The 45,428-nt window shown below is 69.1% G+C and carries 48 protein-coding genes and 1 pseudogene; 31 read left to right on the forward strand and 18 right to left on the reverse strand.

The genetic code is table 11. The features are described 5' to 3' along the window. Positions 1 to 238: 238 nt before the first annotated feature. On the reverse strand, positions 239 to 1,123 hold the full coding sequence (locus tag AAF430_24880; protein ID MEM7413491.1) for a hypothetical protein: 885 nt from the start codon (positions 1,121 to 1,123) through the stop codon (positions 239 to 241). Positions 1,124 to 1,283: 160 nt separating this feature from the next. Here AAF430_24880 and AAF430_24885 point away from each other — a divergent pair, with 160 nt between their 5' ends. From AAF430_24885 to AAF430_24905, 5 genes are all read left to right on the forward strand, one after another. Continuing rightward, the gene (locus AAF430_24885) at positions 1,284 to 1,781 is read left to right on the forward strand and encodes an Rrf2 family transcriptional regulator (GenBank protein ID MEM7413492.1); all 498 of its coding nucleotides are present in this window, start codon (positions 1,284 to 1,286) and stop codon (positions 1,779 to 1,781) included. 19 nt (positions 1,782 to 1,800) lie between these two features. Then, a complete protein-coding gene (locus AAF430_24890; protein MEM7413493.1) occupies positions 1,801 to 2,223 on the forward strand; it encodes a DoxX family membrane protein in 423 nt (140 codons plus the stop codon). 111 nt (positions 2,224 to 2,334) lie between these two features. Next, the gene (locus AAF430_24895) at positions 2,335 to 2,619 is read left to right on the forward strand and encodes a hypothetical protein (protein MEM7413494.1); all 285 of its coding nucleotides are present in this window, start codon (positions 2,335 to 2,337) and stop codon (positions 2,617 to 2,619) included. Positions 2,620 to 2,642: 23 nt separating this feature from the next. Continuing rightward, complete coding sequence (locus tag AAF430_24900) at positions 2,643 to 3,053, forward strand: Spy/CpxP family protein refolding chaperone (GenBank protein MEM7413495.1); 411 nt, start codon at positions 2,643 to 2,645, stop codon at positions 3,051 to 3,053. A gap of 170 nt (positions 3,054 to 3,223) precedes the next feature. Beyond that, positions 3,224 to 3,625: a PaaI family thioesterase gene (locus AAF430_24905; GenBank protein MEM7413496.1), complete on the forward strand. Its 402-nt coding sequence runs from the start codon at positions 3,224 to 3,226 to the stop codon at positions 3,623 to 3,625. A gap of 27 nt (positions 3,626 to 3,652) precedes the next feature. Here AAF430_24905 and AAF430_24910 read toward each other — a convergent pair whose 3' ends face one another. Then, positions 3,653 to 5,194 carry a PQQ-binding-like beta-propeller repeat protein gene (locus AAF430_24910; GenBank protein MEM7413497.1) on the reverse strand — a complete coding sequence of 514 codons (1,542 nt, stop codon included), beginning with the start codon at positions 5,192 to 5,194 and terminating at the stop codon, positions 3,653 to 3,655. Between the two features lie 112 nt (positions 5,195 to 5,306). On the opposite strand from AAF430_24910, the gene AAF430_24915 reads away from it, so the two are divergent. Continuing rightward, positions 5,307 to 5,921: a hypothetical protein gene (locus AAF430_24915; protein ID MEM7413498.1), complete on the forward strand. Its 615-nt coding sequence runs from the start codon at positions 5,307 to 5,309 to the stop codon at positions 5,919 to 5,921. Between the two features lie 2 nt (positions 5,922 to 5,923). On the opposite strand, the gene AAF430_24920 is transcribed toward AAF430_24915, so the two are convergent. The 4 genes and pseudogenes from AAF430_24920 to AAF430_24935 form a co-directional block, all read right to left on the reverse strand. Next, positions 5,924 to 6,481 carry a hypothetical protein gene (locus tag AAF430_24920; GenBank protein ID MEM7413499.1) on the reverse strand — a complete coding sequence of 186 codons (558 nt, stop codon included), beginning with the start codon at positions 6,479 to 6,481 and terminating at the stop codon, positions 5,924 to 5,926. A 10-nt stretch (positions 6,482 to 6,491) separates the two neighbouring features. Beyond that, positions 6,492 to 6,842: pseudogene (locus tag AAF430_24925) on the reverse strand (redoxin domain-containing protein). Between the two features lie 12 nt (positions 6,843 to 6,854). Further along, the gene (locus AAF430_24930) at positions 6,855 to 7,256 is read right to left on the reverse strand and encodes a hypothetical protein (protein ID MEM7413500.1); all 402 of its coding nucleotides are present in this window, start codon (positions 7,254 to 7,256) and stop codon (positions 6,855 to 6,857) included. 63 nt (positions 7,257 to 7,319) lie between these two features. Next, entirely contained in the window at positions 7,320 to 9,680 is a 2,361-nt protein-coding gene (locus AAF430_24935) for a thioredoxin family protein (protein MEM7413501.1), read from the reverse strand. 227 nt (positions 9,681 to 9,907) lie between these two features. On the opposite strand from AAF430_24935, the gene AAF430_24940 reads away from it, so the two are divergent. From AAF430_24940 to AAF430_24950, 3 genes are all read left to right on the forward strand, one after another. Continuing rightward, positions 9,908 to 10,852, forward strand: coding sequence for an alcohol dehydrogenase catalytic domain-containing protein (locus AAF430_24940; GenBank protein ID MEM7413502.1), 945 nt, complete (start codon positions 9,908 to 9,910; stop codon positions 10,850 to 10,852). Between the two features lie 47 nt (positions 10,853 to 10,899). Further along, positions 10,900 to 12,162, forward strand: a complete 1,263-nt coding sequence (locus AAF430_24945) for an MFS transporter (protein ID MEM7413503.1) — start codon at positions 10,900 to 10,902, stop codon at positions 12,160 to 12,162. 109 nt (positions 12,163 to 12,271) lie between these two features. Continuing rightward, positions 12,272 to 13,123, forward strand: a complete 852-nt coding sequence (locus AAF430_24950) for an SDR family oxidoreductase (GenBank protein ID MEM7413504.1) — start codon at positions 12,272 to 12,274, stop codon at positions 13,121 to 13,123. Between the two features lie 11 nt (positions 13,124 to 13,134). Here the strand turns inward: AAF430_24950 and AAF430_24955 are convergent, their stop codons facing one another. Genes AAF430_24955 through AAF430_24970 form a run of 4 tightly spaced genes read right to left on the reverse strand, consistent with a single transcriptional unit; the run spans position 13,135 to position 16,712 of the window. Then, positions 13,135 to 13,686 carry an NADPH-dependent FMN reductase gene (locus AAF430_24955; protein MEM7413505.1) on the reverse strand — a complete coding sequence of 184 codons (552 nt, stop codon included), beginning with the start codon at positions 13,684 to 13,686 and terminating at the stop codon, positions 13,135 to 13,137. Further along, positions 13,683 to 14,369: a VTT domain-containing protein gene (locus AAF430_24960; GenBank protein ID MEM7413506.1), complete on the reverse strand. Its 687-nt coding sequence runs from the start codon at positions 14,367 to 14,369 to the stop codon at positions 13,683 to 13,685. Before AAF430_24960 ends, AAF430_24955 begins: the two co-directional genes overlap by 4 nt. Beyond that, positions 14,366 to 16,018, reverse strand: coding sequence for an FAD-dependent monooxygenase (locus tag AAF430_24965; protein MEM7413507.1), 1,653 nt, complete (start codon positions 16,016 to 16,018; stop codon positions 14,366 to 14,368). Before AAF430_24965 ends, AAF430_24960 begins: the two co-directional genes overlap by 4 nt. A 52-nt stretch (positions 16,019 to 16,070) precedes the next feature. Then, positions 16,071 to 16,712 carry a TetR/AcrR family transcriptional regulator gene (locus tag AAF430_24970; protein ID MEM7413508.1) on the reverse strand — a complete coding sequence of 214 codons (642 nt, stop codon included), beginning with the start codon at positions 16,710 to 16,712 and terminating at the stop codon, positions 16,071 to 16,073. Positions 16,713 to 16,849: 137 nt separating this feature from the next. Here AAF430_24970 and AAF430_24975 point away from each other — a divergent pair, with 137 nt between their 5' ends. From AAF430_24975 to AAF430_25005, 7 genes are all read left to right on the forward strand, one after another. Beyond that, a complete protein-coding gene (locus AAF430_24975) occupies positions 16,850 to 17,290 on the forward strand; it encodes a MarR family transcriptional regulator (GenBank protein ID MEM7413509.1) in 441 nt (146 codons plus the stop codon). A 61-nt stretch (positions 17,291 to 17,351) separates the two neighbouring features. Then, a complete protein-coding gene (locus AAF430_24980; protein ID MEM7413510.1) occupies positions 17,352 to 18,086 on the forward strand; it encodes a glutathione binding-like protein in 735 nt (244 codons plus the stop codon). A gap of 95 nt (positions 18,087 to 18,181) precedes the next feature. Further along, a complete protein-coding gene (locus AAF430_24985; GenBank protein MEM7413511.1) occupies positions 18,182 to 18,700 on the forward strand; it encodes a DUF1993 domain-containing protein in 519 nt (172 codons plus the stop codon). Between the two features lie 214 nt (positions 18,701 to 18,914). After that, positions 18,915 to 19,805, forward strand: coding sequence for a crotonase/enoyl-CoA hydratase family protein (locus tag AAF430_24990; protein MEM7413512.1), 891 nt, complete (start codon positions 18,915 to 18,917; stop codon positions 19,803 to 19,805). Positions 19,806 to 19,812: 7 nt separating this feature from the next. After that, on the forward strand, positions 19,813 to 20,421 hold the full coding sequence (locus AAF430_24995; GenBank protein ID MEM7413513.1) for a TetR/AcrR family transcriptional regulator: 609 nt from the start codon (positions 19,813 to 19,815) through the stop codon (positions 20,419 to 20,421). A gap of 59 nt (positions 20,422 to 20,480) precedes the next feature. Further along, complete coding sequence (locus tag AAF430_25000; GenBank protein ID MEM7413514.1) at positions 20,481 to 20,891, forward strand: PaaI family thioesterase; 411 nt, start codon at positions 20,481 to 20,483, stop codon at positions 20,889 to 20,891. Positions 20,892 to 20,936: 45 nt separating this feature from the next. Further along, a complete protein-coding gene (locus AAF430_25005) occupies positions 20,937 to 21,557 on the forward strand; it encodes a hypothetical protein (GenBank protein MEM7413515.1) in 621 nt (206 codons plus the stop codon). On the opposite strand, the gene AAF430_25010 is transcribed toward AAF430_25005, so the two are convergent. After that, entirely contained in the window at positions 21,479 to 22,336 is an 858-nt protein-coding gene (locus AAF430_25010) for a tetratricopeptide repeat protein (protein MEM7413516.1), read from the reverse strand. The two genes, AAF430_25005 and AAF430_25010, sit on opposite strands and share 79 nt — an antisense overlap. 151 nt (positions 22,337 to 22,487) lie before the next feature. On the opposite strand from AAF430_25010, the gene AAF430_25015 reads away from it, so the two are divergent. After that, on the forward strand, positions 22,488 to 22,973 hold the full coding sequence (locus AAF430_25015) for a hypothetical protein (protein ID MEM7413517.1): 486 nt from the start codon (positions 22,488 to 22,490) through the stop codon (positions 22,971 to 22,973). Positions 22,974 to 22,988: 15 nt separating this feature from the next. Here AAF430_25015 and AAF430_25020 read toward each other — a convergent pair whose 3' ends face one another. Continuing rightward, positions 22,989 to 23,792 (reverse strand): phytanoyl-CoA dioxygenase family protein, encoded by an 804-nt coding sequence (locus tag AAF430_25020; protein MEM7413518.1) that lies wholly within the window; start codon positions 23,790 to 23,792, stop codon positions 22,989 to 22,991. 196 nt (positions 23,793 to 23,988) lie between these two features. Here AAF430_25020 and AAF430_25025 point away from each other — a divergent pair, with 196 nt between their 5' ends. Continuing rightward, positions 23,989 to 26,211: a molybdopterin-dependent oxidoreductase gene (locus AAF430_25025; GenBank protein ID MEM7413519.1), complete on the forward strand. Its 2,223-nt coding sequence runs from the start codon at positions 23,989 to 23,991 to the stop codon at positions 26,209 to 26,211. Positions 26,212 to 26,226: 15 nt separating this feature from the next. Here the strand turns inward: AAF430_25025 and AAF430_25030 are convergent, their stop codons facing one another. After that, a complete protein-coding gene (locus AAF430_25030; GenBank protein ID MEM7413520.1) occupies positions 26,227 to 27,270 on the reverse strand; it encodes a D-2-hydroxyacid dehydrogenase in 1,044 nt (347 codons plus the stop codon). 116 nt (positions 27,271 to 27,386) lie between these two features. Here AAF430_25030 and AAF430_25035 point away from each other — a divergent pair, with 116 nt between their 5' ends. The 9 genes from AAF430_25035 to AAF430_25075 all read left to right on the forward strand — a co-directional run bounded on the left by AAF430_25035 (position 27,387) and on the right by AAF430_25075 (position 35,606). Beyond that, positions 27,387 to 27,884, forward strand: coding sequence for a MarR family transcriptional regulator (locus AAF430_25035; GenBank protein MEM7413521.1), 498 nt, complete (start codon positions 27,387 to 27,389; stop codon positions 27,882 to 27,884). Next, the gene (locus tag AAF430_25040; GenBank protein MEM7413522.1) at positions 27,881 to 28,921 is read left to right on the forward strand and encodes a hypothetical protein; all 1,041 of its coding nucleotides are present in this window, start codon (positions 27,881 to 27,883) and stop codon (positions 28,919 to 28,921) included. The genes AAF430_25035 and AAF430_25040 overlap by 4 nt, the downstream gene beginning before the upstream one ends. A gap of 63 nt (positions 28,922 to 28,984) precedes the next feature. Then, entirely contained in the window at positions 28,985 to 29,263 is a 279-nt protein-coding gene (locus tag AAF430_25045) for a hypothetical protein (protein ID MEM7413523.1), read from the forward strand. Positions 29,264 to 29,302: 39 nt separating this feature from the next. Then, positions 29,303 to 29,524, forward strand: a complete 222-nt coding sequence (locus AAF430_25050) for a hypothetical protein (GenBank protein MEM7413524.1) — start codon at positions 29,303 to 29,305, stop codon at positions 29,522 to 29,524. Continuing rightward, on the forward strand, positions 29,517 to 30,617 hold the full coding sequence (locus tag AAF430_25055) for an amidohydrolase family protein (protein ID MEM7413525.1): 1,101 nt from the start codon (positions 29,517 to 29,519) through the stop codon (positions 30,615 to 30,617). Before AAF430_25050 ends, AAF430_25055 begins: the two co-directional genes overlap by 8 nt. Positions 30,618 to 30,627: 10 nt before the next feature. Continuing rightward, positions 30,628 to 31,434, forward strand: coding sequence for an amidohydrolase family protein (locus AAF430_25060; GenBank protein MEM7413526.1), 807 nt, complete (start codon positions 30,628 to 30,630; stop codon positions 31,432 to 31,434). Positions 31,435 to 31,466: 32 nt separating this feature from the next. Beyond that, positions 31,467 to 32,831: an MFS transporter gene (locus AAF430_25065; GenBank protein MEM7413527.1), complete on the forward strand. Its 1,365-nt coding sequence runs from the start codon at positions 31,467 to 31,469 to the stop codon at positions 32,829 to 32,831. A gap of 171 nt (positions 32,832 to 33,002) precedes the next feature. Then, positions 33,003 to 33,704, forward strand: a complete 702-nt coding sequence (locus tag AAF430_25070) for an acetoacetate decarboxylase family protein (protein MEM7413528.1) — start codon at positions 33,003 to 33,005, stop codon at positions 33,702 to 33,704. An 87-nt stretch (positions 33,705 to 33,791) separates the two neighbouring features. Continuing rightward, the gene (locus AAF430_25075) at positions 33,792 to 35,606 is read left to right on the forward strand and encodes an aldehyde ferredoxin oxidoreductase family protein (protein ID MEM7413529.1); all 1,815 of its coding nucleotides are present in this window, start codon (positions 33,792 to 33,794) and stop codon (positions 35,604 to 35,606) included. A 39-nt stretch (positions 35,607 to 35,645) separates the two neighbouring features. Here AAF430_25075 and AAF430_25080 read toward each other — a convergent pair whose 3' ends face one another. Genes AAF430_25080 through AAF430_25090 form a run of 3 tightly spaced genes read right to left on the reverse strand, consistent with a single transcriptional unit; the run spans position 35,646 to position 37,876 of the window. After that, the gene (locus AAF430_25080; GenBank protein ID MEM7413530.1) at positions 35,646 to 35,924 is read right to left on the reverse strand and encodes a ubiquitin-like small modifier protein 1; all 279 of its coding nucleotides are present in this window, start codon (positions 35,922 to 35,924) and stop codon (positions 35,646 to 35,648) included. Positions 35,925 to 35,979: 55 nt separating this feature from the next. Beyond that, on the reverse strand, positions 35,980 to 37,218 hold the full coding sequence (locus tag AAF430_25085; GenBank protein MEM7413531.1) for a cytochrome P450: 1,239 nt from the start codon (positions 37,216 to 37,218) through the stop codon (positions 35,980 to 35,982). Between the two features lie 46 nt (positions 37,219 to 37,264). Then, the gene (locus AAF430_25090) at positions 37,265 to 37,876 is read right to left on the reverse strand and encodes a TetR/AcrR family transcriptional regulator (protein ID MEM7413532.1); all 612 of its coding nucleotides are present in this window, start codon (positions 37,874 to 37,876) and stop codon (positions 37,265 to 37,267) included. Between the two features lie 128 nt (positions 37,877 to 38,004). On the opposite strand from AAF430_25090, the gene AAF430_25095 reads away from it, so the two are divergent. Genes AAF430_25095 through AAF430_25105 form a run of 3 tightly spaced genes read left to right on the forward strand, consistent with a single transcriptional unit; the run spans position 38,005 to position 41,254 of the window. Further along, positions 38,005 to 38,847, forward strand: a complete 843-nt coding sequence (locus tag AAF430_25095; protein MEM7413533.1) for an SDR family NAD(P)-dependent oxidoreductase — start codon at positions 38,005 to 38,007, stop codon at positions 38,845 to 38,847. 9 nt (positions 38,848 to 38,856) lie between these two features. Further along, positions 38,857 to 39,627 (forward strand): glutathione S-transferase family protein, encoded by a 771-nt coding sequence (locus AAF430_25100; protein MEM7413534.1) that lies wholly within the window; start codon positions 38,857 to 38,859, stop codon positions 39,625 to 39,627. Positions 39,628 to 39,658: 31 nt separating this feature from the next. Continuing rightward, positions 39,659 to 41,254: an FAD-dependent monooxygenase gene (locus AAF430_25105; protein ID MEM7413535.1), complete on the forward strand. Its 1,596-nt coding sequence runs from the start codon at positions 39,659 to 39,661 to the stop codon at positions 41,252 to 41,254. A gap of 3 nt (positions 41,255 to 41,257) precedes the next feature. Here AAF430_25105 and pyrC read toward each other — a convergent pair whose 3' ends face one another. Then, positions 41,258 to 42,301 carry a dihydroorotase gene (gene pyrC / locus AAF430_25110; GenBank protein ID MEM7413536.1) on the reverse strand — a complete coding sequence of 348 codons (1,044 nt, stop codon included), beginning with the start codon at positions 42,299 to 42,301 and terminating at the stop codon, positions 41,258 to 41,260. 69 nt (positions 42,302 to 42,370) lie between these two features. Further along, positions 42,371 to 45,079 carry a LamG domain-containing protein gene (locus AAF430_25115; GenBank protein ID MEM7413537.1) on the reverse strand — a complete coding sequence of 903 codons (2,709 nt, stop codon included), beginning with the start codon at positions 45,077 to 45,079 and terminating at the stop codon, positions 42,371 to 42,373. 121 nt (positions 45,080 to 45,200) lie between these two features. Between AAF430_25115 and AAF430_25120 the strand changes: the two genes are divergently transcribed. Beyond that, positions 45,201 to 45,428: ATP-binding protein (locus AAF430_25120; GenBank protein MEM7413538.1), on the forward strand; the 228-nt coding region annotated here is incomplete at its 3' end.

A 45,428-nucleotide genomic window follows, 5' to 3' on the forward strand; every position in this document is an offset into this window, starting at 1 on the left:
GGGGGGTTGTTCCCCTCATCTCGGGGGGGGTCTTCGGCGGGTTTGTGGGGGCCCGGGTGGGGGGGTTTGGGCTGGGGTTGGCGGTGGGTTCGTGGGCGCGCGGAACCCCTGGGGGGGGGGGGGGCGGGGGGGGGCTGGGCCTCGGTCATCTGGTGGCTCCTCGGGGCGCCCCTCGATCGTGCCCGCTTTCGGGGCGCGCCGCTAGAGGGGATCTTCCTGCCTCCGGCTGCCGCGGAGTCTAGAGCCGGCCGAGCACCGGAACCGTGATGGTCGATTGGTTGTCGCCGAGCTGCTTGCCGCCAATGATGCCCTGGAAGAACTCGCTCTGGATCATGTCCCCGAAGAACTGCACGCCGGGATAGAAGACGATCGCCACGTTCTCGAACTCGGCGTCGCCGGTGACGCGCACGGCGCGCCCCATGTGGATAGGCCCGTAGCCGCCCTCGGCCATCGACCCCAGCATGCGACCCACGTATGCGGCGTCGGCCTGCTGCTGCTCGGGCGTGCCCGGGTTGGACAGGTTGAAGACCACCGCCGCGTCGCGGCTCAGACGCTCGCCCCGGAGCATCCGCTGGCCGATCTCGCGCGCCTCGGGCATGGTGAGATCGCCTTCGCGCCGAACGAAGGGGAACGCCGACGGCTCCCGGCGCGCGAGCGCTGCGAGTCTGCGCAGGCCGAGAAGCTGCGGGAACAGCAGGTTCTGGACGCCCGGGCGATCGAAGCCGTGGACGTGCACGTCGGCGAAGGACGCGAGTGCCTTGCCGAGCGGGCCCGCCAGGGCGTCGTCGGCTTTCGCGCGTGAGGGTGCCTGCAAGAGTAGGCACGCCGTCCAACGGATGTCTCCGAGCTGACGCGAGTAGCCGCCGTTCGCGGCGACCCGGCCGGCGTAGACCCAGGTGAGCGCTGCTTCCGTCTGTGCCTTGAGCCTGCGCAGGGCGTCGAGGACCGCGGCGTCGGAATCGTCTTCAGTGCGCAGGTAGACGATGAGGTGAAACGCGTCGTCGCCGTAGACGAGCGGTTGGAGGTCCTGGGCGGCGTCCCGCCGCACGCCGAGGTAGCGCGCGTGCTGCCAGGCGGCGGCACCAAGGATGGCGATCGCGAGAACGAGCAGCGCCCACTTCATGCGACTTCCTCCCGAGCGCGCGTCGCGCGCCGCTGCAGAAGATACCGGGAGTGAGAGCGGGGGCAGGGAGGTCCGGTCCGACGCGGGGACCTGGCGCAGGGGGTGGCGAGGGGACTTATTGTGGATACGATATATCTGCAAATAGAGAGGCGGACGCGACATGAAGATCGGAAAGGGCGTCGAGTGGGCCGCCCACACCTGTGCGCTGCTCGCCTTGCTGCCGCCGGGCGCCGCCCTTTCCGGGGAAGCGCTGGCCGACTTCCTGGGCGTGCCCACCCCGTACCTGGCGAAGCAGCTCCAGGCCCTGAGCCGGGCGGGGATCGTCGAGGCGAAGCGCGGCGCGGCGGGCGGCTACTGGCTGGCCCGCCCCCCCGAGCGCGTGTCGCTCTGGGACGTCACCGCCGCGCTCGAAGGCAGCGAGCCGAGCTTCCGCTGCACCGAAGTGCGGCGCAGCGGCCCCTGCGGCGCGTCGCCGGCGGAGTGCGCGGGTCCGTGCACGATCGCGGCGGCGTTCCGGCATGCCGAGGAGGGCTACCGGCAGGCCCTCGCGTCGGTCCCGCTCACCGAAGTGGTCGCCGGCGTCGCCCGGGATGCGACGTCCGCGCGAAAGCAGCGCATCCGCGCGTGGATCGATCAGAACGCGGCGCTGCCCGCCTGAAGACGAGAGAGGAATCACCATGCTCCAGGAAGACCGACTCCCGAATCACTCCGCCCTCACCCTGGCCGCGCGTTTCCTGTTCACGGGGGTGTTCTTCCTGTCGGGCATCACGCACTTCACGAACGTCGGCCGCTACGTCGCGCTGATGCCCGAAGCCATTCCTTTCCGTGAGTTCTGGGTCCTCGTCTCGGGCGTCGTCGAGCTGGCGGGCGCCGCCATGATCCTCTTCGACTGGCGCCCCCGCCTCGGGGGCTGGTTGATCGTGCTCTTCCTGCTTCCCGTCACCGTCACCGTTCACGGCTACGAGATGCTCTACGCCGAAGGCGAGGCCATGCGCGCCATCCAGCAGGCGTCGTTCCTGAAGGGGTTCGCCCTGATCGGCGCGGCCCTGTTCATCACACAGGTGGGCGCCAGCCACCGTCCGGTGCCGGCGGCGCGCTGAACGCGATCCACGATTCCTGTCCGGGTGTGGCCTGGTTCACAGGTGCGCTCGGCCCCAGGCGATAGGTTCCGCGCCGTCGAGGACGCAAGGGCGTCCAGAGGGGTGGACTGGATGCAGCGATTCGGATGGCTCGGTGTGGCCGTGATCGGGGTGTGGGTGGCGACCCTTCTCACGTCGCTGTCGATGATGTGGGACCGCACCTGGATGGAAGGAAACCCGCCCTCCGAGCTCGCGACCGGGGGGCTCCACGGCCTCGCGGTGATCGCGGGCCTGGGGCTCGGCGGGTCCCTGCTGGCTCGGGCGGTTCGCCGCGAGCTCAGCCGTGCCCAGACGCTGTCTTTCGCCGTTGCGTTCGGTTTGTCGGCGACTTCGGTCGCCTTGTTTCTGAAACCTTGAAAGAACCCTTGGAGGGAATCGAGATGCGTATTCGAACCATCGTGGGAATCGTCGTTGGCTTGTTGTTCATCGTGCCGGCCGCATATGCGGACGCGCCGCTCAAGAGCAAGCTCGGGCTCGATGTCGACCAGGCGAAGGTCGTCTCGGAGATCCAGGCGAAGTACAGGAAACAGAAGCGCAGCGTGCGCCAGGATCTGAACCGCGAGTCCCGGAAGCTACGGCGCGCGCGCTCGGCCAACGACAGCGAGACGATCGCGCAGCAAGAGCCCATCGTGGCGGGCCTCGAGGGGCAGATGCGCGAGCAGATCCGCGCCGAGGACGACGAGATTCGCAAGGTGCTCAGCCCCGAGCAGCTCGAGAAGTTCGAGGCCTATCTGCAGGTGCGGGACGACATGGTCGGGAGTTCCCGCGACGTCCGCGTGGGCAAGAACTAGGGCCCTGACCCAGGGCCATCGCCCTCGCGTCGCGCACCTCCGCAGCGCGGCGCGGGGGCCGGCCTCGGCCGCCGAGACCGGGCCTTTCGTTCGACCCCGCGGCGAATATCCTTCGAGGTCACGATCGACCGCGTGAACGGGTCGGAGACCGGAGTGGAAGGGGCGCGGGGATGGCGGACGTCGAATTCGTGCGGGGCCTGGGCATCGAAACGGTGCTCTCCGAGGACGGACGCTGTGAGATGGCCCTGGAGGTCGAGGAGCGTCACTTCAGCACCGCCGAGCGTGTTCACGGCGGCGTGTTCTTCACGCTGCTCGACACGGCGATGGGCCGCGCGGTGATCTCGAAGCTTCCGGAGGGTCGTGGCTGCGCGACGATCGAAGCGAAGATCAACTTCTTCCGGCCGGTCCAGACCGGCCGCCTCGTGGCGGTCGGGCGCTGCGTGAACCTCTCCAAACGACTCGCCTACACCGAGGCCGAGCTCGTCGACGCCGAGGGGCGTTCGATCGCCAAGGCGTCGGGCACCTTCATGTTGACCGACACCTACCGTCAGGCCGACCGCGAGCGCGTCTGATCGGAGGTCGATGCAGCGGTCGCCTCGCTAAGGCGCTTCGTCTCCGGTGACGGGCTCGAAGGCCACGATCCCGCCGGTGGGCGGGGGCGTTTGCATCGCCTCGGGCAGGAGCCAGCGGTAGGGAGCGCCGGCCGCGATCGACGCCTGGATCGCCAGGATGTCGAGGTAGAGCTGACCCTGGTGTCCGACGCTGATGCCGCCTTCGCTGGTGTCCGGGATCGGGTAGTCGGTGAGCAGATCGCCCGTCGCGGGGTCGAGGGAGACGAGCCGCGTGTTGCGCGGGTGGAAGAAGGCGCGTCCGAACACGTTCATGTCCCAGCCCATCACGACGCTCGTCCAGATCACGTCCTCGGTGATGGTGACGACGCTGTCGATGGCGCTGGTCGGCACCCCGCTCACGACGAAGGGCCACCAGGAGCTGACCGTGGGCAGGTGGCGTCGTGCCAGGTCGTCGTAGTTCCGTTCCCAGAGCACCTCGCCGCTGCGACCGTCGAGCTTCACGAGGCGTTCCCGCGCGAGCGCGTAGACGCTGCCGTCGTTGTCGACCGAGGGGGACGCCGGGACGCCGCCGATCGGGGTCGTGAAGAGCACTTCGCCCGTCGTCGCATCGAAGGCCATGACGTTGCCTTCGCCGTCGAAGGCGAAGACGCGTTCCCCATCGGCAGAGATGGCGGGGCTGGTTCCCGTCCCGGGGTCGGTCACGGTTTCGAAGGCGATGCGAAGCGCACCGTCTGCGAGGTCGATGCCGTAGAAGAGGCCTTCTTCGAGGCTGCGTCCGCCGGCGAGCAGGTAGATGCGCCCGGTCTCCGGATGCACCGCCGGCGAGTTCGTGACTTCGTAGCGATAGCCGAGCAGGATGCGCTCGGCGCGCTCGCGGGTCTCGCGATCCATCAAGCCGGGTTCCCACAGCCAATCGGGAACTGGAGGGCCATCGGGGCTGGCACCGCCCGGCAGCTCGAGCACGGGCACCGCGAGGGATCCATCGGCGCGCGAGAGCAGCACCACCTGGCCGTGGACGCTCACGCCTCCCACATGACCTCCGATGAAGATGCCGGTGACGAAGGGGCCAGCGACGCCCAGCGTCGATACCTCGGTCACCCATTTCACGCGGCCGTCGGGGTGGAAGGCCCAGAACTGGTCTGCGTCGCCGACGTAGACGTCACCGTCGTCCCCGATGATCGGCGCGCTGGTCACGGCGCCGGGCCCGAGCTGGGTGTCGTCCTCGTACACGTCGCTCTCCCACACGATGGCTCCCTCGGGTGAGATGGCGTGCAGGTGGCTCGTGCCGCGACCGCGACCGGTGGTGACGAAGAGTCGGCCATCGGGCGCCACGCTAGGTGCCGTCCAGCTCCCCGAGCCTTCGAGCACGTGCCAAGTCGGCTTCATCGTCGTGGGCAGCCGCACGGGGACGTAGTCCGAGTTGCGCGAGTCGCCGTGCACGGCGGCCCAGGTGGTGCGCGCGTAGCCCGGGCCGTTCGCGAAGGGCGGCTCGGCCTGGGCCAGCGAGGGCAGCAGTCCGATGGCGGCTGCGGCCATCGGGAGAACGCGAATCGACGAAAAGGAAATCATGCGCGCGAGTATATGGCCGCGGCCGCGTTCGACGCCCGACGCGATTGGCGCCGTCGGTCTGCGCCCGATTGGCTCCAGGGAGACACCGCGGTGCGTGATAGCGTCCGCGCCGATGCTCGGGTCCACGCGCGCGACGACGCTCCTGCTCGCCATCGGCCTGGCCGGGCTCTCGCTCGCCCTGCTCATGACGCGCGGCGGGCTGCTGGCCGGTCTGGGGCTCGTGGCGGGCAGCGCGATGCTCACGAAGGCCCTGTGGCGGCCCGGCGCTGCGGACGTGCGTTGGACGGCGGGTCTGCTCGCGGGCTGGGCCGCGCTCTGGGGCGTCGCGCTCGGCTCCGTCTACCTCGGGTGGGAGAGCGGCGAGGTCGTCGTGCTGCGACCGCTGGATCCCGTCACGGGCGAGCTCTCGGAGCTGCGCGTGTGGGTGGTGGACGATGCGCAGACGGGCCACCCGGTCGTCTTCTACGACGGTTCGCGGGAGCGTCTGGCCGCGATCGGGAGCCAGGCGACGCTGGAATGGGTGCGCGGCGGCAGCGTCCATCGGAGTCGCCCGACGCTGCACTGGCTCGACGACGCGCCGCCCGAGTTCGTCGCGCGGATCACCGAGCTCTTCGACGCGAAGTACGGCGACCTCGGCTGGGCGGCGAACGTCTTCTACGTCCTGGCCGGGCGCGCCGCCGGGCGGACCTTCGGCATCCTGGAGCTCGCACCCGCCGCGCCCGAATAGGGCTACGGGGTCTTGGCGCGGAACACCCGGCGAATCCGCATCGGGCCGTCGTCGGTGTCGATCCGGTTCCGCAGCTCGAGGTGGTCGTCCACGCGGGCCCAGGTCGACGTGATGACGACGATGCGGTCCGCATCGACGTAGTTCTGCTGGGTCACGACGAGCTCGCCGGCGTCGTTCCACACCTCGCTCGAGACGACCTTGCGCCCGAGCGGGTCCTTCCGCTCGCGCTCGACGCCATCCGCGGGCATGGGCGTGTCGGTGGTCTGGATCGGGTTCTCGTTGACGATGCGCAGGCCGTCCCCGAGTGGCGTGATGGTCAGGGTCGGCTCCATCACGTCGGCCATCTTGCGCGCGACCCAGGGCGCTTCCATCACCTCGAGCAGCGGTCCGATGGGGTCGGAGGCGTCGCCGTCGAGCTGCCAGACGCCGATGTAGGAGTCGCCCGGGTCCGAAGCGTTCTCGGCCGCGGTGGCGCTGGCGAACAGCGCGCAGCACAAGAGCGCTACCGGAGCAGCCAGCCGCGTTCGCGCTCCAGAGTGGCTCGATCGGAAGACGCGCATGCGCTGCACCTCAGTCGAGATGGGCTTCGAGGGCAGCCAATACGACCTCGGGCCCCGAGCGCCGCTGGTAGTTCTCGGCCACGTCCATCCAGAGCACCTTGCCGTTGGCATCGACGAGGAGTGACGCGGGAACGGGCAGCGCTTCGATCTCGTCTCGTGGGTCGCCCGAGTGGGCACCCTCGTTACGCAGGCCGAAGGCGTCGGTCACCGCCAGGGTGCGGTCCGAGAGCATGGTCGCCTGCAGCCCGTGGGCCCGTCGACCCTTGCGGATGTCCTCCGGGTGGTCGGTGCTCACGGTCAGCACTTGTACGCCGCGCTCGTCGAACTCACTTCGCAGTTCTTCCCATCGCCGCAACTCGGCGACACAGTACGGTCACCAGTGGGCGCGGAAGAACTTGATCAGGACCGGGTTGCCGCGCAGCCGTGCCGAGTCGAAGAGTTCGCCGTGGTCGTCGGGCGCGTTGAAGTCCGGGATCGTGTCGCCCACCTGGATCGCGTTCGGCGGCAGGATCTGCTCGCTGATGCTCACGGTGAAGGTCAGGAAGAGCCCGAGCACGATCGCGGGCAGCGCCGCGATCCGGCCGAGCCAGGTTGCCTTCATCACGAAGGCCGCGACGCCGAGCGCGGCGGCGCTCAGCCAGGCTGCGACGAAGAGAACGCGGCTCTGGGGGAGGTCGACCGCTTCCGCCAGCGAGAACCACGTCATCACCGAGCCGACGGCGAGCGCGAGCCCCACCAGGGCCAACCGGTTTCCTAGATTCGCCAAGGCACTCACGCAGGCCTCCTCGTTCTCGGGGCGCGGCGAACACGCCGCGCCGATTCTAGTACGCCGCAGCGTTCAGATGCCGGCTTCTCGCCCTGCGGCCGCGAGAGCTTCGACCGTGTCGTCGAGGGTCAAGAGCTCTGGGAGCAGCTCGGGCGACTTCGCGGGGTCGGCGGGATACACGAGGTACATCGGCACACCGGCGCGGCCCCAGGTTCCCAGCGCGCGGGTGATCCGGTCGTCCCGCCGGGTCCAGTCGGCCTTGAAGACCGCGTAGTTCCAGCGCTCGAGCTCGTTGCGGACGGCGTCCTGCGAGAGCACGACGGTCTCGTTGACCTTGCAGGTGATGCACCAGTCGGCGGTGAAGTCGACGAACACGGGGCGGCCCGCTGCGCGTTCGCGCGCGATCGCGGCGGGGTCGAAAGCCACCCAGGCGATCCCGTCGCCGGAGTCGGCGACGCGGTCTCGGGTGTCCGGGGGCGGCGCCGCGTCGAAGGGCAGGATGGCGAGCGCCCCGACGACGAAGGCGAGTGTCGCGGCGGCCAGGCTGCGGGCCCAGCCGGTGCGCGCTGCTGCCTGGGCGATTCCGAAGAGCCACGCCAGGAACGCGACGACGACCAGGTAGGCCAGCAGCAGGGACTGGGTGTCGACGCCCGCGGCCCGTCCTGCCACCCAGGTCAGCCACATCACGGTGGCGAGGAGGGCGAAGGCGAGCGCCTGGCGCACGCGGAGCATCCAGGCGCCGGGGCGCGGGACGAAGCGGGACCAGCCCGGCACGACGGTCACCAGCACGAAGGGCGCCGCGAGGCCGATTCCGATCGCAGTGAAGATGGCCACGATCACCAGCCCCGAGCTCGCGAAGGCAAAGCCCACCGCCGTTCCGAGGAACGGCGCGGTGCACGGCGTCGCGACGGCGACGGCGAGGGTGCCCTCGAAGAAGCTTCGCGAGGTCGCCGGGGGTCCGACCGCGGGCCCGAGATCCGGTCCGGACGGTTGCAGCGTGATCTCGAACGCACCGAAGAGGTTCATCGCGAACACGACGAGGATCGTGCAGATCGCCGCCAGAAAGATCGGGTTCTGGAGCTGGAAGCCCCAGCCGACCGCAGCTCCTGCCGAACGCAGTGCGATCACGACCGCGGCGAGCGCCCACATCGACGCGACGATGCCGGCGAGATAGGCGAGGCCGTGTCGCACGGCGTGCCCGCGCTCGGCCTGGGCGAGCTGGGTGACGGCGAAGATCTTGATCGCGAGCACGGGCAGGACGCAGGGCATCAGGTTCAAGATCAACCCGCCGACCAGCCCGAGCAGCAACGCGAAAGCCAACGACGGGGAATCGGGCTGCGGCGCCTCGGTGGCCTTCGGCTCGTCGGGGGCCGAGGGCAGGGCGGCGATCACGTCGAAGGTCCCGGCGGACGCTTCGTTGGCGTCGACGACGAGCGGGATGTCCACCGCGAGGTGCGCCGCCTGGTCGGCGCGGGCGAGCGGAACGATGCCGCGCAGGCGCATGCCATCCAGCGCCTGTTCCCCTTCGAAGGACTCGGCGTGCAAGACGAGCGAGAAGCCGCGGGTCTCGTCACCGTCCACGCCCGCTTGCGGCGCGCGCGCGAGCCCTTGCGCCGAGAAGCCCACGTCCGACGCCTCGAGGGGGAGGAACGCCTGGTCGGCGTAGGGTGTGTCGAGGATCCAGGGGCGGCAGTCCGCACCGGCTTCCGTGCAGGAGCTGATCTCGAGCACGACCGCAACGGGTTCGTCGACCGCGGTCGGCTTCGCAGCGCGGGCGGCGACGTTCGCCTGGAGCGCGCGCGGACGCTGCGGCACCCGGGACGCCGCGAGGTCGAAGCGCTGGCGAACCGAGACCTCCGCGGGCGTACGCGTCTCGCCGACGGGAACGGCGTGCGCGAGCTCGATGCGGCCCGGAATGCAGGCGGTGAGGCACGCGACGAAGCGGACCTGGGCTTCGAGGTTCCAGGCGTCCGACGCAGCTGGCACGACGCGCGCCTCGGCGTGCAGCAATACCTCGTCCTTGTAGCCGTAGGTCGTCAGCAGGCCGTCCGCTTCGCGAAACACGTGTGGTGCCGGCCAGCGGAGCGGTCCGACCTCGCCCTGGGGAGCGTTCCAGGCGATCTGGGTGGCGGCGCCCGAGTCGCCCGGATTCTCCCAATAGATGTGCCAGCCCGGATCCAGGGTGAGCAGGACCCCGACGCGAACGCGATCGCCGGGCGCCACGCGGTCCGCGTCGACGACGAGCTCGGCGCGGACCCGCGCATCGTCGACGCCCAGGGCCGCCTCGCCGGTCGGCCCGGGCGCTGCGAGAGCGGGGAGGGCCAGGGTCAGCAGCACCCCCACGAGCGTCAGCGCGCGTAGCGCCGAGAGGCGAACGCGCTGCGCGCGAGGGTTGGATCGGGGCACCGACACCGGTGCGGGTTCCTGGAACATGCGCTGGGGACTCGTGTTGGGCGCGTTCTAGCGGGCCTCACGCAGGAGGCCCAGGAATTCGGAAAGACGATAGGGACCTCTCCGCTTCCTGGAAAGCCAGGGGCTCTGGCGTGGGTTTCGGGCGTTCGATCCGGTGATCTTGCCGTGGCACCTCGCCCTCAGCGATGCGCTCCGAGCGTGCAAGGTCTGTGCTTCAATCGCCCCGAGCGGCCGAGGGAGAGCGGACCATGCGAGGTGTGCGCAGAACCGAGAAGGGCATCGACGTGGTCGAGCTGCCGACGCCGAACGGTGACGGTGTGCGCATCCGCGTCGAGTCGATCGGGATCTGCCAGACCGACCTCGCGCTATCGGAGATGGGGCCGCTCCAGTTCACGATGGGCCACGAGTTCGCCGGTGTGCTCGATGACGGAACGCCGGTCGGCGTCCAGCCGACCGTTCCTTGCGGACACTGCGAACTCTGCCGGAACGGGGACGCGGTCTGGTGTGTCGAGGGCTACCAGCGACTGATCGGAGTCGGCCAGGACGGCGGCATGGCCGACGAGGTGGTCGTCCCCGCTGGCTCGATCGTGCCCTTGCCGCGCGGCCTCGATGCGAAGAACGGCGCGAACCTGATCGAACCCCTGGCAATCCACCTGCACACCCTCGATCTCGCCCGCGCGACGGGACGCACTCGCATGCTGGTCGTCGGGGCGAACCGGTCCGGCTTCGGCGTCCTCGCGGTGGCCGCCGCAATCGCCCGCGGTGCCAAGCAGGTCGACTTCGAGGGCGAGCGCTCGTTCCAGAACGAGGCCGCGGCGCGTCTGGGTGCCGGTATCGAGCCGAGCGGCCAGTACGATCTGGTGATCGAAGCCGAGGGCACCGAGGCGGCGATCCACCGAGCGGCCGAGTGGTGTCGCCCGGGCGGAACCCTGGCGCTGGTGGCGGGCTACTACACCCCGAAGACCTGGAATTTCACGACGGCGTTCGTGAAGGAGCTGACGGTCGTATTCGGTGCGTTCTACGGCCACAGCGCAACCGGCAGGGACGTCGATGCGGCGGCGACGCTGTTGGGACGCAACCCGCGCATCGCCGAGGTCGTGAACACCCACCGGTTTCCGCTCGACGCCGCCGCGGAGGCCTTCGCGTTCGCCGCGAGCGACTCCGAGTCCCTGAAGGTCGTGATCGAGCCCTGACCCCGCCGCGTTGCGCCGGCGCACGGGAAGAGCTGAGATCCCGCCCGATGATCGACGAGAACGACTTCACCGGCGCCCGCCGCCGCGCCGCCTTCGTGAGCCTCGGCACGCTGATGCTCGTCAACGTGATGAGCCAGCTCGACCGCCAGATCATGAGTGTCCTGGTGGAGCCGATCCGCAAGGAGTTCGGCTTCTCCGACACCGAAGTGGGGATCGTCGTCGGCCTGGCCTTCGCCGTCTTCTACACGCTGGCCGGTCTCCCTCTCGGTCGGCTCGCCGACGTGACCAACCGCAAGCTCGTCGTGACGTCGGTGCTCTCGTTCTGGAGTCTGGCGACCGCCGCTTGCGGCTTCGCCCGCGGCTTCTGGTCGCTGTTCGCGGCGCGGGTGTGCGTGGGCATCGGCGAAGCCGGTGCGGCACCCGCGGCCCAGTCGATCCTCACCGAGACCTTCCCCAAGGCGCAGATGGGGCGCGCCTTGTCGACCTACCAGATGGCGATTCCGATCGGCATCTTCGTCGGAGTGGCCGGAGGAGGGGCGCTCGCCGACGCGTTCTCCTGGAGGCAGGTGTTCTGGATCGTCGGCTTGCCCGGCCTCGCCGTGGCGGGCCTCGTGCTGCTGTTGCTGCGCGAGCCCGAGCGTGGGCCTCAGGAAGAGCTGCTTCCCGTTCCCGAAGTGCTCCGCACCCTGCTCGGGATGGCCTCGCTGCGACAGCTCATGCTCGCGGCGTCGATCCAGACGATGACCCTCGCGGCGACGGCGAGCTTCAACTTCGCCTTCATGCTGCGCGTCCACGACCTCACCAGCAGTCAGGCCGGGCTCTTGATCGGGGCGATGACGATGCTCGCCGGTGGCTTCGGTACCTACCTCGGTGGGGCCGTCGGCGATCGGCTCGCGCCCCGGGATCCGCGCTGGCGCATCGGCTGCCTCGGCCTGGGGGCCGTCGTGTCGGTGCCCTTTACGGTGGCGGCGTACCTGGTCGACGACCTCTTGCTCACCATCGTGCTGCTCACCGTCGGCATGGTCGGCACCTACATGTACGCGGGCGCGAGCCACGCGTGCTCCCAGTCGCTGGTGGGCCCGCGGATGCGGGCGATGACCGCGGCCTCGATGCTCTTCTCGATGAACCTGTTCGGCTACGGCGGTGGACCCGTCGTGGCGGGCGTGATGAGCGACCTCTTCGGCGGCGAAGAAGCGCTGCGCTACGCGCTCGCGCTCATGAACATGCTGTTGCTCTGGGCAGGCGTTCATTACTTCCTGGCGACGCGCACCTACCGCGAGGATCTGGCCGACGCTGCCGAGCGCGTCTGATCGCGCGTGAGATGGGTGGGGCCGTCGGCGTTTCACGCGGACGGCGCCCAGGCCGGCGCGCTAGGATGCGCCGGCAGGAACACCCACCGGCGAATCTCGGGAGAGCGACATGGCGAGCATCGTAAGCGGCGGCCTCGAAGGAACCTCCATCCTCGTGACGGGCGGCGGCACCGGCATCGGTAAGGCCTGCGCGGCGCGCGCGGCTGCCGACGGCGCGGCGGTCACGATCTGCGGCCGCACAGAGTCGAAGCTCGTCGAATCGGCGGAGGTGATCGAGAAGGCCGCGGGCCACGGCGGCAACGTCCAGCTCATCACCGGTGACGTCACCAACGAAGACGACGTGCAGCGCATCCTCGCGAAGGCCCTCGAACCGACCGGCCACCTCGACGGCGTCGTCGCCAACGCCGGTGGGGGCGGTGGCATGGCGCCCTATCACGTGCAGGACACCAGCGAGTTCAAGCGTGTACTCGAACTCAACGTGATCGGCACGTTCTTCTGCGTGAAGCACAGCATCCCGCACCTGGTCGCGAACGGCGGGGGCTCCTTCATCGGCATGTCGTCGATCGCGGGCCACCTGACGCACCTCTACTTCGGCGCCTACTGCGTGGGCAAGGCGGGCATCGAAGAGATGATGAAGAACGCAGCCGACGAGTTCGGCGCTCAGAAGGTGCGCTTCAACGCGATCCGTCCCGGTTTCATCTCGACCGAGATCATGGAAGGCGTCCCGCGCGACTCGAAGGTCTACGCGTCCTACCTCGAGAACACGCCCATGCAGGACGTCGGGGAGCCCGAGGACGTCGCGCACCTCGCGCGCTTCCTGCTCGGACCCGAGAGCCGCTGGATCACCGGCCAGAGCATCAACTGCGATGGGGGCCACAGCCTGCGTCGCGGGCCGAACTTCGGTCAGTTCGCCGAGGCGATGTTCCCGCCCGAGGTGCTCGCCGGGAAGCGTCCCGAGTAGCCGCCGCCGGCTCAGGCGCTGTTCTGGCTCGTGGCCCAGGCCGCGAACTCGGGCAGCGTCGCTTGCAGGCGGAGGCGCGTGATGTCGTCGGTGAGGGCGCCGTCGGCGTCGAACTTCTCGTGGATCTGAGGGACCACGAAGCTCGGCGCCAGGAAGACGGGGGTGAGCGTCCCGACGAGCACGCTGGCGAGCTGCGCGTGGGCGCGCGCGCCGCCCGACGGGGCGATCGAGTGCGCGATGACGAGGGACGGCTTCCCCTTCAGCGGCGAGTTGTAAGCGGGACGCGAGGCCCAGTCGATCAGGTTCTTCACGGGGCCGGGGATTCCGTAGTTGAACTCGGGCGTCACGAAGACGAGCCCGTCGGCGGTGGTCACCTGCTCGAGCAGAGTCTGGACGGGCGCGGGTTTGTCGTCGCCGTCGAGATCCTGGTTGTAGAGCGGGAGCGTTCCGCCGTCGGTCGTTTCGATCTGCGCGCCTTCCGGCGCGGCCGCAGCAACGGCGTCGGCGAGCTTTCGACTGAAGCCCGCGGCACGCAGGCTTCCGACGATCACGAGCAGGTTCATGGAATCTTCCTTTCGGGTGAGGGCGCGAGCGGAGCTCGCGGTGGATTCGACGCACGGGTGCTCCCGCGCCGGCGCAGCATGCGCCAAGCGAACGCCCCGACGAGCAGGGCGCCCGCGAGCAGCAGCCAGGTTTCCCGAGGCTGCTCGGTGAGCCAGCGGAAGGCATGTCCGCCGCCGTAGCTCACGGCGACGAGCCAGGGGAGCATGCCGATCATCGAGCCCAGCAGGTAGTCGCGGAAGCGAACCGGCGAGAGTCCGAGGAACCAGTGCGCTGGGGGGGCGATGAAGAAGACGAGACGCACCAGCACGACCGTCTCGAGTCCGCGCTCTTCGATCCGGGACTCGTAGCGACGGACGTTCTCCGGCAGGCGCGCGGCGACCCAATCGCGACCGATCCAGCGTGCGAAGAAGAAGCCCACCAGCCCGGCCGTCTGGGCACCGAGGAAGTTGTAGAGGAACGCCAGGGAAGGGGGCCAGATCGCGATCGCGGCCAACATGAAGACGACGCCGGGGACTCCAACCCCTTCGAGCCCGAAGAGCGCGACGAACACCACCGGACCCCACGGACCGGCGCCGTCGACGAGGTTGCGGACCGTGTCGAGTTCGAGGTGCGCGTGCAAGCCCGTGCCCCACGCCACGAGAGCCACGCCGACCAAACCGGCCAGGATCGCGAGCCGTTTCACCGGGAGCCGACCACCGTTTCGATCACCCCGGCCGGTTCCGAGGGCAGGGCCGAACCGCGCCAGGCCACCACACCATCCGGGCGGACGAGGGTGAACGGAAGCGGGTAGGCCGCGGACGCCTCGGGGACGGCTTCGATCCGGAGCGGGACCCGCCGTTCCTCGGCCGCCCGCTGGAGCGCATCCGTCCCGTTCGCTGCATCCGTGCAGACCAGCGTGAGGCCTCGGCCGTAGAGATCGAGAATCGAGCGTCCTCCCCGGAGTGACACGTGCGGCGCGCGGCCCCCCGGCTTCGTGGTGGCTTCGTAGACGCGGTTGTCCGAGCGATCGATGGGCGGAGTCCCATCATCGCAGACGATCGGCGAGCTGTCGTAGCGTGTGCCCAGATCGATCTGCGGTTTCACGTACTCGTCACCCCGGGAATCGATCAAGCCGACCCCGAACGCGCGCCGCGCGGTTTCCCCCGCCTCGTCGGTGCGCCAGAGCTCCTCCGTCGGGATCTTGTGGATCGGCAGTGGCGGGCCCAGGCGCTCGGGATCCGGCCCCGAGAAGTCCACGCCCTGGTACCGGAGCAGGTCGAGGGCGGCGAGGCTTCGCTCGGTCTCGTAGCTCTCCTCGAGCAGGCGTGGCCCTCCCCAGCCGCGGAGTGTCGCGTCGAGCTTCCAACCGAGATCGAACGCGTCGGCCATGCCCGTGTTCACGCCGAGACCACCGAAGGGCGTCACGACGTGAGCTGCGTCCCCGGCGAGGAAGACGCGCCCCGCGCGGAACGAGGTGGCGAGGGCCTGACGCGGAGTCCACGCACTCATGGCCAGGATCTCCGCGTCCGGCGCTCCCAGCTCGGCGAGGCGAGCGGCGGTCTTCGCCTCGTCGTCGGCGTCCAGACCGAGACCGTGGATGCGCCAGAGGTGGTGGCCATCGACGGTGATCATGAGGGCTGCTCCGACGGGCGAGGGCGTCGGGCCGGCCTCGGTCCCGAGCAAGAGGTACTGCACGGCGCCGGGGGGCACCTGGTCGGCGACCCGGCGCGAGCGGAAGAAGGCGGAGTGGACGCGCACAGGAATCGCCGGCGGGCCGACGAGTTCGATGCCCAGCGACTCGCGGACGCGACTGCTTCCCCCGTCGCAGGCGACCGCGAAGGCCGCGCGCACCTCGACCCGGCCGCCTTCGGCATCGCGCCCGGCGCAAGCGACGCCACTGCGGGTTACCGACACGGAGTCGATCTGGACGCCGTGGTGAATCGCGGCCGTCTCCGTCGCATGGACCGCCCGTTCGAGAATCGGATCGAAACACGGCTTCGGCGCCCACACTTCCCGTTCGGGAGAGTCGCTGCGATCGCGCGAATCGGCGAGCGCATCCTCGACGCGGCAGACCTCGGCACCGCCGAGATGGGTGAGGCAGACGAAGTCGCCTCCCCAGTCCGGGCGAAACGCTCGGCGCACCTCGTCCGAGAGCCCATGACGTCGGAGCTGTTCCATCGTTCGGACGCCGATGTGGTTCGCGGTGGGGAAGACGGGCTCGCCGGCACCGCGCCGCTCGAGCACCGCGCAGTCGACGCCGCGCGACCCGAGCTCCAGCGCGAGGCACAACCCCACCGGGCCGCCGCCGATGATCGCGACCTGCGTTTCGATCGTGTGGGTGTCTCGACTCATCTCTGGGCACCTCCGAGAGGAGCGGTGGCGTTGGGGCGGCGCGCTCGAGCGCCTACCGGGCGGACAGGGCCGGGGTTCGGGACGCCGTCGCGACGGCGGCGGCCGCGAGGGTTCGCGCTTCGGGCGCCGACACGCCGAGCGCACGCAGTCCGCGCTCGATGGAGCGCTTCGAGACGTCGTCGTCCGCGAGGCCCGCGACGATGCGACGGATCGTCATGACGAGCAGACCGATCGTCTGGTCGAGCGTGGCGTCGTCGGGCCCCGTGTCGAAGCGACCCTCAGCGAGTCCCTCCGAAAGGTCTTCTCGCAGGTATCCATTGATGCGGTTGTAGACCGTCGGCCGGTTGACGAGCCGCAAGACGAGACGCGCCCAGGGCGTGTCGGTGGCTGCGCGGCGCAGGATGACGGCCGAGGTCAGCGCCACCCGAAGTGCCGGGTCCGGGATCGGCTCCTCGGCGGTGGCCGCCGTCGCGGCCAGGGTGTGCAGCTGTTCCTCGGTGACGGCGTCGATCAGGGCATCGCGGTCGGCGAAGTAGTTGTAGAAGGTGCCGACGGCGACTTCGGCTTCCGTGCTCACGTCGCTCGCCGTCAGCGTGTCGCCCTTGGTGGAGAGGACGCGCATTCCGGCGGCGAGCAGCTGCCGACGTGTCCTCTCTTTCTTCCGGTAGCCGCGGGTCCGGCGTGTCTCGGGCATGGAGCCCAGGATGCCCATAAAATGAGTATTTTTCAATATTGAATACTGTTCATTTAGATTCATTTCCAGGGCTCCGCGCTGGCACGATCACCCCGATCGCTTTGCTCCTTTGCGTGCATATGCACTAGTGTGCCCGCATGGATCGTGAATGCAGCGCCTTCAAGGTGCGGCGGCTCTCCCGTCAGGTGACCCAGTTCTACGACCAGGCGCTGCGCGCCGAAGGTCTGCGCTCGACCCAATTCCATCTGCTCACCGTCGTCGGCGAAGAGGGCCCCGTCACGATCGGACAGCTCGCCGAGCGGGTCGGCGCGGAGCGCACGTCGGTCACCCGTGCGGTGCAGGCCGTCGAGACCGGGGGGTGGGTCGCCGTGGGACCCGGTCCCGACGGACGCTCGAAGTCCGTGCGCATCACGCTTGCAGGGCGCGCACTTCTCGACCGCGTCGAACCGGTTCGCAAGAAACAGGAGGCGGCGTTTCGGCGCGCGTTGGAAGGGGTGACGTCGGAACGCTTCCTCGACGACCTGGTTCACGCGGCCGATCGCTTGCAAGACCTCATCGAGCAAGGCGACGAAGCCTGATCCCAACGCGCCCATCGGCACGCGCCAGCCACGAGCCCAAAGACAGGACAAGGAGACCCCCATGGCGATGGAACTGCTGACCTCCCCGACGCCCAACGGCTGGAAGGTGACGATCATGGTCGAAGAGCTGCGCGAAGCGGGCTTCGAGCTCGCCGATCTCACCGTCACGCCGATCGACATCATGAAGGGCGACCAGTTCACGGATGCCTTCACGGCGGTGAACCCCAATCAGAAGATCCCGGCACTCGTAGACGGCGACCGCCACGTGATCGAGAGCTGCGCCATCCTCCAGTACCTCGGGGAGAAGTTTCCGTCCCCGCTGCTGCCGGAAGGAGAGGCGCGCTGGGACGTCCTGCCCTGGGTGTACTGGCAGGCCGCCAATGTCGGACCGATCTTCGGCAACAAGCTCGCCTACACGCGCTACATCACCGACGTGTCCGACGAAGCGCGCGCGCACCCGCTCGAGCGCTTCGGGAAGGAAGCGCGGCGGCTCGCCGGGGTGCTCGATCGCAAGCTCGAGGGGCAGGCCTTCATCTGCGGCGACACGTTCACGATCGCCGACATCGCGGCCTACCCCTGGCTGCGCGGCTGGAAATGGAGCAAGGTCGACATCACGGACCGCCCGAACGTGATGGCGTGGATCGATCGCGTGCGCGCGCGGCCCGGCGTCGGACGGGGGCTCGCGTACGGGGTCCCCGAGGACGAGGTCGATCGCTGGAGCCAGGAACGCCGCGACAGCTATGCCAAAGGAGGCGCCTCGATCGCCTCGAACGATCGCCTGCGTTCGGATCTCTGACCCATCTCGGGCAGCGCGTTTTCACCAGGCCGAGGTCAGGCGAGTCCTGCTCGGCCGCGCCGAACTTCGGCGAGACCCCTTCGAAGAGGAGAGACATGTCCGTTTCGTTCTACGACCTGACGGTCGGCAGCTACGTCCAGATCATCGAGGCCCTGGTCGGCATCCTGGGCAAAGGAGCCGACCACTGTAAGACCGAGGGCATCGCCCTCGACGACATCGTCGCGACCCGTCTCTACCCGGACATGGCCAACTTCCACTTCCAGGTGACCAGCGTGACCCACCACTCGCTGGGTGCGCTGCAAGGGCTCAAGTCGGGCGAGTTCCGCCCCCCGAACTACGAAGCCTGCGACTACGCCGTGCTCCAGACCATGACGGAGGCGACGCTCGACGCGCTGAAGGCGCAGAACCGGGACGAGATCGACGCCCTCGCCGATGGTCAGCTCGTCTTCAAGCTGGGGGGGAACGAGATCCCCTTCACCGCGAAGAACTTCGCCTTGTCCTTCTCGCTGCCGAACTTCTACTTCCACGCGACCACGGCGTACGACGTGCTGCGCATGAAGGGCGTGCCGCTCGGCAAGCGGGACTTCCTCGGGGCGATGAAGGCCGGCGTCTAGTCCTACGGGACCGACGAGCCCGGGGCGAACGCCTCGGCAGCAGGGCAACGTCGCGGCATGGGTCGCCCCCTGCCTGAACCCTGCTCCCGGTACCCGGGCGCGCGCCGCTCCCAGATGATCCAGGAGGCTTGACAGCCCTGGGTTTTCTTGGGATTCTCGTACCGACCGACTAGTCGGTCGGTAATGCCCACCCCATCCACCGCGAGGACTCGCCATGTACGAGACCATCAAGACCTCCGTCGAGGACGGCGTCTTCTTCCTGACCCTCAATCGCCCCGAGGCGCTGAACACGATCGTGCCGCCGATGCCCGACGAGTTCGCCGCGGCGATCGAGGAGGCGACCCGCGACAACGACGTGAAGGTGATCGTCGTGCGTGGCAACGGGCGCGCCTTCTGCGCCGGCTACAACTTCGACGGCGGCTTCCACCACTGGGACGACTACATCTCCACGGAAGGCAAGTGGGACCCGGGGAAGGAGTTCACCTGGTCGACGAACGAGCTCACCGCGCCGACCCAGCAGTTCTTCTCGATGTGGCGCACGTCGAAGCCCGTGATTGCCCAGATCCACGGCTGGTGCGTGGGCGGCGGGTCCGACAACGCGTTGTCCGCCGACATCGTGATCGCTTCCGACGACGCGATCATCGGGACTCCGTATTCCCGCATGTGGGGCGCGTACCTGTCGGGTATGTGGATCTACCGGCTCGGCCTCGCCGAGGCGAAGTGGCGTGCACTGACCGGGCAGCCCTTCACGGGAGCCGAAGCGGCCGAGGCCGGGCTGATCAACGAGGCCGTGCCCTTCGCGAAGCTCGAAGACCGGGTCCTCGAGGTGGCGAACCTGCTGAAGAGTATTCCGGTCTCTCAGCTGCAGGCGATGAAGCTGGTCGTGAACCACGCCTACGAACAGCAGGGCCTCAATGCCGTGCAGACGCTCGGGCCGATCCTGGATGGCATGATGCGCAACACGCCGGACGCCCTCGCATGGGTCGACAAGGTCGAGGCCGAGGGCGTGCGTTCGGCGATCACCCAACGGGACGGCCTGTTCGGTGACTACAGCCAGGCGCCGCCGGACCGCAAGCCCAACCCCAACCACGTCATCAGCCACTGAGGCGTCCATGCCCGCAGCGTCGTCGGTTCCCCGCATCCTCGACTGCGCCGAGGCGAAGTTCGCCGCCGGGGGCTTTGGCGGCACGACGCTCTCGTCGATCGCGAAGGCGGCTGGCCTCGGCAATCCCGGGCTCCTCCATCACTACCCCTCCAAGGCGGCGCTCTACCGGGCCGTCCTGGAGGCGGTGGGGGAGGACCTGGATCAGCGGATGGAAGCGGCGACGGCCGGCGTCGACGGTGTCGACGAACGACTCCGCGCCCTCCTCGGCGTCCTGGTCACGCTCGGGCGCGAACGGCCGACCGCGTTGCGCCTCGTCATGCAGGAGTTTCTCGACGACACGGGGCGGCTCGAGAAAGCGACGGTGCTGCCGCTCGCCGGGGCCGTACGTCGCACACTGGAAGTGATCGAAGCGGGCCAGGGCGCGGGCGAAGTCGACGACGGCGACCCTCTGGCAATCGTCGCCCGGCTGCACGGGACCCTCTTCTACGGGCTGCTCGGGACCACCGTGCTCGGACGCATCCACGTCGAGCCCGGGCAGGGCTGGGCCGAGCGATTGGTGGAGGCGGCTCTCGACGGAGTGCTCGTGACGTCTCCGGCGAGGTCCGGGGCCCGCTAGGCTTCGCCCCGTACGCGCCGCCCGGAAGCGAGCGCGCATTCGAGAGAGAGGGAGCGAACGTGTCGGACGACGTGAAAGCGACGCTGGAGTCCTTCCTCGAACAGGTTCCCTTCGCCCAGTCGTGCGGGATGCGGATCGTCGAGGCGGACGCGAGCGCCGGCACGCTCGTCGTCGAGATGCCGATCGCCGACCACCTCGAGCGGCAACGCGGCTCGGGCCAGTTCCACGGGGGCGCGGTCGCGAGCCTCATCGATACCGCGGGCACGTTCGCGATGATCATGGTGACCGGGTCGATCGTCTCGACCGTCGACATGCGCACCGACTTTCTGCGGCCGGCCGTGGGTTCGTTGCGGGCCGAAGCGCGGGTGCGCAAGGCCGGGAAGCGGATCGGCGTCGTGGACATCGATGTGACCGGGGCCGAAGATCGGGCGGTTGCCGTGGGCCGAGGGACGTTCGCCTCCGTGGGCTAGGCGAGCGCCTACACTGAGGAAGCCGCCCAACACTGGAGGTCGCTCGTGGCGCATTCCGATTCGTTCTCGAAGGTCACCGCGGTCGTCGGCTGGGGGTTGATCGCGCTCGGTCTCGCCGTGTTCGCCATCCGGATCCAGCACGCGGGGGCCTATGCCATACCCGGTGGCGGCAACCTCTTCGGAGGCCTCGGCGCGCTCGTACTCGGCGGGCTGCTCCTGTGGCGGAGCGCGCCGCGCCCGCTCCACTGGTTGGCCCTCGTGACCACGCCCGTGGTGCTCTTCTTCGGTCTCTACGCGACGATGGCCGAGGTCGAAGAAGTGATCTCGCTCTACGCGACCGACAGTGCGGGGCGTCCTGCGGAGCTCCGGCTCTGGATCATCGATCGCGAAGACGGCGCGTGGGTCGGCATGCCGCGCTCGAAGGCGATCGAGCACTCCCTCGACGGCGCGCGCCTCGAGATGCTGCGCGGGGGCGAGACCCAGTGCGTGGTTCCGGTGCTCCACGAGGACCGACCGACCGTCACGACGATCCACGCGCTCAAGGTGGAGAAGTATGGCGTGGCGCAGGCGGCGGCTGCGATCGGCTTCTATCCGCGCGAGGCGCCGGATACCTCGGTGTCGCTCCGCTTCGATCCCTGCCCGCCTGCGGCAACGCCCTCGAGGTAGGGCCGCTTCGCCTCGAAGGCCTCGAGTCGCGCTTGCCGCGCCTCGAACTCCGGTGCCTCCTCGCCGCCTGCGAGTTCGATGGCCGAGCGCTGGTGCTCGACCGCGTCACGGAAGTTCCCTTTCGCCGCCAGCGCGACCGCCATCGTCTCGAGGGTCTCGGGCGTGCGGTCGTGGAGGAACGCATCGCTGGCGAGGTCGACCGCGCGATCGACGTCGCGTCGGGCGGGATCGGGGTGGGTGGCGAGGAGCCACGCGAGCTGAAGCCGTAGATGGACGTCGCCGGGGCCGTGCCGCAGCCCGACCTGCAGCGCTGCGATCGCCTCGTCGCGCTCGCCCCGCTCACGGAGGGAAGGGACGAGTGCGCGGTGGCCATGGGGAATGTCGGGGGCGAGAGCGACCGCCTCTCGGTAGCGGGCGACCGCCGCATCCGAGTCGCCGCGCGCGTCGTGTTGCCGCCCCACGCCGACCATCGAGATCGCGGCGCGGCGACGCATCTCCGGGTCGTCCGGGCGCAGCGCGAACGCCTCCTGGAAGGCTTCGATCGCCTCGGTGTGCCTCTCCTGCCGCGCGAGCGCGAAGCCCAGGTCGCGGTAGAGGTCGGCGCGGACCTCGCCCGAGCTGTCTTCGAGGGCGCTCCGCGCGAGCGCCTCGGCTTCTGGCCAGCGGCGCTCCTCGATCAGAACGGCCAACCGCTCGACGGGGGTCGGCCCGAATACCCAGAGCGCGACTCCGCCCAGCACGAGGAACAGACACAGCAACAGGAGGCGCGCGGGGGTCATGGCGGAGGAACATAGCTTTCGCCCCCCGCGCAGGAGGCGCCGGCTCCCGGACCGGTCACGAAATCGCGGCCCGGGAGTGCGCTTCGTGCGGAATCCCCCATCCTCCCGACGGCGCTGCGCCCCATCGGGCCACGCCGACGGAGGATGCGGGATGACCATCATGCGCGTGAGCCTCGTAGGCGCCTCTCTCGACGCCGAGCGCAAGCAGCAACTCGCCAGCCGACTGATCGCGGCGTTCGCGCGCGTCGAGGTGGGCCAAGACTCCCCGGCCGCCCACGCCGGTTTCCTCGTCCACTTCGAGGAAGTCGCTCCCGAGGATCTCTACATGGGCGCCCAGCGGATGGCCGACGCGGGCGGTTCGGGGCGCGCGGCCGTCGTCACCACCCAGGTCATGGCGGGCCCCTGGACCGACGCCATGAAGGCCCAGCTCTTCGGGGACCTCGAGTCCGTGATCCGCGAAGAGGTCGACATGCCGCGCAGCGGGTCGGGCGCGGACTTCTGGATGACCATCACCGAGGTGCCCGAAGGGGCGTGGGGCTACGGCGGCAAACCGGTCTCGATCGCGAGCCTCGCCCCCGTGTTCAGCGAGGATCGCCAGGCGCGGATTCATCGCTACCTCGAAGATCGCTCCGAGTAGCGCCCGGCCGGTGACTCAGTCGTCTTCCGCGTAGCGGTCGACGAGCTTGCTCGGGTTGCGGCCGTCGACGTAGCCCATGAAAGTGCCGTTCATGAGGTCGTAGCCGAGCATCGCGCGCACGCGCTTCGAGTAGCGCGCGGCGATCTCGGGCGGCACGGCGAGCACCATGTTCTCGATCTGTCGCAGCCAGGGCTGGCAGTACTGGAGCGTGATGCCGAGCCGCGTGGTGTCGGTTTGGTTGGCGCCGCCGCGGTGGAAGAGGGAGCCCTGCCAGATCATCACCGAGCCTGCGGGCATCACCGCCTGGAAGGTGCGGGCGTCGTCGTGGGCGGGAAGTTCGCCGGGCCCCCAGGTGTGGCTGCCGGGAATGATCTCGGTGGCCCCGTTCTCGTCGGTGAAATCGTCGAGGGCCCACATCGTGCTCATGCCTTGGGCGGGTCGGGGTCGCGGCGGCGCGCCCGCGTCGTCGTCGCAGTGGTAGTCCTGGCGCTCCTCGCCCGGGTGCTTGTTGATCGCGAGCCCGCCCCACAAGAGATACGAGGGCATGAGGAACGGGTCGATCAGTGCGAGCACCGCCGGGTGCTCGACCAGCGCGGCGATCGACGGCGCCTTCGCCAGGAGCGCATACACGCGCTGGGTCTTGTGGCCTTCGAAGGGGTTTCGTCCGAAGTGGGTGAGGTGGGGAGCCAGCTCGCCGCGAACCCGCGCGACCTCGTCGCGAGACAGCAGCGAGGGCAGGACCACGTAGCCGTGCTCGCGGAGGTGGGCGAGGGCGGCGGGGTCGGGCTCGTGGGCTTGGAGCGGCGTCGCAGATGAAATGGCGAGACCTCGAGCGAGCGCGTCGAGCGTAGCCCTTCGGGTCGGGCCGCGCCGAGCGAATGACGTCGTTGGTCAGGCGGTCGTGTCGATCGTTTCGACGATCCCGGCCGTGCGTGTGGCCTCCGTCCCTCGCGGAGTGCCGCGACGCCTTGCAGGCCGGGTTGCGAGCGGATCGTCCCTTCTGCAGGCTGGCCCGATGGCCGCCGAATGGTTCCATCGTTCGTGCTCGATCTGCGAAGCGAGCTGCGGAATTCGCGTGCTGGCCGATCGCGACGCGCGCAAGGTGCTCCGGATCGAGGGCAACCCGGACGATCCGATCAGCCAGGGCCACATCTGTCCCAAGGCGACGGCCATGCAGGGCGTCTTCGAGGATCCGGACCGCCTGAAGCGTCCGATCCGCAAGACGCCCAGCGGCGGCTGGGAGGAACTCTCCTGGGAAGCGGCCTACGATTTCGCCGCCGAGCGGATCGGCGCCCTCCAGGCCGAGTACGGCAACGACACGCTAGGCGTCTACATCGGCAACCCGTCGGGCTTCGACGTGGGCTGCCTGCTGTACAACCGCTTCATTCTCGAGTCGCTGCGGACCCCGCGCATGTTCTCGGCGGCGACGATGGATCACTTCCCGAAGCTCTACACATCGCGCGTCCTGTTCGGCAAAGGGTCGATCCTGCCGATCCCCGACATCGATCGCTGCGACTACTTCCTGTGTCTCGGCGGGAACCCGATCGTCTCCCAGGGCAGCCTGATGTCGGCGCCGGGGGTCGCGAAGAAGCTGCGCGCCATCCAGGAGCGCGGCGGCAAGCTCGTCGTGGTCGACCCGCGCCGGACGGAGACGGCGGACGTCGCCGACGAGCATTGCTTCATCCGCCCGGGCAGCGACGCGTACTTCCTCTTCTCTCTGGTGCACGTGCTCTTTGCCGAGGATCGCGTGCAGCTGGGTCGTTTCGCCGCGTTCACGGACGGCCTGGAGGCGATCGAGGATCTCGCGGCCGACTTCACGCCCGAGGCGACCGCGGCCGCGACCGGGATCCCCGCCGAGACCACGCGCCGCATCGCCCGCGAGCTCGCCGCGCACCCGCGGGCTTGCGTCTACGGTCGGATCGGCACCTGCACGGTCGAGTTCGGCACCCTCGCGAGCTGGCTCGTCGACGTCGTGAACATCCTGCTGGGGCGCTACGACGAGCCAGGCGGCATGATGTTCCCGCGCCCCGCGACGGGCCAGCACGAGCCGGGCAACCCGATGCCGCCGATTTCGATCGGGCCCTACAAGACGGCGGCGCGGGGCCTGCCCACCGTCGACGGCCATCTCCCGGCCTCGGCCTTCGCCGAAGAACTCGATCCGGAACGTGCGGGAGAGCGGCGCGTGCGCGCCTTGCTCGTCACCTGCGGCAACCCGGTGCTGTCGATGCCCGAGGGCAACCGGATCGCCGAGGGGCTCGCCGGTCTCGAGTTCATGGTGGCCGTCGACATCTACCTGAACGAGACGACGCGCTACGCCGACCTGATCCTGCCGACGGCGCCCCAGCTCACCCACGAGAACTTCGACTTCCTCTGTCAGTCGACGGCGGTGCGCAACCACGTGCGCTACGGCGAGCAGGTCTTCGAACCCGAGCCGGGCGAGAAGCGCTCATGGGAGGTCTACCTCGAACTCGCCGCCCGATTGAACGGCGCCGAAGCGGGCGCCTACGACGACGTGCACGTCATGCAGAACGCGACCCGCTTCGCCGGGAAGCTCGGGCTCGACCCCGACGACGTGATCGCGGCCCTCGGAGCCGAGCGGGGCCCGATGCGGATCGTCGATCTCCAGCTCCGCTGCGGGCCCTACGGCGACCACTTCGGGAAGCAGGCCGAGGGCTTGAACCTCGAGAAGCTCAAGGCCGCCCGCGCTGCGATCGATCTCGGACCCCTCGAACCGCGATTCCCCGACATCCTCCGCACCGAAGGGCGGCGCATCGATCTCGCGGATCGACGGATCACGAGCGACGTCGCGCGCCTGCGCGAGCGTCGGCGGAGCTTCGAGGATCCGAATGGCCTGCGCCTCATCGGGCGACGCCAGATGCGCGGTATGAACTCCTGGCTCCACAACCTGCCGAACCTGGCGAAGGGCAAAGCGCGCTGCACGCTGCTCGTGCATCCGGACGACGCAAAGCGGCACGGCGTGAGCGACGGAGGTCGCGCGGCGATCGAATCGCGCTCGGGTCGACTCGAGGTCGACGTCGAAGTGAGCGACGAGATGATGCCCGGCGTCGTCAGCCTGCCCCATGGCTTCGGTCACGGCGCGGCGGGAACGCGGCTCGGTGTCGCCGCCGAGAAGCAGCCGGGGGTGAATGCGAACGCTCTGACGGACGCGGCGCCCCTCGACGTACCCTCGGGTACCAGCGTCGCGAACGGCATCCCGGTCGAGATCCGCGCGCTCTGATCCCGCCGCGGTCCTCTAGCGAAAGCCCAGCGCCTGCATGTCGACGCGGTTGCGCAGCGGCTCCCCGCGCGCGAAGCGCTGGAGGTTGTCCTCGAAGAGATCGAAGACGTCGTCGACGTAGCGGTCGACCGAGACCGAGGAATGGGCCGACACCCAGAGGTTCGGCGCGTCCCAGATCGGGCTGTCGGCAGGCAGGGGTTCGGTCTCGAAGACATCGAGCGCCGCCGCGGACAGCTGGCCCGAAGCGAGGGCGTCGAGGAGCGCGGCCTCGTCGACCAGCGATCCGCGCGCGACGTTCACGAGCACCGCGCCGGACTTCATCGCGGCCAGGGCCGCGCGGTCGATGAGGTGGTGCGTCTCGGGTGTGGCCGGTGCGGTCACGACGACACCGTCGCACTGGGCCAGCATCTCGTGGAGCCGGTCGGTGCGGAAGATCTTGTCGGCCGCGTCCGGGTCGCCTTGTTCGGGGTTGCGCTTCGTCGCGAGCACCCGCACGCCCATCGCCCGCGCGCGTTGGGCCACCGCCGCACCGATGTGTCCGAGCCCGACGATCCCGATCACCGAGCCGGCGAAGCTGCGCCCGTAGGTGCGCACGTACTCGTGCTTGCGCTGGTAGGCCTCGGCCTCGGGGAAGCGTTTCCAGATCTGCAGGAGCCGACCGATCACGAACTCGGCCATCGACCCGGCGCTGACGCCCGACGCATTGGTCACCACGACCCGGTCGCGGGTGACGCCCGCCGCCACGAACTGGTCGACGCCGGCGCCCAGGCCCTGCAGCCAACGCAAACGCGGTGCGAGCTGCATCAGGTCCTTCGGCGTGTGGAGCTGGATCAGGACCTCCGCGCGCGCGAGCGCCCGGCGCCGCTCGTCCTCGCAACCGACCGCCCAGCGCGGCGGTTCGTCGTGGGGACGGTCGGGGGGCACGGTCACCCAGTCGGTGTCGGGGTCGACGGGCATGCCCACCACCTCGATGCGCGGATCGATGGCCCGCACCCGTGCCACGTAGCGATCGGCGAGCAGGGCGGGGTAGCCGAGGCACACGACGAGGGGCTCGCTCACGACTCCATCCCTAGCGCATCTCCGGGTCGCGCCGGCCATCCCGGGCTGGGGCGAAATTTATCTTGCCAGAAAGCTTTCTCGAAAGTATAAGGGCGGAGGAGGCGCGCGAGCAACGCATGAGCTGGATCGACGAGCTCTCCGAAGCCTGGCAGCGGGAGCACCCGGACTACGACACGGCGACGCTCCCGCCGATGGTGCGGCTGGCGCGGCTGGCTCTGCTGATCGACGGGTTCCAGCACGACGTGCTCGCACCCTATCGACTGAGCGCTGGCGACTACGGGGTGCTGGCGGCCTTGCGCCGCGCGGGGGCTCCCTATCAGCTGAGACCGAGCATGCTCTACAGCCGGCTGCAGCGATCCTCGGGCGGCATGACCAAGACGCTGGGTCGCCTCGAAGAGCGCGGCCTCGTGGCACGCACGCCCGATTCGCTCGATCGACGCGGATCGCTCGTTTCCCTCACGCGCAAGGGGCGGGCGCTGCAAGAGGAGGTGTTCCGCGCCTATCTCGAAGCGACCGAGGACCTGCTCGAGCCGTTCTCCGAAACCCAGCTGAAGGACACGGACCGCGTGCTCGAGGCGCTGCTCGCGCTCTTCGAGGGAAGGGCGGCGTCGTGACCGAGGAGTTCGAGCTCTCGGCCGATACGCCCGAAGCGCTGTTGGAGCTGTTCGAAGCGAAGGGGCTCGGCGACGGGTTGCCGCTCGTTCCGCCGACGCGCGACCGGGTAGATGCGATGCTCGCGGCCTCAGGGGAGGGCGACCTCGACCCCGACGAGGTGATCGCCACCCTCGAGCCGCGGGCGGGGGAAGCGACCCGGCGTGCGGTCGCGATCAACGCGGTGCTGGCCGGTTGTACTCCGGGGGTCTTGCCCGTCCTGGTGAGCGCCGTGCGCGGGCTTGCGCGTCCCGAGTTGAACCTGCGGGGGGTGAACGCCACCACCCATCCGGTGGCGCCGCTCCTGATCGTGCACGGGGCGGTCGTCGCCGAGCAGGGCTTCAACGCGGGGCTCGGGACGTTCGGTCCGGGCCATCGCGCGAACGCGACCGTCGGCCGGGCGATCCGCTTGATCCTGATGCACATCGCTGGCGCCCGGCCCGGTGCCGGTGATGCCTCCAGCCAAGGACAACCGTCGAAGTACACCTACTGCATCGCCGAGAACGAGGGCGCCTCACCGTGGGAGACCTATCCGCGCAGCGTCGGCGTCGAGGCTCCGAGCGCGGTCACCCTCCACTGCGGTGAGAACCCGCACAACTTCCACGACATGGAGAGCGAGGCGCCCGAGGCGATCCTCGACAAGGGCGCGAGCGTGATGGCGACGCTCGGGTCCAACAACGCGCCCGTGTCTTCGGCCGAGTTCTTCGTGGTGCTCGGTCCCGAGCACGCGGCGACGATCGCGGGCGCCGGCTGGAGTCGGCGCGACGTGCAGTCGTATCTGTACGAGCGCGCGCGGCTGCCGGCTCCCGTGCTGCGCGGTGCCTTCGACGTCGTCCAACATCGTCCTTGGCACCAGGCGTTGCCCGCAGATGCGCCACTCCCGATCACCGATCACCCCGACAACCTCCGCGTGCTCGTCGCCGGTGGGGCGGGGAAACACTCGTGCGTCATCCCGAGCTGGGGGATGACCCGCAGCGTGACGCTGCCCGTCGAAGCCTGAACCGCGCGGGCCGCACGCTGGCCCGGGCGAAACGGACCGCGCAACGGTCCGAGAGGAGCCTCCATGAAGATCCTGTCTCCCGAAGGCACGGTGGGGACGCGCGGGGTCGTACTCGCAGCGCCGCCCGCGCAACTCGCCGGCCGACGCATCGCGGTGCTCGACAACGGCAAGCCCGGGGCGGCGCTCGTGATGACGCGCATCGCCGAGCGGCTGGTCGAGCGCGCGGGCGTCGAGTTCGTGGGCCTACACCGCAAGCGCACGGCCGCGACCCCCTGCGAAGAGGGATTGCTCGGCGAGATCGCCGACGGCGCGGACCTCGTGCTGACGGGGCTGGCCGATTGAGGCTCGTGCACGTCGTGGAGTCTCCACGACACGGCACGGTTGGAAGCCCTCGGTCGACCCACGGTGGTCGTAGCGACCGAGCGGTTCGCGGATCTCGCCCGGCAGTCGGGCCAGGAGATCGGGCTCGATGACGCGCGCCTGGTGGAGGTCGCGCATCCGGTGGGAGGCGTCCCCGAGGAGGCACTGCGCAGGCGCGCCGAGTCGGCGACGGACGGTGTGATGCAGCGGCTCCTCGGCCGCGTGGGAGGAAACGATGGGTAGGTTCGGGCACTACGTAATCGATGCGGATGGGCACGGCGGCGAGCCGCTGGGCTGGCGCCGGCGAATCCCGGGGAAGTTCACTGCGACGATGCGCGACTACGTCGCGAGCATGCGCGCCCAGTACGCGAGCGTCCCGGGCGCGGGCCAGCGTGCCGCGGACGCGAGCCCGGCGATTCCCGGCGAGGACGATCTGGAGTTCGCGGTGCCCACCCAGCCGGGCATGTTCGACGCGGAGAAGCGTCTGCCGGACATGGATCTCGAAGGCATCGACGTCGCGGTGCTCTTTCCGCCCGGCTCCGGAGAGGAGTGGGCGATGGACGACGTGGACTTTGCCGTGGCGCTCTGCCAGACGCTGAACGATGCCCGGGCCGAGTACGCGAGCGTTGCGCCCGAGCGTCTCAAGCTCGTCGCGAAGCTCCCCATGATGGAACCGTCGGCGGCCGCCGAAGAGCTCGAGCGCTGCGTCACCCTCCACGGGTTCGTCGGCATGGTGACCGCGACCCACATCCGCGACAAGAATCTGGACGACCCGAGCTTCGACGTCGTCTGGGAGACCGCTCAGCGCTACGGCGTGGCCGTGTGTACCCACGGCGGCGGCCAGGCGCCGGGTCAGACGCCCTTCGCCATCGATCGCTTCGACACCCGCCTGGGCGTGCACGCCCTCACCCATCCGCTCGGCGCCATGCAGGCCGTGTTCAACTTCACGGTGGGCGGGATCCTGGCCCGCTTCCCCGAGCTGCGAGTCGGCTTCCTCGAGGCGGGGGTGGGCTGGTTGCCCTTCTGGCTCGAACGTCTCGACGAGCACTGGGAGCTGATGCCCGACCAGGCGCCCGGGATCGATCGACCCCCGTCCGAGTACTTCCTCGGGCGCTGCTTCCTGACCACCGAGCCCGACGAGAAGATGGTTCCCTACGTGTTCGAGAGCGTGGCGGAGGACATCGTCTGCTACTCCTCGGACTACTGTCACTTCGATTGCGCGTTTCCCGACTCGGTGAGCATTCTCGAGAAGCGCAGCGACCTGAGCGATCGGGTGAAGCAGCGGCTCTTCTCCGCGAACGCGGCGAAGCTCTACTCCCTGGAGCCGCCTGCGTGAGCCTGATCGCGTGATCGATACCCACACCCACGTGATCGCGGCGGACCACGGGCGCTACCCCCTCGACCCTCGCCCGCTGTCGGGGCCGTGGTATCTGGAGGCGCCCCACACCGCCGAGGAGCTGGCGGCCTGCATGGACGACGCCGGGGTCGAACAGGCCGTGTTGGTGCAGGCGGTGGGCGCCTACAGCTACGACAACGCGTATGCGGCAGACGCGGCGCAGTCCCAACCGGCTCGTTTCGCGAGCGCCTGCTGCATCGACGCCACTGCTGACGCGGCGGTCGACACGCTGCGCCATTGGGTGCGCGACCGCGGCATGCACGGCGTGCGGCTCTTCGCCCTCGCGCGCGAGGCGCCGTCCTGGCTGGTCGATTCGCGCACCTTCCCGCTCTGGGAAGAGGCGGCCGCACTCGGCATCCACGTGATCGTGACGATCTTTCCCCACCAGCTCGGCGAGCTCCGCGACGTACTGCGGCGGTTTCCCGAAGTGCGCGTGTCCCTCGATCACTGCGGGTTTCCGGAAGCAAGTGCGCCAGAGCCGCTCTTCGCGCTGGCCGCAGAGGCGAACCTCCTGTGCAAGGTGTCGTCGGTCGTGCTCGAGTCGGCCGGGGAGGGCGCCGAGGCCTTCGTAACCACCCTGGTGGGGCGCTTCGGAGCCGAGCGCGTCATGTGGGGGTCCGACTTCTGCCAGACCCATGACCGTCCCTACCGGGCGCTGGTCTCCCTTGCGGAACGCTGCTTTGCAGGCCTGACGTCGTCCGAACGCGAACGTTGCTTCGTCTCGACGCCGCGCTCGGTCTGGCCGAGCCTTCGCTAGCGGGGCGGGTCGAAGCCAACCCCGGAGGACGCGTGGATACCCAGGCGGAAGATCGACAGCGCGCAGGCGACCCGAAGCCGCCCTCGCGTCTCAACACGGCCTACGTGCTGTGGATGGTCTTCCTGGTGATGATCTTCAACAACGTCGATCGCACGATCCTCTCGATTCTCGTGCGTCCGATCCAGGCCGAGTTCCAGCTCAACGACACCCAGATGGGCTGGCTCCTCGGGCCGGCCTTCGCGCTGGTCTACTCGGTCCTTGCCCTGCCTCTCGGCCGCTACGCCGACGCGGGGGGCGTGCGCCGCACGATCGTCGCCGTCTGCCTGTTCGTCTGGAGCGGCTTCACGGCGGGCACCGCGCTCGCGCAGAGCTACTGGCAGATCTTCCTGATGCGGATGGGCGTGGGCGTCGGCGAGGCGGGAGCCACCGCACCCAGTGTCTCGATGCTCTCGGACATCCTGTCGCCCGCCGCGCGTGCGCGGGGCATGTCGGTGATCTCGATCGGCGCCGTCACCGGGATGGGCATCGGCATGATCTTCGGTGGCTGGATCGAGGAGCTCCACGGTTGGCGCGTGGCGTTTCTCGCGGCCGGCCTGCCGGGCATCGCCCTCGCGATCCTGTTCCGGCTCACGATCCGCGAGCCGGTGCGAGGTGCGAACGAGGGCCGCAGTGCCGCCCAGAACCCCGAGTTCCTGCCCGCCCTCCAGTTCCTGATGGGCTCGCGGACCTACCGCTTCATCCTGCTCGCCAACGCCTTCGCCCTGTTCGCCGCGATGGGGCGGAACCTGTGGGAGCCCTCGTTCCTGATCCGCAGCTATGGCCTCACCGAGTTCACGGCCGGCACCTGGTACTTCCTCACGAGCCCGGTGCCGTCGATGTTCGGGATCTTCCTCGGCGGCACCCTCGCCGACCACTTCGGGCGTCGCGACAGCCGCTACTACATGTGGGTGCCGGCGCTGGGTCAGCTGGCGAGTGTGCCGCTCCTGGTCGCGTTTCTTCTCTGGCCCGTGGACGACACGATCCCGCTGCCGGGGTTCCTGACGATCGCCGGGCTCCAGGCGTTGCCGGTCGCCTTCGTGCTCAGCTTCGTCGGTTCGATTCTGGGATCGTTCTTCACCGCGCCCTTCATCGCGACGATCCAGGGCGTCGCCCCGCTACGCATGCGCGCGTTCGCAGCCGCGGTGTCCTCGTTGATCAGTACGCTCGTCGGCCTGACGGCGGGACCCTTGCTCGTCGGAGCGGTCTCGGATGCGTTCACTGCGCGGTTCGCCCATGAAGCACTGCGCTACTCGCTCCTCGTACCCACCCTCGCGCCACTCTTCGGCGTGCTGGTCTGCTTCCTCGGCGCGAACAGCGTCGGGCGCGACATGGACCGGGTGAGGGCCGCGAATGTGTAGTCGCAGCGGCCCGCGACACGCGGTCCAGTCCCGCTGCGCGCGTTTTGACGCGCTGCATCAGGCGGAGTGTCGTCGTCTTCATGCGCATTCGCGACAGCCGCGGGTGCTACCTTGCTGTGCGCTTTAGAACCCTGCCGCCAGCTCCCCCAACCCAGAACCCGGAGAACTTCGATGAGCCCTGCCGCCGAGTACACGATTCAAGGTCAGACCGTGCGCATCCCCTGCGTGGTGCGCGATGCATCGTCGGGGACCGCCCTCTACATGGTCGATGCGGCGGCGGCCCAGAAGCTCGTCCCGAGCGCATTCGAGGTGGTGGAAGCCGCTCCGGGCCAGACCCAGGCGACGGTCGTGATCGTCGACTATCGCGACAACGACCTCGGCGACTACGACGAAGTGGGCATCGTCTTCTTCGTGCGCCCGGCGGGCCAGCCCGACGCCGAGATGGGCTCGTACATCTACAAGCTCCCCGTGAACCAGGGCTTCACCTGCGAAGCCGGGGTCGAGATCTGGGGCTTCCCGAAGACGGTGGAAGAGATCGATTTCAACTACGCCGAGACGAGCGCCACCTGCCGGCTGTCGATGGGCGGCCGGCACGTGCTGACGCTCACCGTGCCCCGCGGCGGCGATGGCACCACCGATGACACGGCGGCGACCGGCTACACGATGATCGAAGGCATTCCCCACAAGAACGAATTCACCCGCGGTGGTTCCGGCGAACAGACGATTCCGGGCGGTGAGGGCGTGGTGCTCGAGTTGGGGACCCACCCTCTCTCCGACGAGCTGCGCTCGCTCGGCCTCGAGGGTGCCACGCCGGTGCTCTCCGCCTGGTCGGAGCACATGCGCGGGAGTTTCGGCCAGAGCGAGAAGCTCTAGACGGCACCGACACGATCAGGGCGGGCCGTCACCGTTCGCAGCATTCCCAGCTACCCATGAAGGCAGCTACCAGAGAGGGACAGGACCATGGACGCACGCACCTTCGGGCGCGACATCGCCCACATCAACCTCACAGCGGGGACGGTCGAGAAGCGGCCGGCGCCGGAAGGCTGGGTCCAGAAGTACATCGGCGGCCGCGGTCTCGGCGTGCGCTACGTGCTCGAGAACGGCGCGGACGTCGACCCGCTCTCGCCAGAGAACATCCTCTGCTTCATGAACGGTCCGCTCTCGGGCAGCGAGACCAGCATGAGTGGCCGCTGGGCCGCGGTGACGAAGTCGCCGCTCACGAACACGGTCACCGACAGCCACCAGGGCGGCTGGAGCGCCGCGCGCGTGCGCTGGGCCGGCTTCGATGGCCTCGTCTTCGAGGGGAAGGCCGAGACGCCGGTCTACGTATTCATCGAAGACGGCGAGATCTCCATCCGCGACGCGAGCGACAGCTGGGGGAAGGGCATCCACGAAACCGTCTCCTTCTACCAGGAACGCTACGGGGCGAAGAACCTCTCGGTGAATGCGATCGGTCAGGCCGGCGAGAACCTCTCGCGCTTCGCGGTCTGGGTCAACGAGGACGATCGCGCCTTCGGTCGCGGCGGCACCGGCGCCGTTGGCGGCAGCAAGAATCTGAAGGCCATCGTCGTCCGCGCGGCCCACAAGAAGAGCACCGTGCCCGACAAGCAGCAGTGGACCGGCGCGCGAAAGCTCGCGCTCGACACGATCCGCGACGAGAAGAACATCACGAGTCCGCGGAAGGGCGGCCTCTCTCTCTACGGCACGAACGTGCTCATGAACGTGACCAACAGCATCGGCGCGCTCGGGGTGCGGAACAGCCAGCTGACTTCCTTCGGTGAGCGGGCGGAAACCCTGTCGGGCGAGTACGTCGAAGAGCACCTGCTCTCCGGGAACCCGACCTGCCATGCGTGTCCGGTCGCCTGCAAGAAGGAGGTCGAGATCACCGACGGCCGCTGGAAGGGCCTCAAGATGGAGAGCGTCGAGTACGAGCCGGCCTGGGCGCTCGGCGCCAACTGCGACGTCGACGACGTCCGTTCGGTCGCGAAGCTGATCGACCAGTGCAACGACTACGGCCTCGACCCGATCGAGCTGGGCAACGTCTACTCGGTCTTGATGGAGTGCAGCGAGGCCGGGCTGACCAACGGCGAATCGCTCGCGTGGGGCGACGACGACGCCATGGTCGATCTGACCGAGAAGCTCGCCCTGCGTCAGGGGATCGGCGACCAGCTCGCCGATGGCGCCGTGATCGCGGCCCGCAACCTCGGACGCCCCGAGGCGGCGATGGCGGTGAAGGGCCAGGCGGTGCCGGCCTACGACCCGCGCGGTTTGAAGGGCATGGGCCTCGGCTACGCCACCAGCAATCGCGGCGCCTGCCACCTGCGGGCCTACGTCGCCGCGGCCGAGCTGGGCGTGGTCGACATCGAGGCCGACCCGCTCGAGTGGAAGGGGAAGGGCGAGCTCGTCCGCATCTTCCAGGACCTCGCTGCCTTCTCGGACAGTCTGGACCTCTGCAAGTTCAGCGCCTTCGCCCAGGGAGCCGACGAGTACGCGGTCCAATGGAGCGCGGCGATGGGAATCGAATGCACGGCGGACGACGTCATGAAGGCGGGCGAGCGCGTCTACAACCTCGAGCGCTACTACAACAACCTCGCCGGCTTCGGTGCGGGGAGCGACACGCTCCCGAAGCGGTTCACCGAAGAGGCGTCCACCCTCGCCGGATCCAAGGGGCACGTCTCCGAACTCGACCAGATGCTCGTCGAGTACTACGCCGTGCGCGGCTGGGAAGACGGGGTCGTGCCGGCCGCGAAGCTCGCCGAGCTCCAGATCCCGTAGTCGGCGGTCGCTGCCAGCCTCGTCCGGAGCCCGTTACGGCTAGCCCCCGGCGACCGCCGGGATGAACTCGATCGTGTGATGCGTGTCGACGATCGTGTCGAGGCCGTCGACGAGGTACTTCGAGCTGCGCCCGTCGACGAAGACGTGCACGTAGCGATTCAGTTGCCCGTCGTCGTCCAGGACTTCTGCGGCGAGGTCCGGGTAGGCCGCGACCACCGCGTCGACGACGGCGCGCAGGGAGCACGACTCGGGGACCGAGACCTCGACGTGCTTCTGTCCCACGATCTTGCGCAGGGTGGCGAAGAAGCTGACCCGCATGGGGCGAGTGTAGACCAGGTCGCTCGTGCCCCCGTCCGGTGGCTTCGATGGTGGATCAGCGCGGCGTGTACTCGACTTCCATCTTCTGGATGGCGTCGAACCAGACCGTGGTGAGGCGCTCGGGCGGCCCGACGACGCGGATGTCCGGCAGCCTCGTCAGGATCTCGGTGAAGAGCACGCGGAGCTGCATGCGCGCCAGGCGCGCGCCGAGACAGAAGTGGTTGCCGCTGCCGAAGGCGAGATGTTCCTTCGCGTTCTCGCGCGTGATGTCGTAGCGGCTCGGGTCCGGGAAGACGTCCTCGTCGCGGTTGGCCGACACGTAGGACAGGTAGACCTTGTCGCCCTTGCGCAGCTTCTTCCCCCGGAGCTCGAGATCCTGGGCCACGGTACGTCGGAACTGCATCACCGGAGGCGAGTGGCGCAGGGTTTCTTCGATTGCGTTGGGGAGCAGCCCTTCGAGGTCGCTCATGAGCAGCTCCCGCTGGTCGGGATGCTTCGAGAGCAGCCGCATGAAGTGGTTCGACGTGTTGCGCGTCGTTTCATGGGAGGCGATCGAGAGCGTGGTGAAGAACTGGGCAATCTCCAGGTCGCTGAGCTCGGAGCCTTCGACCTCGCCGTTCGCGTAGCGGCTCACGAGACCGTCGTCGGGGTGGTCTCGCTTCTTCGCGGCGAGATTGAGCGCGTACATCGCCAACCCCCCCACGGCTCCCTGGTGCTCCTCGGCGGTCTTTCCCTCGGGCGTCGCAGCGGCGGTCGAGAGGTCGAAGATCAGCGCTCGATCCTCGAAGGGAACCCCCATGAACTCGCACATCATCTGGATCGGGAGATCCCAGCTCAGGTCCATCACGAAGTCGCAGCGGCCCTTCGAGGCGATGCCGTCGACGATCTCCTTCGCCTTGGCGGCGATGATGGGCTCGAGCTTGTCGGTATTCCGGGGCGTGAAGGGCGGTGCGATCAGCTTGCGATAGCGGGAGCTGTCCGGGGGGTCCATGCCCATCATGCCGGCGCGCTGGTTGTCGAGGGCGCCCTCGACGTTCTCGAGGTCCCAGAGCACGGGGCCCCCGAGGTGTGACGAGAAGGACTCGTAGTCCTTGGACGCCCGCACGACGTCGTCGTACTTCGTGAGGACCCAGAAGCCACGTTGCATGGAGGGGCGCTCCATGCGCCCGGCATCCGTCAGCTCGTTCCAATGGACCGGGTCTTCGCGCCGCAGGGCTTCGAAGTACTCGACGGGTGCGCCTTCGTGGCGCGCGACGTTGTGCGGATCGGCGAGATCGACGTCTCCGGGCTTCATGGTCGGACTCCTTGGGGGTTGGAGAGGAAAGACGCGTGCGCGTCGGTCAGTTCGTCCAGGGCAGGGGGCGGGAGGCCGCTCCGGGAAGGAAGCCGCGCAGGATGCTCTGCATGCCCACCGCGATCTCCTCGACCGACTTCCCCAGATAGAGCTGGTTCGCGAGGGCCAGGGAGGCGAGCCCCTGCAGGGCGGCCCACGTGACGTGGGCGATCAGTTCGGGGTCGCCCTCGAGGTGCCCCTGTTCGACGAGCCGACGGATCGGTGCGGAGCAGGCCTCCCACGCGCGTTGCTGCGCGGCGCGGGTCGCGTCCGACACGACGTCCTGCCGCATCTCGAACATGATCCGGAACGTTTCCGGGTTCTCGAAGGCGAAGCGCAGATAGGCGGTGCCGAAGTAGGGCGTGCCGTGCGCATCGTCCGGGTAGTCGTGGAAGAAGCTGGCCAGGCGATCGAATCCCTGCCCGCGCACGGCATCGACCAGATGCGACTTGTCCTGGTAGTAGCGGTAAGGCTTGGCGTAGCTGCAGCCCAGGCGCTTCGCGAGGCGACGCAGGGTGAGGCTCGCGACTCCGTCTTCTTCCACGAGTTCGAGCGCGGCGGCGGCGGCGGTTTCGCGGAACGCCTCGACTTCGCTCTCGGTGCGCTGGGGTCTGGCCATGGATTCTCCGTTGACCCCGAATGGATATCATTGTTAAATTAACATTGTCAACACTGATTCGATCCAGCGCGCCCACGCGCCCTGGGCGCCCAGACCGACCTTGGGCCCAAAACAGGAAAGGGACCGCCATGTCCAGCTCCGTTCATCCCGCGATCGCCGTCGGCCACGTCGCCGTCATCACCGGCGGTGCCAGCGGCATCGGCCTCGCCACCGCGGAACGTCTCGTCCGCGAGGGGCTCCGCGTCTGCGTCGCCGACCGCGACGAAGAGGCGCTTTCGGCGGCCGCGGACCGACTGGGCGCGGTAGGCGAGGTGCTCACCGAGTCGGTCGACGTGTCGGACGCCGCTTCGGTGGATGCGCTCGCCAACCGGGTGGCCGACCGGCTGGGCCCCGTGTCGGTTCTGATGAACAACGCGGGCGTCGGCGGCGGGGGTGACGCGCTCTCGAACCCCGAGGGTTGGCAGCGGGTCCTCGGCGTGAATCTGTTCGGCGTGATCCACGGGGTACAGCGTTTCGTTCCCGAGATGGTGGCCAGTGATCGCCCGGGCCTCGTGATCAATACCGGCTCGAAGCAGGGCATCACCCAGCCTCCGGGCGATACCGCGTACAACGTGAGCAAGAGCGGCATCAAGAGCCTCACCGAGGGGTTGGCCCACACGCTGCATCAGCAGACGGAAGGTCGCGTCTCTGCGCATCTCCTCGTCCCCGGCTTCACCTACACCGGGATGATCCAGCGCTTCCTCAAGGAGAAGCCGCCGAGCGCCTGGCTGCCCGAGCAGGTGGCCGACTTCCTCTTCACGTCGCTCGAGCGCGGTGACTTCTACATCCTGTGCCCCGACAACGACGTGACGCGGGAGATGGACGAGAAGCGCATCCTCTGGAACACCTACGACATGATCGAGAACCGGCCGGCTCTCTCGCGCTGGAACCCCGCCTTCGAAGCGGAGTTCGAAGCGTTCATGAAGCGCTGAGGGGCGGGCATGCAAGGCACGGCTCCGATCCAGCTCTACAGCATGATGATCTGCCCGTTCGCCCAGCGCACGCGGATCCATCTGGAGTTGCTGGAGCTCCCCTACGTGCTCGAGGATCTCGACATCTGTGCGCCGCGCCCGGACTGGTTCCTGGCCTTGAATCCGGCGGGACAGGTGCCCGTGATCGTCCGCGGTGACGACGTCGTCTCCGACTCGAGCGTCGTCTCCGAGTACCTGCAGGAGATCGCGCCGTCGCCGTTGCCCTTCGGCACCTCGGCGGTCGAACGGGCGCGCCAGCGCGGGTTCGTCAAGTACGTCGACAGCCGTTTCCTACCCGCGATGTACCTGCTGCTCGCGGCGCGCACGCCGGACGAACGGGAGCAGCGCATCGCCGCCGCGCTCGAGACCTTTCGCTGGCTGGAGGACTTCCTCGTGACGCCTTCGAGCGGCACGCCCTTCATCAACGGCGAGTTCGGCGTCCCCGAGGTCGCGATCGCGCCCTTCCTGCTGCGCTACGAAGTCGTTCGCTACTACCAGGACTTCGAGCTTCCCGAGAGCGGCGCGTTCGATCGCGTGATCCGCTGGCGCGACGCGATGCTCGCCCTGCCGGTGGTCCAGAAGACGGCCGAGTCGATTCCCGATCTGATCAAGCTCTACGAGGACTACACGATCGGCTCCTACAACGGCGCGGTGCCGCCGGGCAAGGAGCGAAGCTCGCTCGATCTCGCTGCGCCGCTGGCGGAGCGGCCGATGCCCGGCCGCGCCGCGTCCGTGCGTTGAGCCCGAGCGACACCCGAAGGCAGGAGACCCCATGATCCGCGTTCCCGTTTGCATCATCGGTTGCGGCCCGATCGGGTTGACGGGAGCGCTGCTGCTCTCGCGCTTCGGCATCCGGACGCTGCTGCTCGAGCGCCGGGGGGCGCTCAACACCCATCCGCGCTCGCGCTTCGTCGACACGAACACGATGGAGCTGCTGCGCGAGCTCGGCGTCGAGAAGGAGGTCGAGGCGACGGGCCTCGGGCCCGACTGGACCGAGGTCGACCGCTGGGCGTTCACGCTCGCCGACCGAGAATACGCCCGGATCCCGAGCCCGACCTTCCACAGCGTTCCGCGTTCGACGAGCCCGTGCCTGCCCGTCATGACGGCCCAGGACCACGTGGAAGCCGCTCTGATCGCGAAGGTCCGCGCCGACCCGAACATCGACCTGCGATTCCACACCGAAGCACGCGACCTGGAGCAGATGGCGGACGAGACGCGGCTGCGAATCCATCAGCACGAGACCGGCGAAGAAGAGGAGGTCGTTGCGGACTACACGATCGGAGCCGACGGGCCCTCGACGTCGACGCGGGCGGTGATCGGCAGTGCGCTCGAGAGCGACCCGATGGCGATCCACTCCCAGGACGTCATCTTCGACGCCGATCTCTCGAAGTACGTGGGGGATCGCAAGGGCGCGCTCCTCTACGCGACGCCACGGCCCGGCATCGCCGTGATCTTCCAGCCCCTCGACGGCGTGCGGCGCTGGCGTTGCCAGGTGAACATTCCGACGCCGGAGTTGCTCTCCGAGGCCGAGACGATCGAGCGGATCAAGGAGGCATTGGGCACCACCGACGACGTCCCGATCCAGATTACGAGCCTCTCGCTCTGGCAGCCGACGCCCGGGTGCACCTCGCATTTCTCGAAGGGGCGCATCTTCATCGCGGGAGACGCGGCGCATGTGGCCGTCCCGACCGGTGGGCTGGGAAACAACACCGGCTTCGCGGGGATCCGGAACCTCGCCTGGAAGCTCGCCTTCGTCCTGCGCGGCATCTCGCCGGCGAGCCTGCTCGAGAGCTACCAGGAGGAGCACAAGCCCTTGGCCCTGTCGCGGATCGACGTGGGCGTGACGATCACCCGCGCCATGATCCCGATGATGTTCAAGGCGACGGGTGGCGAGGATGTTCGCGAAGACGTCCACGCGACGCGCTACTACGGCAACTACGACGGCGCGCTCCTCGGCTTCGAGCTGAAGTCGGATTGGATCGCGACGGAAGCCGCGCCTCCGCCGACCGTGGAAGACCCGATCACGGATTTCGTTCCGGTCGTCCGTGCCGGGCGCCGTGCACCGCACGTCTGGGTGGACGCAGCCGAGTCGACGTCGCTGCTCGACCGCTTCGGTGCGGGCTACGTGCTCGTCCTCGGCGCTCGGGTCGACGCGAAGCCCTGGGCCGATTGCGTCGAGGCGCTCGCCCGAACCGAGCTGCCCCTCTCGATCGAGATCCTTCCCGAGATGCCGAAGGAAGCGCCCTACGCCAATGACGTCCTCGTGCTCGTGCGGCCCGACGGCATCATCGCCGACCACTGGGGGGATGGCGCAGTCGCCGAGGCCCAACGACTCGCCCGTCTGTCCGAGCGCCTGCCGCTGGGGTAGGGGCTAGGCCACGCGGTAGCGGAGGGTCTCACCGCCCAGGAAGATCCGCAGGGCCGCCGCGCCCTCTCCGTCCCATTCGGGGGGCGACCAGGGCTCCGCGACGAGGCGCACGCGGCCCGGGTTCCGAGGCAACCCGTAGAAGTCGGCGCCGAAGTGGCTCGCGAAACCTTCGAGGCGGTCCAGGGCTCCCGCCGAGGCGAAGGCTTCGGCGTAGGCTTCGAGCGCGATGGGAGCGCTGTAAATCCCCGCGCAGCCGCAGTCCGACTCCTTCGCATGGCGGAGGTGCGGCGCGCTGTCGGTGCCGAGGAAGAAGCTCGGGTCGCCCGAGGTCGCGGCGGCGAGCAGCGCCTGGCGGTCGTGCTCCCGCTTCAAGACGGGCAGACAGTAGTGGTGCGGCCGCAGCCCCCCCGCGAACAGGGCGTTGCGGTTCAGGAGCAGGTGCTGGGGCGTGATCGTGGCCGCGACACGCGCGGGCGCAGCCCGCACGAACTTCGCCGCCTCGCGCGTCGTGATGTGTTCGAACACGACGCGCAGCGCCGGGTAGCGGTCGATCACCGTCGAGAGGGTCTCTTCGAGGTAGACGCGCTCCCGGTCGAAGACGTCGGTTTCGGGTGCGGTCGTCTCGCCGTGGACGAGGAGCGGTAGACCCGACGCGGCCATGGCCTCGAGGACCGTTCCGAGCGCGACGAGGTCCGACACCCCCTCCGAAGAGTGGGTGGTCGCGCCCCGCGGATACACCTTCACCCCGGCGATGTGCGGCGACTTTGCGGCGGCCTCCACCTCGGACACCGGCGTCTCGTCGGTGAGGTAGAGGGTCATCAGTGGCTCGAAGGATGCGTCCGCAGGACACGCGGCGAGGATCCGATCGCGGTAGGCGAGGGCGCGCTCGACGGTCGTGACGGCGGGCACCAGGTTGGGCATCACGATCGCACGCCCGAAGCGACGCGCGGTCGCGGGGACCACCCGCTCCAGGAGGTCGCCGTCCCGCAGGTGCAGGTGCCAGTCGTCGGGTCGGGTGATCTCGAGGGAGGTCGGGCTCTCGGGCACGGTGCGGGTGGCTCCGGTTCCCCGCTCGAACGCGAGGCGCGGCGAGCATACCCGCGGCCCGCGGCGCCTTCATCCCGACCGGGTCGACCGTTGGTGCTCCCGCCGGCGACCCAGCAGCCTCGTCAGCGCGAAACCGGCGACAAGCAGCACCCCGGCGTCCGGCTCGGGCAGGGTTTCGAGTCGGATCGAAACCCCGCCGCGGTTGTCGAGGACCTGGTCTTCGACGAGCGAGAAGTGGACGCGCTGTGGCTGCGTCAGGGTGAACGCGACCTGCTTCGAGGAGGTCCCGTCGAACGCCTGCTGGGCGCTACTCGCGGAGACCGGGAGACCGGTACCGAAGCCCGGGTCCAGCTCCGGACGCACCGCATACGCCGTTCCCCAGAGTGCGGCCGGACCCGGCGACCAGCCCAGGAAGCGGGCATCCGCGTCTTCCGCGGCGCTCACCAGGGTCAATTGGTAGTCCCCGGCTTCGAGAAAGACGCAGAGACCGTGATCTTCGTCGGCGGGGCTGCCGAAGCGGGCGGCGTCGAGGTTCAACACCCGCGGTACGAGGGGAAGGGTGCAGCCCGCCGTGTTCGCGATCTCTTCGTCGTCGAGGGCGCGGCGATAGAACTTCACGTCGTCGATGAGACCGTGGAACGGACGCAAGAGGTTCGTCGAAGCCCCCTGGCGCCAGAGACCGATCGCCATGGGATCCGGGAACGGGCTGCCCGGCTGGAGCGGGCCGTCGTTGCCCATCGAGCTGATCGGATTCTCCCCCGAGAACACCCCGTCGACGTAGAGGCGTGCGCGCCGGTCCTCGAGATCGCGGACGAGAACGATGTGGTGGGGGGCCCCATCGGACAGATCCGCGGTCCCGTGCGGGGGTTCCGTTCGACCCACACCGACGGTGTCGGCGAAGAAGCCCGAGCCGAAGCCCTCGGGCCGCAGCCGCAGCGCCCAACGCGAGTAGTTGGCCCCTGCGCCGTTGAGCCCTCCCAGGTCGTAGAGGTTGACGATCTCGCTGACGTCCCCGGGCTGCAGCGTGTCGGTCTGGAACCAGGCTTCGACCGAGAACGAGGCTTCGGGGTAGAGCTCGTAGTTGGGTAAGGCGCCACCGAAGTAGCTCGGCACCTCGATCCACTGGTCGGCCGCGGCGTCGAGGGAGAAGGCCTGGCCGCCCAGGAAGCTCGGCACGTAGGTCACGCCGTTGCGCGGCGTTCCGTGGCCGATGTCCCAGGAATCGTCGCCCGCGTCGTCGCCCTTCCAGCGACCGACGAGGCCGGTCTTGCTGACCGTGGGATCGGCGATCGGTGCGCAGAGGGCCCACACCTCGAGGCTCCAGAGCGGAGCGGTGTCGACCTGGGCGCGCGCGGTCCACCCGACGGGGGGGCCGCCGAGCACGTCGTCCTTCGGCCGGCTGATGCGCAGCGCGGCTTCGCCGGTCGAGAACCCGCGGACGATCGCGCTGCCGCCGATGGGCACCTTCCCGGACGGACAGTTCACGCTGAGGTCCTTGGGGGAAGCCGGGCTCTGTTCGCTCTCGACGCGAACCGGCTCGAGCATGATGGCGTCGGTGCAGATCGCCTCCACTTCGAGGCCCCACGCGCTGCTCGAGGTGGCGACCCCGTAGTCCTTCGCGCTGATGCCCATCGCGAGATCCAAGGAGCCGAGCGGCACGAACCAGCCGCTGCCGACGAGGGCCTGGCGCAGATCGGCGCCGATCGTACGGCCGCCGCCTCCCAGCGGGACCTTTCCGTTCGGGCAGTGGAACCCGTCGCCCTGCAGGGCGTCGATCGATTGGGGGAAGACCTGCGTGAGGTTCTCGTAGCCCGAGACCTCGCCACACAGAACGTCGACGCGCAGCTGCCAGCTCGCGCTCGTATCGACGATCTCGCGCGCGCCGCCGGTCCAGCTCGTGGTCGGCGGGCCTCCGGTCGGTCGCGTCTCGGTGATCGCGACGTCGCCGTCGGCGCCGATCGTGGCGGCGCCACCGCCGAGCGCGTGGGTGCCGGCGGGACAGCTGGCGGTGAGGGTCTTCGTGCTGCTGCTGTCGGTCGCGCTGACCACGGTCACGGTCTCGTAGTTGCGGACCGACGCGGCCGGAACGTTGAAGCGACGGATGCGAACGTGCTCGATCTGGGCACTGCCCGAGTCCTGAGTCGAGAGGTCGCCGAAGTGCACGGCGGTGGCGCTGCCGTTCGAGCGGAACTTGTCCCGGTCGAGGCTCGTGACCTCGGTGCCGTTGATTCGCAGCGATGCCCGGACTTCGTCGACGCGAACCTGATAGTCGACGAAACCTGCCGTGGTATCGAAGGCGTGGGTTCCCTGACCGGTGATCCCGCGCAGGAACACGCTGGCTTCGCCGAAGTAGGCGTCGAAGGCCTCGACGCCGTCGCGCACGCGCACCCCGAAGCCGGCTCCGAAGCTCCCCGTCGTCGAGGAGAGGATCTTCAGTCGGAGGTCGATCACGATCACGTCGGATTCGAAATCGAACTCGGGCGGCGTGATCGCGTAGTACTGGGAATTCGCCGGGTCGCCGGTGGCGCCGCCCGTGTCGCCCTGGGTCAGCACGCCGCCGGCGACGCTGTAGTTCGCCTCGGACAATCCATCGCTCGGTGCCGGATCGAGGAGCGTGTGGGAGAACCCCTGGGCGCTCGGCAGGGTCCCGAGGGCCGGGTCGTAGTCGATCTGCCAGCTCTGGGCAGACGCGGCCGCGGTCAGCCCGAGCACGGCCACACCGATCCGTGCCACCCCGAGGATCACCGCCCGCTGCCACCGGAGTTGCCTACCCTGCATGCGGGAACCGTAGGTGCGCGACGGGGCCGCAGAATGCTCAGACGCCGCTCAATCGGTGCTCATCCACCGCCCCGAAGCGCGAGCGCCGCTCCCGAACCCTCGCTGGAGAGCTCTCTTCGACATGGTCGACGCCGCGCGAAGCTTCATCGGACGAGGGGAAGAACTCTCCGCCCTCGCCGGAGCCGTCGAGCGCCTCGCGCGGGACGGAATCGGGGGCCTCTGCCTGATCGAGGGAGATCCCGGGATCGGGAAGACACGCCTCGCCCGGGAGCTCGCCGAGAGCCCGGAGGCGAGCGCGCTCCGGGTGGCCTGGGGGCGGGGCTGGGAGGCGGGCCGCGCGCCTTCCTAC

Source organism: Myxococcota bacterium (assembly GCA_039030075.1).
Lineage (GTDB): Bacteria > Myxococcota_A > UBA9160 > UBA9160 > SMWR01 > JAHEJV01.

Coding starts and splice junctions, on each gene's coding strand:
- AAF430_25085 (MEM7413531.1), bottom strand. CDS start 37,218: ATGAAGCCCGGAGACGTCGATCTCGCCGATCCGCACAACGTCGCGCGC.
- AAF430_24945 (MEM7413503.1), top strand. CDS start 10,900: ATGATCGACGAGAACGACTTCACCGGCGCCCGCCGCCGCGCCGCCTTC.
- AAF430_24940 (MEM7413502.1), top strand. CDS start 9,908: ATGCGAGGTGTGCGCAGAACCGAGAAGGGCATCGACGTGGTCGAGCTG.
- AAF430_25080 (MEM7413530.1), bottom strand. CDS start 35,924: ATGCGGGTCAGCTTCTTCGCCACCCTGCGCAAGATCGTGGGACAGAAG.
- AAF430_24910 (MEM7413497.1), bottom strand. CDS start 5,194: ATGATTTCCTTTTCGTCGATTCGCGTTCTCCCGATGGCCGCAGCCGCC.
- AAF430_24990 (MEM7413512.1), top strand. CDS start 18,915: ATGTACGAGACCATCAAGACCTCCGTCGAGGACGGCGTCTTCTTCCTG.
- AAF430_24965 (MEM7413507.1), bottom strand. CDS start 16,018: ATGAGTCGAGACACCCACACGATCGAAACGCAGGTCGCGATCATCGGC.
- AAF430_25105 (MEM7413535.1), top strand. CDS start 39,659: ATGATCCGCGTTCCCGTTTGCATCATCGGTTGCGGCCCGATCGGGTTG.
- AAF430_25055 (MEM7413525.1), top strand. CDS start 29,517: ATGGGTAGGTTCGGGCACTACGTAATCGATGCGGATGGGCACGGCGGC.
- AAF430_24985 (MEM7413511.1), top strand. CDS start 18,182: ATGTCCGTTTCGTTCTACGACCTGACGGTCGGCAGCTACGTCCAGATC.
- AAF430_24880 (MEM7413491.1), bottom strand. CDS start 1,123: ATGAAGTGGGCGCTGCTCGTTCTCGCGATCGCCATCCTTGGTGCCGCC.
- AAF430_25010 (MEM7413516.1), bottom strand. CDS start 22,336: ATGACCCCCGCGCGCCTCCTGTTGCTGTGTCTGTTCCTCGTGCTGGGC.
- AAF430_25070 (MEM7413528.1), top strand. CDS start 33,003: ATGAGCCCTGCCGCCGAGTACACGATTCAAGGTCAGACCGTGCGCATC.
- AAF430_25025 (MEM7413519.1), top strand. CDS start 23,989: ATGGCCGCCGAATGGTTCCATCGTTCGTGCTCGATCTGCGAAGCGAGC.
- AAF430_24975 (MEM7413509.1), top strand. CDS start 16,850: ATGGATCGTGAATGCAGCGCCTTCAAGGTGCGGCGGCTCTCCCGTCAG.
- AAF430_24980 (MEM7413510.1), top strand. CDS start 17,352: ATGGCGATGGAACTGCTGACCTCCCCGACGCCCAACGGCTGGAAGGTG.
- AAF430_24935 (MEM7413501.1), bottom strand. CDS start 9,680: ATGTTCCAGGAACCCGCACCGGTGTCGGTGCCCCGATCCAACCCTCGC.
- AAF430_24995 (MEM7413513.1), top strand. CDS start 19,813: ATGCCCGCAGCGTCGTCGGTTCCCCGCATCCTCGACTGCGCCGAGGCG.
- AAF430_25045 (MEM7413523.1), top strand. CDS start 28,985: ATGAAGATCCTGTCTCCCGAAGGCACGGTGGGGACGCGCGGGGTCGTA.
- AAF430_25035 (MEM7413521.1), top strand. CDS start 27,387: ATGAGCTGGATCGACGAGCTCTCCGAAGCCTGGCAGCGGGAGCACCCG.
- AAF430_24915 (MEM7413498.1), top strand. CDS start 5,307: ATGCTCGGGTCCACGCGCGCGACGACGCTCCTGCTCGCCATCGGCCTG.
- AAF430_25100 (MEM7413534.1), top strand. CDS start 38,857: ATGCAAGGCACGGCTCCGATCCAGCTCTACAGCATGATGATCTGCCCG.
- AAF430_25075 (MEM7413529.1), top strand. CDS start 33,792: ATGGACGCACGCACCTTCGGGCGCGACATCGCCCACATCAACCTCACA.
- AAF430_24955 (MEM7413505.1), bottom strand. CDS start 13,686: ATGAACCTGCTCGTGATCGTCGGAAGCCTGCGTGCCGCGGGCTTCAGT.
- AAF430_24970 (MEM7413508.1), bottom strand. CDS start 16,712: ATGCCCGAGACACGCCGGACCCGCGGCTACCGGAAGAAAGAGAGGACA.
- AAF430_25095 (MEM7413533.1), top strand. CDS start 38,005: ATGTCCAGCTCCGTTCATCCCGCGATCGCCGTCGGCCACGTCGCCGTC.
- AAF430_25090 (MEM7413532.1), bottom strand. CDS start 37,876: ATGGCCAGACCCCAGCGCACCGAGAGCGAAGTCGAGGCGTTCCGCGAA.
- AAF430_24950 (MEM7413504.1), top strand. CDS start 12,272: ATGGCGAGCATCGTAAGCGGCGGCCTCGAAGGAACCTCCATCCTCGTG.
- AAF430_24900 (MEM7413495.1), top strand. CDS start 2,643: ATGCGTATTCGAACCATCGTGGGAATCGTCGTTGGCTTGTTGTTCATC.
- AAF430_25015 (MEM7413517.1), top strand. CDS start 22,488: ATGACCATCATGCGCGTGAGCCTCGTAGGCGCCTCTCTCGACGCCGAG.
- AAF430_24890 (MEM7413493.1), top strand. CDS start 1,801: ATGCTCCAGGAAGACCGACTCCCGAATCACTCCGCCCTCACCCTGGCC.
- AAF430_24905 (MEM7413496.1), top strand. CDS start 3,224: ATGGCGGACGTCGAATTCGTGCGGGGCCTGGGCATCGAAACGGTGCTC.
- AAF430_25115 (MEM7413537.1), bottom strand. CDS start 45,079: ATGCAGGGTAGGCAACTCCGGTGGCAGCGGGCGGTGATCCTCGGGGTG.
- AAF430_24895 (MEM7413494.1), top strand. CDS start 2,335: ATGCAGCGATTCGGATGGCTCGGTGTGGCCGTGATCGGGGTGTGGGTG.
- AAF430_24885 (MEM7413492.1), top strand. CDS start 1,284: ATGAAGATCGGAAAGGGCGTCGAGTGGGCCGCCCACACCTGTGCGCTG.
- AAF430_24920 (MEM7413499.1), bottom strand. CDS start 6,481: ATGCGCGTCTTCCGATCGAGCCACTCTGGAGCGCGAACGCGGCTGGCT.